The 57671-nt window shown below is 58.4% G+C and carries 44 protein-coding genes and 5 pseudogenes (1 of these 49 only partly in view); 30 read left to right on the top strand and 19 right to left on the bottom strand.

Annotation, left to right across the window (positions count from 1 at the left end):
• A pseudogene (locus tag LPJGGPFB_RS24060) lies at positions 1–1696 on the bottom strand (CheR family methyltransferase) (it extends 610 nt beyond the left edge of the window).
• A 912-nt stretch (positions 1697–2608) separates the two neighbouring features.
• On the opposite strand from LPJGGPFB_RS24060, the pseudogene LPJGGPFB_RS33750 reads away from it, so the two are divergent.
• Positions 2609–2776: pseudogene (locus LPJGGPFB_RS33750) on the top strand (hypothetical protein); the annotation flags it as partial.
• Positions 2777–2967: 191 nt separating this feature from the next.
• Here LPJGGPFB_RS33750 and LPJGGPFB_RS24055 read toward each other — a convergent pair.
• A pseudogene (locus tag LPJGGPFB_RS24055) lies at positions 2968–3251 on the bottom strand (IS30 family transposase); the annotation flags it as partial.
• A gap of 1136 nt (positions 3252–4387) precedes the next feature.
• Positions 4388–4645, bottom strand: coding sequence for a helix-turn-helix domain-containing protein (locus LPJGGPFB_RS24050; RefSeq protein ID WP_173422486.1), 258 nt, complete (start codon positions 4643–4645; stop codon positions 4388–4390).
• A 152-nt stretch (positions 4646–4797) separates the two neighbouring features.
• Here LPJGGPFB_RS24050 and LPJGGPFB_RS24045 point away from each other — a divergent pair, with 152 nt between their 5' ends.
• Positions 4798–5688 (top strand): LysR family transcriptional regulator, encoded by an 891-nt coding sequence (locus tag LPJGGPFB_RS24045; RefSeq protein WP_173422485.1) that lies wholly within the window; start codon positions 4798–4800, stop codon positions 5686–5688.
• A 187-nt stretch (positions 5689–5875) separates the two neighbouring features.
• Here the strand turns inward: LPJGGPFB_RS24045 and LPJGGPFB_RS24040 are convergent, their stop codons facing one another.
• On the bottom strand, positions 5876–6133 hold the full coding sequence (locus LPJGGPFB_RS24040; RefSeq protein ID WP_173422484.1) for a hypothetical protein: 258 nt from the start codon (positions 6131–6133) through the stop codon (positions 5876–5878).
• A 373-nt stretch (positions 6134–6506) separates the two neighbouring features.
• Positions 6507–7793, bottom strand: a complete 1287-nt coding sequence (locus tag LPJGGPFB_RS24035; RefSeq protein WP_234903070.1) for an alpha/beta fold hydrolase — start codon at positions 7791–7793, stop codon at positions 6507–6509.
• A 302-nt stretch (positions 7794–8095) separates the two neighbouring features.
• Here LPJGGPFB_RS24035 and LPJGGPFB_RS24030 point away from each other — a divergent pair, with 302 nt between their 5' ends.
• From LPJGGPFB_RS24030 to tnpC, 6 genes are all read left to right on the top strand, one after another.
• Positions 8096–8287 (top strand): hypothetical protein, encoded by a 192-nt coding sequence (locus LPJGGPFB_RS24030; RefSeq protein ID WP_173422483.1) that lies wholly within the window; start codon positions 8096–8098, stop codon positions 8285–8287.
• Between the two features lie 335 nt (positions 8288–8622).
• A complete protein-coding gene (locus LPJGGPFB_RS24025) occupies positions 8623–9000 on the top strand; it encodes a tetratricopeptide repeat protein (protein WP_173422482.1) in 378 nt (125 codons plus the stop codon).
• Positions 8997–10028 (top strand): hypothetical protein, encoded by a 1032-nt coding sequence (locus LPJGGPFB_RS24020; RefSeq protein WP_173422481.1) that lies wholly within the window; start codon positions 8997–8999, stop codon positions 10026–10028. The genes LPJGGPFB_RS24025 and LPJGGPFB_RS24020 overlap by 4 nt, the downstream gene beginning before the upstream one ends.
• Positions 10029–10228: 200 nt before the next feature.
• Positions 10229–10615: an IS66-like element accessory protein TnpA gene (tnpA, locus tag LPJGGPFB_RS24015; RefSeq protein ID WP_173422480.1), complete on the top strand. Its 387-nt coding sequence runs from the start codon at positions 10229–10231 to the stop codon at positions 10613–10615.
• Positions 10612–10965 carry an IS66 family insertion sequence element accessory protein TnpB gene (gene tnpB, locus LPJGGPFB_RS24010; RefSeq protein ID WP_173422479.1) on the top strand — a complete coding sequence of 118 codons (354 nt, stop codon included), beginning with the start codon at positions 10612–10614 and terminating at the stop codon, positions 10963–10965. The genes tnpA and tnpB overlap by 4 nt, the downstream gene beginning before the upstream one ends.
• Positions 10966–11033: 68 nt before the next feature.
• Entirely contained in the window at positions 11034–12566 is a 1533-nt protein-coding gene (tnpC, locus tag LPJGGPFB_RS24005; protein WP_173422478.1) for an IS66 family transposase, read from the top strand.
• 64 nt (positions 12567–12630) lie between these two features.
• Here the strand turns inward: tnpC and LPJGGPFB_RS24000 are convergent, their stop codons facing one another.
• The gene (locus tag LPJGGPFB_RS24000; protein WP_210264591.1) at positions 12631–13293 is read right to left on the bottom strand and encodes a hypothetical protein; all 663 of its coding nucleotides are present in this window, start codon (positions 13291–13293) and stop codon (positions 12631–12633) included.
• Between the two features lie 681 nt (positions 13294–13974).
• Between LPJGGPFB_RS24000 and LPJGGPFB_RS23995 the strand changes: the two genes are divergently transcribed.
• The 3 genes from LPJGGPFB_RS23995 (at position 13975) to LPJGGPFB_RS23985 (ending at position 23206) form a co-directional block, all read left to right on the top strand.
• Positions 13975–20226, top strand: coding sequence for a HAMP domain-containing protein (locus LPJGGPFB_RS23995; RefSeq protein ID WP_173422477.1), 6252 nt, complete (start codon positions 13975–13977; stop codon positions 20224–20226).
• A gap of 10 nt (positions 20227–20236) precedes the next feature.
• Positions 20237–21910 (top strand): response regulator, encoded by a 1674-nt coding sequence (locus LPJGGPFB_RS23990; protein WP_173422476.1) that lies wholly within the window; start codon positions 20237–20239, stop codon positions 21908–21910.
• A 969-nt stretch (positions 21911–22879) separates the two neighbouring features.
• Positions 22880–23206, top strand: coding sequence for a GYD domain-containing protein (locus LPJGGPFB_RS23985; RefSeq protein ID WP_173422475.1), 327 nt, complete (start codon positions 22880–22882; stop codon positions 23204–23206).
• A gap of 173 nt (positions 23207–23379) precedes the next feature.
• Here LPJGGPFB_RS23985 and LPJGGPFB_RS23980 read toward each other — a convergent pair whose 3' ends face one another.
• Both LPJGGPFB_RS23980 and LPJGGPFB_RS23975 read right to left on the bottom strand, forming a co-directional pair.
• Positions 23380–23658, bottom strand: coding sequence for an HU family DNA-binding protein (locus LPJGGPFB_RS23980; RefSeq protein ID WP_113514868.1), 279 nt, complete (start codon positions 23656–23658; stop codon positions 23380–23382).
• 236 nt (positions 23659–23894) lie between these two features.
• Positions 23895–24170 (bottom strand): hypothetical protein, encoded by a 276-nt coding sequence (locus tag LPJGGPFB_RS23975; RefSeq protein WP_173422474.1) that lies wholly within the window; start codon positions 24168–24170, stop codon positions 23895–23897.
• 717 nt (positions 24171–24887) lie between these two features.
• Between LPJGGPFB_RS23975 and LPJGGPFB_RS23970 the strand changes: the two genes are divergently transcribed.
• The gene (locus LPJGGPFB_RS23970) at positions 24888–25169 is read left to right on the top strand and encodes a type II toxin-antitoxin system TacA family antitoxin (RefSeq protein WP_173422473.1); all 282 of its coding nucleotides are present in this window, start codon (positions 24888–24890) and stop codon (positions 25167–25169) included.
• Between the two features lie 970 nt (positions 25170–26139).
• On the opposite strand, the gene LPJGGPFB_RS33640 is transcribed toward LPJGGPFB_RS23970, so the two are convergent.
• From LPJGGPFB_RS33640 to LPJGGPFB_RS33205, 4 genes and pseudogenes are all read right to left on the bottom strand, one after another.
• Positions 26140–26703, bottom strand: a complete 564-nt coding sequence (locus tag LPJGGPFB_RS33640; protein WP_345791067.1) for a hypothetical protein — start codon at positions 26701–26703, stop codon at positions 26140–26142.
• An 817-nt stretch (positions 26704–27520) separates the two neighbouring features.
• Positions 27521–28192, bottom strand: a pseudogene (locus LPJGGPFB_RS33745) (ATP-binding cassette domain-containing protein); the annotation flags it as partial.
• 412 nt (positions 28193–28604) lie between these two features.
• Entirely contained in the window at positions 28605–29090 is a 486-nt protein-coding gene (locus tag LPJGGPFB_RS23950) for a ProQ/FINO family protein (RefSeq protein WP_173422472.1), read from the bottom strand.
• 119 nt (positions 29091–29209) lie between these two features.
• Complete coding sequence (locus LPJGGPFB_RS33205) at positions 29210–29728, bottom strand: hypothetical protein (RefSeq protein WP_234903022.1); 519 nt, start codon at positions 29726–29728, stop codon at positions 29210–29212.
• Between the two features lie 95 nt (positions 29729–29823).
• On the opposite strand from LPJGGPFB_RS33205, the gene LPJGGPFB_RS23940 reads away from it, so the two are divergent.
• The 6 genes from LPJGGPFB_RS23940 (at position 29824) to LPJGGPFB_RS23915 (ending at position 38196) form a co-directional block, all read left to right on the top strand.
• Positions 29824–30111 (top strand): hypothetical protein, encoded by a 288-nt coding sequence (locus LPJGGPFB_RS23940; RefSeq protein WP_173422471.1) that lies wholly within the window; start codon positions 29824–29826, stop codon positions 30109–30111.
• A 176-nt stretch (positions 30112–30287) separates the two neighbouring features.
• Complete coding sequence (locus LPJGGPFB_RS23935) at positions 30288–34256, top strand: PAS domain-containing protein (protein ID WP_173422470.1); 3969 nt, start codon at positions 30288–30290, stop codon at positions 34254–34256.
• A 761-nt stretch (positions 34257–35017) separates the two neighbouring features.
• Positions 35018–35893: an SDR family oxidoreductase gene (locus LPJGGPFB_RS23930; protein ID WP_173422469.1), complete on the top strand. Its 876-nt coding sequence runs from the start codon at positions 35018–35020 to the stop codon at positions 35891–35893.
• Positions 35894–35939: 46 nt separating this feature from the next.
• Positions 35940–37109 (top strand): zinc-dependent alcohol dehydrogenase, encoded by a 1170-nt coding sequence (locus tag LPJGGPFB_RS23925; RefSeq protein WP_173422468.1) that lies wholly within the window; start codon positions 35940–35942, stop codon positions 37107–37109.
• A 17-nt stretch (positions 37110–37126) separates the two neighbouring features.
• The gene (locus LPJGGPFB_RS23920; RefSeq protein WP_173422467.1) at positions 37127–37618 is read left to right on the top strand and encodes a hypothetical protein; all 492 of its coding nucleotides are present in this window, start codon (positions 37127–37129) and stop codon (positions 37616–37618) included.
• Positions 37615–38196, top strand: coding sequence for a cysteine hydrolase family protein (locus LPJGGPFB_RS23915; RefSeq protein WP_173422466.1), 582 nt, complete (start codon positions 37615–37617; stop codon positions 38194–38196). The genes LPJGGPFB_RS23920 and LPJGGPFB_RS23915 overlap by 4 nt, the downstream gene beginning before the upstream one ends.
• A gap of 151 nt (positions 38197–38347) precedes the next feature.
• Here the strand turns inward: LPJGGPFB_RS23915 and LPJGGPFB_RS23910 are convergent, their stop codons facing one another.
• Positions 38348–38527, bottom strand: a complete 180-nt coding sequence (locus LPJGGPFB_RS23910; protein WP_173422465.1) for a hypothetical protein — start codon at positions 38525–38527, stop codon at positions 38348–38350.
• 802 nt (positions 38528–39329) lie between these two features.
• On the opposite strand from LPJGGPFB_RS23910, the gene LPJGGPFB_RS23905 reads away from it, so the two are divergent.
• The 4 genes from LPJGGPFB_RS23905 (at position 39330) to ligD (ending at position 44557) form a co-directional block, all read left to right on the top strand.
• Positions 39330–39971: a nutrient deprivation-induced protein gene (locus LPJGGPFB_RS23905; RefSeq protein WP_234903020.1), complete on the top strand. Its 642-nt coding sequence runs from the start codon at positions 39330–39332 to the stop codon at positions 39969–39971.
• The gene (locus LPJGGPFB_RS23900) at positions 39964–40380 is read left to right on the top strand and encodes a phage holin family protein (RefSeq protein ID WP_173422464.1); all 417 of its coding nucleotides are present in this window, start codon (positions 39964–39966) and stop codon (positions 40378–40380) included. Before LPJGGPFB_RS23905 ends, LPJGGPFB_RS23900 begins: the two co-directional genes overlap by 8 nt.
• A complete protein-coding gene (locus tag LPJGGPFB_RS23895; protein WP_173422463.1) occupies positions 40380–41357 on the top strand; it encodes a DUF3618 domain-containing protein in 978 nt (325 codons plus the stop codon). Before LPJGGPFB_RS23900 ends, LPJGGPFB_RS23895 begins: the two co-directional genes overlap by 1 nt.
• Positions 41358–41917: 560 nt before the next feature.
• Complete coding sequence (gene ligD / locus LPJGGPFB_RS23890; protein WP_173422462.1) at positions 41918–44557, top strand: DNA ligase D; 2640 nt, start codon at positions 41918–41920, stop codon at positions 44555–44557.
• A 69-nt stretch (positions 44558–44626) separates the two neighbouring features.
• Here the strand turns inward: ligD and LPJGGPFB_RS23885 are convergent, their stop codons facing one another.
• A complete protein-coding gene (locus LPJGGPFB_RS23885) occupies positions 44627–44824 on the bottom strand; it encodes a hypothetical protein (protein WP_173422461.1) in 198 nt (65 codons plus the stop codon).
• Between the two features lie 447 nt (positions 44825–45271).
• Positions 45272–45574 (bottom strand): PRC-barrel domain-containing protein, encoded by a 303-nt coding sequence (locus tag LPJGGPFB_RS23880; protein WP_173422460.1) that lies wholly within the window; start codon positions 45572–45574, stop codon positions 45272–45274.
• Positions 45575–46480: 906 nt separating this feature from the next.
• Here LPJGGPFB_RS23880 and LPJGGPFB_RS23875 point away from each other — a divergent pair.
• The 7 genes and pseudogenes from LPJGGPFB_RS23875 to LPJGGPFB_RS23845 all read left to right on the top strand — a co-directional run bounded on the left by LPJGGPFB_RS23875 (position 46481) and on the right by LPJGGPFB_RS23845 (position 53992).
• A complete protein-coding gene (locus LPJGGPFB_RS23875; protein WP_173422459.1) occupies positions 46481–46897 on the top strand; it encodes a SyrB-like regulator in 417 nt (138 codons plus the stop codon).
• A gap of 844 nt (positions 46898–47741) precedes the next feature.
• Positions 47742–48056, top strand: a complete 315-nt coding sequence (locus LPJGGPFB_RS23870; RefSeq protein WP_173422458.1) for a hypothetical protein — start codon at positions 47742–47744, stop codon at positions 48054–48056.
• Positions 48057–49590: 1534 nt separating this feature from the next.
• Entirely contained in the window at positions 49591–49944 is a 354-nt protein-coding gene (locus tag LPJGGPFB_RS23865; RefSeq protein WP_173422457.1) for a low affinity iron permease family protein, read from the top strand.
• 439 nt (positions 49945–50383) lie between these two features.
• Positions 50384–51580, top strand: coding sequence for a M14 family metallopeptidase (locus LPJGGPFB_RS23860; RefSeq protein ID WP_173422456.1), 1197 nt, complete (start codon positions 50384–50386; stop codon positions 51578–51580).
• 191 nt (positions 51581–51771) lie between these two features.
• A pseudogene (locus LPJGGPFB_RS23855) lies at positions 51772–52524 on the top strand (transposase); the annotation flags it as partial.
• 390 nt (positions 52525–52914) lie between these two features.
• Positions 52915–53196 (top strand): hypothetical protein, encoded by a 282-nt coding sequence (locus LPJGGPFB_RS23850; RefSeq protein WP_173422455.1) that lies wholly within the window; start codon positions 52915–52917, stop codon positions 53194–53196.
• Positions 53197–53722: 526 nt separating this feature from the next.
• A complete protein-coding gene (locus LPJGGPFB_RS23845) occupies positions 53723–53992 on the top strand; it encodes a DUF2188 domain-containing protein (protein ID WP_173422454.1) in 270 nt (89 codons plus the stop codon).
• Here LPJGGPFB_RS23845 and LPJGGPFB_RS33200 read toward each other — a convergent pair.
• Positions 53887–54132: a DUF4334 domain-containing protein gene (locus LPJGGPFB_RS33200; protein ID WP_234903019.1), complete on the bottom strand. Its 246-nt coding sequence runs from the start codon at positions 54130–54132 to the stop codon at positions 53887–53889. The genes LPJGGPFB_RS23845 and LPJGGPFB_RS33200 overlap by 106 nt on opposite strands.
• 69 nt (positions 54133–54201) lie before the next feature.
• The gene (locus LPJGGPFB_RS33625) at positions 54202–54300 is read right to left on the bottom strand and encodes a hypothetical protein (protein WP_345791066.1); all 99 of its coding nucleotides are present in this window, start codon (positions 54298–54300) and stop codon (positions 54202–54204) included.
• 987 nt (positions 54301–55287) lie between these two features.
• On the opposite strand from LPJGGPFB_RS33625, the gene LPJGGPFB_RS23835 reads away from it, so the two are divergent.
• Positions 55288–55626: a hypothetical protein gene (locus LPJGGPFB_RS23835; protein ID WP_173422453.1), complete on the top strand. Its 339-nt coding sequence runs from the start codon at positions 55288–55290 to the stop codon at positions 55624–55626.
• A gap of 290 nt (positions 55627–55916) precedes the next feature.
• Here the strand turns inward: LPJGGPFB_RS23835 and LPJGGPFB_RS23830 are convergent, their stop codons facing one another.
• Together LPJGGPFB_RS23830 and LPJGGPFB_RS23825 are read right to left on the bottom strand one after the other, a co-directional pair.
• A complete protein-coding gene (locus LPJGGPFB_RS23830) occupies positions 55917–57011 on the bottom strand; it encodes a YihY/virulence factor BrkB family protein (RefSeq protein ID WP_173422452.1) in 1095 nt (364 codons plus the stop codon).
• Between the two features lie 47 nt (positions 57012–57058).
• A complete protein-coding gene (locus LPJGGPFB_RS23825; RefSeq protein WP_173422451.1) occupies positions 57059–57304 on the bottom strand; it encodes a DUF982 domain-containing protein in 246 nt (81 codons plus the stop codon).
• Between the last annotated feature and the right edge of the window lie 367 nt (positions 57305–57671).

Raw genomic sequence — 57671 nt, 5'->3', positions numbered from 1 at the left:
CCCTTGCGGGCGAGCGTCAGCAAATGGCGACTGGGCACACCTTGCGGCGGCTCCAGAAACCGGCCCGTGCCTGTGGAGTAGTAGACAATTTCGGCTTCTGCATTGACGACTACATGCGTCGGGGCGTGGCGCTCGAGGATCCGGGCTTCGACCGATTGCCTGAGTGAACGACCGCTTTCGCGGGGTGCGACGCTCAATTTCTCATCGAAGGAAGCGGATCGTTCCCGCCCGAAGAGGGAAGGAAGGCGCGGCATCTTTACCGGGAGATCGCGGGCCTGAAAGACCCGGTGCTTCTTGTCGAGGGTCGAGAACAACTCACCGTATTGTCCGATGCTCTCGGAGCTTCCGAGAAACAGATAGCCCCCTGATCGCAACGAATAGTGGAATATCGGTATCACCTGTCGCTGAACATCAGGCCCAAGATAGATCAGGAGGTTGCGGCATGAAACCATATCCATGCGCGAGAACGGCGGGTCGCGGATGAGGCTATGTGGGGAAAAGATACAGAGCTCGCGCACCTCGTGCTGATGACGTAACTTGCACCATCCGGCTTGAAGAAACGCCGGCGGCGTTCAGCCGACAGGCCGTCGAGGAGGGGCGCGGGATAGCGCGCTGCACGCGCGACCGCAAGCGCGGGCTCATCGATATCTGTTGCGAAGATCTGCACCTTCGGGGCGGCGCTCATCTTGTCCAGACGTTCTCTGATCTGGATGGCTATCGAATAGACTTCCTCTCCGGTAGCACAGCCCGGAACCCAAATGCGGACGGAATCATTGGCAGCCTTGCCCTCGAACAATTTGGGGATGATGTCTTCTTCGAGCAGGCGGAACGCATCCTGGTCACGGAAGAAATTGGTGACGTTGATCAACAGATCCTTGAAGAGATTGGATACTTCGTCGGGCTCGGCTCGGATCAATTCCAGATAGCCAGCAAGCGAATGCAATTGCCGAACTTGCATCCGGCGGCGGACGCGGCGGAAGAAGGTCTTGGTCTTGTAGCCTGAAAAATCATGGCCTGAATGGGCGGTCAATACGGCACAAATCTCGCGCCGGGCCGTTTCCTGGTCAATTTCGTCTTGCGTTCCAGAGTGCTGGGTCACCCCGTCAAGCACGTCGAAGCTGCGGACAAATTCCATCAAGCGCTCTGCCATCTGATCGACCGGCACAGCAATGTCGACGACGCCGCTGGCTATGGCGCTGCGCGGCATGTCGGGGTTGCGCGGCCCGTCGCCGTCGGAGGTCTGGGCGAGCGTCAATCCGCCGCCTTCCTTTACCGCCTTTGATCCGAGCGTACCGTCTCCATCGCCGCCCGAGAGCACGACCGCGACCGAATACTCGCCGTAATCCTGCGCCAGGGATGCGAGAAAGACGTCAATGGGCTTTCGCTCGCGGTGTGCGAGGTCGACCTGCTTCGACTGGAGGCGGCCACCGTCGATGGTCAGGATCGAGTCGGACGGCATGACGTAGACATGGTCTTTCTCGATCGCCATGTCGTGCTCGGCAACAACGACAGGCATCGAGGTGTAGTGCTCGAGCACTTCGTGCAGGCGGCTTTCGCGCTCCGGATTGAGATGGGTGACGATCACGAAGGCCATGCCCGGATCGGCAGGAAACGGCTTGAGGAAGTCCTCCAACGCCGGCACACCACCTGCTGAGGCGCCTACCCCGGCGATTGGGAACTGAGAATTCTTCGACATCACGCTCATTCACTTAGGTACGATTGAGGATGAATGTAGCGCTCTGCGACCATTTATACAGCCGCAAAAAGGCGGCGAGGCCAAATGCGTTTGATTCCGGACGAACTTCGCAATTCTCCATTGTTCTCGCATGCAGCCCTGTGCCGGTAAGGATAGCCCCCAAAGGATTGCGTCCCGGAAAGTTGACGATTGTACGCAGAGGTTTGCCGAAGTCCTTCCCAACGAGACCGGCAACAAGATCAACGCCGCAATCCTACATCAAAGACGGGGCCGTGCAGCCTGTATCGGCTGACACGTTCGCCGTTGCGGCCGGCGAACGGGGTTCACCCAACTGGCCTTGGCCCGCGCCCGCTTTCCTGTCCCGTTATGCTTACGGCTGGTTCATGATGAGTGAAGACCTTCCTGACCCGGACAGCCGCGTTATGGTTCAAGCGCAAGCGTGTTGCCGCGGAGGCGCGGTTTTTCGCGTTCGATCTGCTCTACTTCGATGGTCACGATTTGCGCGGCATAGAGCAGCAAGAGCGACGAATATGCTTGAGGAGGCGATCGGCGGCGCAAATGCGAGGATCTGGCTTTCGGAGGCGATCGAAGGGCAGGGTGCGGCTATCGTGGCGCAAGCCTGCAAGCTTGGCTTGAAGGTGTCATCGCCAACAACCAGTGTGCTCCTTATCGCTCGGGACGGAAGGGTGACTGGCTGAAATTGAAGTGTGCTCAAGCGACAGCTTTGTCGTTGTCGGGTTTGAACCGTCTACGAACGTGCCCAGTGCGATCTCACGGCTTTTGCTGGCGGCGCGGCGGGGCGACCGGCCTGGTCTATGTGGGTGGGGTTGGGCCGGGCTTCACCGACAGGATGAAATCGCCGCCGGTGGCACTCATGTGCAAGAATGCGGTGTTCTGTGACCGGCCTACGTCACCGAGATCACCTATACCAAGCTGACCAGAGACGGAAAGCTGCGCCACGCGTCGTTCAAGGGCCTGCGCGAACCGGCTGATAATGTCGATGTATTCGAGCTGAAAAAAGAGGCCCCTGCGGAAGGGGCCGAGTATGCCAGAGGATTGGGAGCCATCGATGATAACTGATAACTCGCTGGGACAGTCATTGTTCCGCGTACGTCACCGTTTCTGCTTGTGAACCGTCGTAGCGTTGCCACTCCTACTCCTGCATCCTTTGAATCGCATTCGCCGCAAGCGCGAGGACCGACGCGCAAGCGCGTGCCGATCAAGGTGACGATCCCGGCCGCAGCGCTTGCTGTGAGAGAATAGCTCGCAACCATCAGCGTTGTTACGTTGGCGTTGCTCAGGTCACGCTGCCCGAGCTGCGAACGATCACCAATGAAACCAGGACGTTGCCATATCCTCCGGGCCGCAGGAACAGTGCCGTCGCGCGGTTTCCTCGAGCCGCGGGGGCGGCGTTTGCGGCGGCCTGCCCTCAGATGCCGATAAAGTTCCAGCGCCTGCTTTTCCTGCCATAGATGAAACGACAGATCGTCTCGGTGCAGACCCGCACGGGGCTCACGCCATCGTCGAGCATGTGGCCCGCGATCTTTTCTGGGGAAAGCGGCATCCTGACGACATCCTGAAAATGTGTCGACGATACTTGCGTAAGCTCATGCGCCATCCGCCCTTGTGCGAACTGGTGATTGAGCAACTGAAGTCGCTGTCGTCATGCCCCAGTATGCACCCTTTCGCCCCCGCTGCAGGGCAACGCCCCGTAAGCCGCGCAAGACAAAGGATACTTCATTCAGCGGCCCTGGCAAATCCGACGTCTGCCCGCAGCGACTACCGCTGGACCATGCTTGCATAGCAACAAGCCGATCGAACTGTCTTTCCGCGGATGATCAATGCTTGACGGACGATTGCCCTGATCGCAGCTCCGCAACCTTTCGATCTAGGTCTATTTTGTACGGCCCGAATTTCATGAAGAGCGCGCGCGCGGCCATTGGCTGCAGCCCGTGTGCGCGAATGAACTCGTCAAGATCGTATCGTGTGTTCCAGTCGCGCGCCGCCTTGCTGTGATGCTCTCTTGTGGTTTGGTGGTACATGGCGGTTATCCCGATGTCGTTGTGCTGCAGCGTGTCGACGGCTGCTCGGCCCCCCAATCGGTTTGGGAATAAAAGGTTCCCGCGCGCCTGATAGCGTCCATAACAAAGATGATCGTTTAAGCAAAAAGTGAGGCCCTTTGCGGGGGCCGGGTGGAGCCACGGTTGTCGAGGGGACGAGAGCTTAGTGTCAGAGGCTCCCATTTGCTCCCAGTTCCTTTTCAACACCGAGAACTCCGGATCATCGACGATGCAATCTAAGCAATCGTCCCCACGGCGCTAATTGCTGCCCGTTCGGCTGGCGGCGGGCGTCAATCTAAGGCCGGCATGGGGACAGGTTGGATCCTCCCGCCAGCGGGAGCGGAATGCGGCAGGAGGAGCCGCAGCACGCGCATCCTCGGCCGTTCTTTCAATGCCGCCGCCGAGCCGGCCGGGGTGGGCGGCGTGCAAGGCCGACACGGCGGCGCTAGCCGAAGCGCGTTTGACGGAGGGTTCAAGTACCTAACTGTAACGACGCCATGAAATCACGCCCCTAGGATCATTTCCCACGCATAAACCGGCGGTGGCCTGTCGAGTGTTCATCGGCACGGATCGGATGAGCGCCCGCGATCGCATAAAATATCGACAGGAATGATCGCCTGCTCCTGGCATCCTATCCCTTGCGCCCGCGAGGTAGATTTGAAGGTTCTTCCTCACCCTCTGTCGGCAAATGGAATAGTTCGAAAACCTCACATCCGAGGACCGTGGCGATCTTTCCGAGAGAGTCGACGCCGAGATTTACCTGCTTGCGCTCAAGTTGGGATATCGACACTCGCTCAAGCTGAGCCTCGAGCGCAAGACGTTCTTGTGAGAGGCCACGCTTGACCCTCAATTTCCGAACATTCCAGGCCAATAGCTCGCGCGGTGTCATGGCGCCACATGACCATTGCGCTTGGAATTAAATAACTGGCTATTCTATACGAAAAGATGTTAAAAGTTGCATTAGGCGATTTTTCACTCGCCCCCAACGCGCATCAGCGGTGTGGTCTGGCGAGATTGCCTTGACACCGTGAGAGGTCCTCTATGGAATTTCGCCAACTCTCCTACTTCGTGGCGGTTGCCGAGGAGCTGCATTTCGGTCGGGCGGCAGCAAGGGTGCATATCGCCCAGCCGGCCTTGAGCTGTCAGATCCAGTCGCTGGAGAAGGAACTTGGCGTTCGTCTGCTGGAGCGCTCGACGCGGCGAGTGGAACTGACAAGGGCAGGGGAGGTCTACTACGATCGCTGCGTCAGGATCCTTGGCGATGTCGATTTGTCGGCCGAAATGGTGCGGTCGGTCGCCGGCAAGGCGAGGCGCAAGATCAGGATTGGGACCGTCTATCCGGCAACGATCGGCCTGCTGCCGGCATTCCTTTCTCGCATCGGCCGGAAATATCCCGATATAGAGCTGCACATCTCCAGCGGCTCCACCAACGACATCATCCGCGGCCTGGAAAACGGCCAGATCAATCTCGGCTTCATCCGACCGGTCGAAAACATCGGATCGCTCCGGTTCTTCTCGATCGCGCATGAGCGCTACCTGCTGGCGGTGGAGAAGAGCAATGCACTGCTTTCGCGAAGTGAGATCGGCATCGAAGACTTGCAGGGCGAGAAGATCATCTCGTTTTCACGGCAGAACCTCTCCTGCACCGAGCGATATTTTGCTGAAAAGTTTGAGGAGCACGATCTGTCGAAGAGCGTTGCCTATATCTGCGACGACACCTTCTCCCTGGTGTCACTGGTGTCGGCCGGTCTTGGCATCGGCTTTGCACCGGAGTGGACGCTGGATCTGCCCAACCGCAATTTCGAGCTTCGCAAGGTGAGGGGAGTGGACTTCAGGATCGGGCTTGGGGTCGCATGGTCGAAGGACGATCCAACGGCCGCTCGCGACGATATCATCGATATTGCGCGGTCACTGGTAAGGGCGGGGAGGTGAGGGGCGAGGTCCCGAACACCTCGTTGTATGCGATCCCGCAAGCAGACGCCGCGGTCTGCCGGGCCCTGGCAGACACTGCCGAGGCCAAATTCTGGAGATCGGATACGGCGATGGGGAGTGATGGCAACCGGCACGAGCCCATTGGGACCGCCTGCTAGATTTTCAATGCATCCAGGGGAGTGCTGACCTAGCGGACCATACGGGGGCTCACGGAGGCGATCATCTTAATGACGTCGTCTTCCAGCTTCTGACAGAGATCCTCATACTCGGCCAAGATCGAAGGGTCTGGCGTCGGTTGCTCACGTAACTCGTCGCGCTTTATTGCGGCCAGGCCGTAGGCTTCCAGCAAATCGGTAATCGCCAAGAAATTTGCGTCAGAGAGCTGCTTCCGGTGCCTCGGCAGCCTCATCATCAGGCGGGCCCGTCCGACCTTTTCGATATCCATCGCCCGCTCCTCACTCCCTCGGACCAGATTGTCCTCCACCAAAACGAAAGTAGCAACAAGTCCTTGAACCGGCGGACCAATATTGCGGAACTCGCGCTCGTCACGCCCAAAGCTTGGGAAGCGGAGCAACTTGCCGGCCTAAACTTCCCGGATCCCGGCCGTTGACCGTCGCCATGCTGACCCTCCGAGACGAGGCTTTTGTGTTTGAGATCGCTTAATGTATCGAGCAGATGGGTGTTTGGTCGCGTTGCGCTTTGGAGACACCCTGGATAGGAATAGCCTCAATGGTCTGCGGGTTGAGGCCAGTTCCGCGACTTACCGGATCTGCTAGCGCGGCCAGGCAAATGGTTGGGATACCGACAGTTGAACCTCCCTACTTCGTCGGAAGAGAGTCACTGATTTGGTCACGCTGCTCCAGAATACGCCAGATCCGCTCGAGCAGATCCGCGCGCATCGTCGGGTAATTAAGTGGAGAATGCCAGTCGAAAAATGGTCGCCAACCCGACAGGCGATGCAGGTCAATTTCGTGGTACGAGGGATGGGCAATCTCGAAATTGTACACCTCCGTTCGCTCCAGCTGCACTTGCGAATCGTCAAGGGGCCGTAGAGCCTGGATAGGCTTGTCAGGATCCGCGTGTTCGCTAAACCGGCCGGCAAGCTCGGTTGGGTTCTCCGGCACTGGTACGCGATGAATACTCAGCATTTGCGCTCGAGCCAAACCCAACCCAATCGCGACGGTTTGTGACAGGCTGCGGACTGATTTTCCTTCAACAGGAAAGAGGTACGGCCCCTGGCACAGTCCGGGAAGGAAAATCTCATCGGTGGCATACATGCGGCTGAGGGTTATATCGTCTGAGGAGTGAGTTACTATCAGCTCTCGTGCCATCAGCGCCGCCCCGACATAGCAGCCAGAACCTGTTCCTTTGTCAATGTGTGGAGGCGGTGGCTCTCTCCCCGCCAATCGATCGTGTACCTCCGCCGCCGGATAGCGCACGCTAATCTCATAAGACCAGGTGCGAAGACTGGCGATCGGGATAGCCCCTTGAATAAGAATGACAGCGCGGAAGGTGTTAGCTTGCTCCACCGTTTGCGGCAGCCGTGACATTGCACCCATAACGACTTCGGCTCCGAGGCTGTGGCCAATAAGGATGACCTTCCTGTGTCGCAACTGCCGCAGCAACTCGGCGAGATATTTCGCCGCGTGTGTGGCAGAGGCCTGGGCTCGCGAAAAGTGTCGTGCCTCGGTTTGCCCCGGCCATCCGAAGACCAGCACATCGGGACGCGGGCTGTTTGCCGAATGCCTTCGTTTGGACAGATCCATGGCCACCGCCTTCGCGGCGCACGTTGCGTCGCCCATGCTGGTTCGGAAGCCATGAACATAGATAATCAAATCGCTTGGCCCGGCTCGTAGCGGCGCAAGCATCTTTGAGTTTGTGGTCAGCCACTCCTGTGGCGTCGCGGTTATAAAGGCCGTGCCAGATCCGACATGACGTAGATCCAACGAGACAATCCCCCCGATGGAAGCCGACGCACCCTCCGGCAGACGGCAGGGTGACGAGAGAACCTGGACGATGGCGAATTTTACCACGTCAAGGTTGAACGGCAGAAGGACGCCGAAGATAAATACGCCAATCGCAATAATCCCTCGCATATCTCCCATCACGGTGTTAGCCGACAGCCATCCAGCTACTAGGACTTTCGGACACATTGCCATCCCGATCGGCTCGTACCAGGATTCAGCTGATTGAGTTCATCGTGGCGGCACAACGGAGGTCTGACAACCTCGCCTGGGTACGTCCTTGGAGGTAGCTATTTGATCTCTTCAAGGCGAGGGTTTATCCGTCGGCCCCGGCTCTCGACGGACGTGCGACAAGCTGCGAACGATTGACTACGCTTGGCCGCATGCCATTATCTGAAGAGTCTACTGGATAAGCTTCGCGACAGAAAGCATAGGAGGCAATCGTGGTCACTGTTCTTGTTCAACCGCTGACAGAAGCGGAGAAAAGACACCGGGAGCTTTTGCTACAATCGGATGAATTCAAGGATCTGTACCCGCATCGTCGTCAAAAAACGGAGGGCGACGAAACCGAAGGAAAAACTGAAACGCCGACATTTGACGATCGCTCAGAAGAAAAGAGCTTGCCCTCGAGGTGACACGATTGAGGCTTCTGTTTAAGCTGGTTTTGGTGATTGCGATGAGCGCAACCGCCGGGGCAGCGGTGTCCCACTTGTTCAGTAGGGAGGTGGACCCTCCATCGCAAGATTCAATCGCAGCATCCGCGGAAGAGCCGATCTTTGGCGCGGAGGACCGACCCTGTTTCCCTACCGGCGAAACGAAGTTCTTATACCTTGACGCCCCCTTGTTCTCAGTGCGGTCTCCCCTGCAGGATATCGTGGTTCGGCAGCCGACGTCTTTTGCGCTAAAGTCGGTGGCCGCGGCCGTAGATGGGCTCGTCGCAACCGTTTATGTAGACGGAGAATACGCGAGTGTGCCTATTCCGCGCGCAACACTTTGGGCTGTTCGCTTCTGTCGAGACGTGTGTGAAAGCGATCCTTTCAATTCGCTACACAGCTTAACGAGCTGGTTTGATTCCGTGGCGCCCTGCGCCCGGCAAGAGCGGATAGACAAAGCAAAACTAATCTTCGGGGCGGCGTTTGCCGCGATGCAGAAAGGCAAAGCGTCGACAGCAGGCCTGTTGTTCGAACATGGTCTTGCTCTCGATCCAACATCGCCGCTCGCGTGGTTTTACCTCGCTGAGACGCGGGAGGTCGATGTGGTCACCGAGCGAAGCTGGTATAAGCTAGCGATTGAGATCGGATTGCCACCCGAATTGCAGTCGATCGCCGAGGAGCAATTGGGGACATGACGGATCCAGTCACCCTCTGCAGCCGTGTCACACGTGCTCTTCTATTCATTTTGGGAACGCATTCTGTGGCAAATGCAGCGAGTGGGGAAATGTGCTTCCACGAGTACACTGCGCCCTCCTACCTCATTTCTTCCGGCGCGGAGTGCAGTTGCGGGCCCTACACCAAAAAAGAGTATCACCACACGCAGAAAGCCTTCAACAAACTCATCGATCTGACGTCTGAGTTCGACGAAGTTTCGTTCTACATGTGCAGCAATCTCGGCCCCGTCTCAGGAAGGACGGAACCCTCGCAAACCGTGGAACCGCAGAGCACCCCTTCGCATACGCCCGCGCTGGAGGACGTTAGTCCGCCGGTGGCGAGCGAAGGCACGACGGACGCAGTCACTGAAATTCTTGGCAGAGCCAATGGATTTGGTGGTTCGAAGAGTGAAAGTGCTTATGGGGAATTCCTGGGACAGCTCGCAAGCCCCTCAGCCGAAAGAAGCGCGTTTCCCGACCTGGACATGACACGCAATCCATTCCTGAAAGTTCCGCCTGAAGGGGAGGAAGGCAAGGCATGTACGCAGGACACCGCCCATGTTGTCGAGGGAATCGACACAGCGATTGCGAAGCTCCACAACTCCAGCCCGACGTGGGGGGAAGGCCCTCAAGTCGAGGTGGGAAGTTGTGCCTCACGTCTTAGAAAGCTTGCGGGCAATCTGTTGTGCTGCAAGACATACACGAACTACGCCCCCATATGGGAAGAGATCAGCTGTCTTGAGCTTAAAAAGTTCTACCTGAGAAAGACCTGCGCTTGCAGGCGATCCGGAGGTTTCTCGACTGACGAAGCCCTTCAGGACACTATCATTGAAAAGTATGGCGCGCTGCAGATCCTTCGCCGCAAAGCGCTAAAGGAAGGTATTCGCAACCCGGCGATCCGCGCGTATGTCGCAGAGGCGAATGAGTTCTTCGATTGCTTCAACGAACACACGCTGGGCACATTGAACTCCATTGAATCGCGTCTCGGGTATGAACTCGGCTTGCAATAGGCGTAGTGTGATCTGCCAGATCAGCTCACCCGTTTCCGCAATGATCTCGCCCGGTGTTTCGGTGGGTCTATGGGCCATAATTGCTGCAAATTCTCCTAGGCGAGCTGCCCCTGAGAAGTAACCGATGTTCCGCTCCCACATTGTCCTCGCCGCCCTTATTTGTGATCGACTATCCATGGACGAGCAACAGGAGTTTCTCCATGGACACTACATTGGAGCTTCTCACGACCAGCAAGTCTGGACGTGAGGTGCACCGGCATTGGCCGGACGACGTTAAGGCGCAGATCGTGTCGGAGAGCCTTCGGCCAGGCGCAATGGTCAATGAGGTCGCAGAGCGTCACGGCTTGAAGCCGAACCACTTGTCGACCTGGAGAACGATGGCGCGGCAGGGTAAGCTGGTTCTGCCTGCACCCGAAGATGCGGTGGAGTTAGCAGCGGTGATTGTCGCCCCACCTGTTTCAGAGCCACCGGTCAAGAAAGCCAGCCGTCCCGAGATCATCGTCGGGGCCGTCACCATCCGCCTGGAAGAAGGCGCGTCTGCGGACCGGATCGCCGCCGTCGCCCGTGCTTGCGCGAGCCCGGCATGATCTTTCCATCGAACCGGGTTCGAATCATGGTGGCGACCAGACCAGTCGACTTTCGCAAAGGCCACGATGGATTGGCAGCGCTGATAAAGAACGAGCTGCACAAGGACCCGTTCACAGGGACAGTCTTCGTATTCCGGTCACGCAAGGCGGATCGCTTGAAGCTGATTTACTGGGACGGGAGCGGTCTGGTGATGGCCTACAAGCGGCTGGAGGAGCACACGTTCACCTGGCCAGACATCCGGGACGGCCTGATGAGCTTGGGACATGCCCAGTCCGAGGCGCTGTTTGCAGGGCTCGACTGGCGTCGTGTCAGCTCAGTAGAGGCGAAGGCTCCAGGTGCCATCGAATAGGTGCGACACGATGACTCGGCTGGCAAAATCCGACGGCGACACGAAGCAGAACTTGATAAACTTCCACCATGTTGGACGCCGTCGATCTGCCTGACGATATTGCTGCCCTAAAGGCGATGCTGGTCGCGGCGCAGGCGCGCGAAGTCCGCAAGGATGATCGTATCGAACGGCTGGAGAAGCTTGTCGCTGCTTTCAAGCAGGCAGCCTTTGGCCGCAAATCCGAGAAAGCCGATCCCGAGCAATTCGATCTCGCGCTGGAGGACCTGGAAACGGCCATCGCCGCCGTCCATGCGGAGGACGAGGCCGACAGCGCTCCGGGTAAGCCGCAGCACAGACCACGCGCCGTCAATCGCGGCTCTCTTCCCGCCCACCTTCCTCGTGTCGAGGAGACCATCGAGCCGGAAAGCCTGATCTGCAACTGTGGCGGTGGCCTACATTGCATCGGCGAGGACGTATCCGAGCGGCTGGATGTCATCCCGGCGCAGTTCCGTGTCATTGTCACGCGTCGTCCCAAATATGCCTGCCGCGCCCGCACCGACGGCGTATCACAGGCACCAGCACCTGCCCGACTGATCAAAGCTGGATTGCCGACCGAGGCCACCATCGCGCATGTGCTGGTATCCAAATATGCAGATCATCTGCCTCTCTATCGCCAAGCCCAGATCATAAGCCGACAGGGCATCGATCTCGACCGATCCACTCTCGCCGACTGGGTCGGTCTGGCAGCGTTTGAACTGCGCCCGGTCTTCGACGCTCTGAACGCAGACCTGAAGCGGTCCACAAAGCTGTTCATGGACGAGACCCGTGCGCCAGTCCTCGATCCTGGCTCCCGCAAGACCAAGACCGGATACTTCTGGGCGCTGGCCCGTGATGACCGACCGTGGGGCGGTGGAGCCCCGCCTGGGGTCGCCTTCACCGATGCCCCCGGTCGCGGCGGGTTACATGCCGAACGGATAGTGCAGGGCTTCACGGGCATCCTTCAGGTGGACGGATATGCCGGATACAACCGGCTGATCGCATCGGATCGCGTTGGATCGGACATTCAGCTTGCCTATTGTTGGGCCCATGCCCGTCGCAAGCTGGTCGAGATCACGCGCAACGGCTCAGCACCGATTGCCGAGGAAGGCCTAAGGCGGATCGGCGAACTTTATCGGATCGAAGCGGGGCTACGCGGATTTCCGGCCGACGCTCGCTTGGCTGGGCGGCAGGAACGATCAGAGCCATTGATTGCGGACATGGGAACTTGGCTCACGCAGCATCGTGCCCGCGTCGCTGGCAAGTCGCCGCTCGGCGAAGCGCTCGCCTACATCGCAAAATACTGGGAGGGCCTCTGCCGCTTCCTGGATGACGGACGCGTCGAGATCGACAACAACGCTGTCGAGCGGACCATCCGGCCGATTGCCCTCAATCGCAAGAATGCTTTCTTCGCTGGACATGACGCGGGAGCCGAGAATTGGGCGACCATCGCTTCGTTGATCGAGACCTGCAAGCTCAACTCCGTTGATCCGTTCGCTTACCTGACAGCCACGCTCACCGCCATCATCAACGGGCACAAGCAGAACAGGATCGGCGAGCTACTACCGTGGAATATCAACCAGTGACCAGCGGCCCGATTAGGCAGATTTTATTCCACGTAGAATAACTCGAAGGACCGCAAGCCTTCTCTCAATCGTTTGTGGAAACCCAGTCCAGGGGCAATCTGTGCCAAGGCTGTTCGGGAAATCGTCTGGCCATTTCTTCCTTGATTCTCCGCTCCCTCCAGATCGGCCCTCCAATATGCCATTCTGCAGGCTCAACCCCGAAGTCTGCTGTCAACCGTTTCGGAATGTGATGCTCTGCGTCCCAGCCAGCGATGATTTCCAAGTTTTGGATCGCCGGGTCATGCACCATAGTTTCGTGGCTAGGTGTATCACCTCGCCAGACGGAAACTTTGAGCGTGCCAACTGGCCACTGAACGGCCATCCGGGGATTGATCGACGTGGCAAGGGGCGCTCGCCCAAGTTTTTTCCATAGGCCCCCGCGAAGGGCCCGCCCTATCGACGGATGGACTACGGCCACTGCCGTCATAACAGGCTCGGCAACCACATCATCAACAGCCGCAACCTCGCGGTCGCGCCGATGGAAAAACTCGATCACCTTATCCGCAGCCACTCGGCCATAATAAATCCATCCCTCTTCCCCAGCAATTGCATAGAGAGTTCCAGGCTTCAAATCGGTTTTGGCAGAGGGATCAATTTCGAACATCGTGCATACTTGGACTGCTTCCCAAACGGCGTCAATGAAGCGGCCGAGTTCAGCAATAGAATACATCACAACGTGCGGTGACAACAGCGCTTACCCTGAGAATTTTCTCCAGAATGGATGAGAGTCCGCCCTATTGAAGACGGATCTCAGCACCTAGCCCCGCATCTGACGCCGTTGTCATGGCTGGAACCCCGGTCGCGGCGTGAGGCGCAGCACCGGCTCCGCCACAGCGGGCGCGGATCTCGGCAACTTCGCGGCGAGCGGACGCACCTTGAGCGCCAGCCAATACTCGCGAACCGCTGTGCTGATGATATCCGCGATCCCGTCTAGGAGCCGCTTGCGCGGGCAGTGGGCCGTCCGCTCGGTGAAATGGCGGGAGAGGAGGTCACCTGTCGCGCCGTCATCGAAACGGCCGAAGGCGACGCGGACCGCGTGGTCACATCAGGGCAAGGCCGATCGCAAACCGGACAGAGCCAACGGACACACGAAAGAGCGAGCACGTCAGCTGCCATTTCCCGCCTCCTATTGTGGAGGATTTGCCCTTCGCGAAGTGGCTACTGCGCTCCAACTTGATGATGCCCAAGCGGGTCTTTACCGCATCGGCGTATATGCACACCTTGTGGCACGGCCGGCCGAGTGCGTTGCAGATAACGACGCGTTGTCCACCATGGCAATCCGCAACGCCAGCCCTAGATATCCACGCATTCAACGGAGAACGCTCAAGTGGGTAGGCAAAGCGGCAGTACTCGGCGTGACCACACTGAAATGCACGGTTCTCTCGACGTGGAAACGTCGGCGCAAAGCAATGCTCCTGATCTGCTTTCAGCATTGCTCGCCATGAAGCACGGAGATTTCTCAGTGAGGATGCGATCCGATCTGGATGGCGTCAACGGAAAGATCGCCGATACCTTCAACGATATTGTCGCTGCCAATCAGAAGATGGCTCAGCAACTCAAGCACGTGGGCCAGGTCGTCGGCCGCGACGGCCGCACAAGCACGCGTGTCAGGTTCGGCCTTTCCGATGGGTCCTGGTCGGAAATGGAAGGCTCGCTCAACACGTTGATCGACGACCTTGTCTGGCCCACAGCGGCGGTCACGCGCACGATTACCGCCATTGCAAAAGGCGATCTCCTTCAGACCGTGCCCGTCGATGTCGATGGTCGGCCTTTGAAAGGTGAGTTTCTGCGTTCGGCTGACATCGTCAACACAATGATCAAGCAGCTCAGCGTATTTACCTCGGAAGTTACCCGCGTTGCCCGCGAAGTTGGGACCGATGGCAAGCTCGGCGGCCAGGCCCAGGTTCCCGAGGTCACCGGCGTGTGGAAGGACCTCACCGAAAGCGTCAATTCCATGGCTTCGAATTTGACGGCCCAGGTTCGCAACCTCGCGGAAGTTACGATCGCAGTTGCTAACGGCGACCTTTCGAAAAAAATCACTGTCGATGTCCGCGGCGAAATCCTCCAGCTGAAGGAGGCCATCAACACAATGGTCGACCAGCTTCGTTCTTTCGCATCGGAGGTCACCCGCGTTGCGCGTGAAGTCGGGACGGAGGGAAAACTCGGGGGACAGGCGCTTGTCCCTGGCGTTGCCGGAACCTGGAAGGACCTGACCGATTCTGTCAACGCCATGTGCGGCAACCTGACAGCCCAGGTTCGAAACATTGCGCAGGTGACGACAGCCGTAGCCAGAGGCGACCTTTCTCGCAAGATCACAGTTGACGTATCGGGAGAAATCCTGGAGCTCAAGGAAACCATCAACACGATGGTCGATCAGCTGAACGGGTTTGCCGGGGAGGTGACGCGCGTAGCTCGCGAAGTCGGAACCGAAGGCCGTCTCGGAGGCCAGGCCCAGGTGCCAGGCGTGGCCGGAACCTGGAAGGACCTCACCGATAACGTCAACTCCATGGCTTCCAATCTGACAGCACAGGTGCGCAACATCGCCGAAGTGTCCACCGCCATCGCCAACGGCGACCTGTCCAAGAAGATCACGGTCACGGTTTCGGGAGAAATCCTGGAGCTCAAGGAAACCATCAACACGATGGTCGACCAGCTGAATGCGTTTGCATCCGAAGTAACGCGTGTGGCGCGTGAGGTCGGAACAGAGGGGCGGCTCGGAGGCCAGGCGGATGTGCGTGGTGTGGCTGGCACGTGGAAGGATCTGACCGAAAACGTCAACTCGATGGGGGGCAATCTGACCGCGCAGGTGCGCAACATTGCGGAAGTGTCGACGGCCATCGCTAACGGCGACCTTTCCAAGAAGATCACCGTCGACGTAAAGGGCGAGATCCTTGAGCTCAAGGAAACCATCAACACGATGGTGGACCGCCTGAACGCCTTTGCTTCTGAAGTGACGCGGGTGGCCAGAGAAGTCGGCACGGAAGGCCGCCTTGGCGGACAGGCGAACGTGCGAGGTGTCGCAGGGACGTGGAAGGACCTGACGGACTCGGTCAATTCCATGGCATCGAACCTGACCGCTCAGGTTCGAAACATCGCGGAGGTCGCAACGGCCGTCGCGCAGGGCGACTTGTCGAAGAAGATCACGGTTTCAGTGTCCGGCGAAATCCTGGAGCTCAAGGAAACCATCAACACCATGGTCGACCAGTTAAACGGGTTTGCCGGGGAGGTGACGCGCGTTGCACGGGAGGTCGGCACGGAGGGGCGGCTCGGCGGCCAGGCAAACGTCCGCGGCGTGGCAGGCACATGGAAGGACCTGACCGATAGCGTGAATTCGATGGCCGGAAACCTGACGGCGCAGGTTCGCAACATCGCCGAGGTTTCGACTGCCATCGCAAACGGCGACCTTTCGCGCAAGATCACGGTCGACGTGAAGGGCGAAATCCTTCAACTGAAGGAAACGCTCAACACGATGGTGGACCAGTTGAACAGGTTCGCATCCGAAGTCACCCGTGTGGCCCGTGAGGTCGGAACCGAAGGTAAACTCGGCGGGCAAGCGCAGGTTCCCGGCGTTGCCGGGACCTGGAAGGATCTCACCGAGAACGTCAACTTCATGGCGTCCAACCTGACGGGCCAGGTCAGGAACATTGCCGAAGTCACCACGGCCGTGGCGCGCGGCGATCTATCGCGCAAGATCACGGTCGACGTGAAGGGCGAAATCCTTGAACTCAAGAATACCATCAACACGATGGTCGATCAGCTCAATGCCTTTGCCGGCGAGGTGACGCGCGTTGCTCGAGAGGTCGGCACGGAAGGAAAGCTTGGTGGTCAGGCACAGGTCTCGGGCGTTGCCGGCACCTGGAAGGACCTGACAGATAGCGTTAATTCCATGGCAGGCAATCTGACCGCGCAGGTCCGTAACATTGCCGAGGTTGCGACAGCAATTGCCAATGGCGACCTTTCGCGCAAGATCACCGTCGATGTCCGCGGCGAAATTCTGCTCCTCAAGGACACGCTCAACACGATGGTGGATCAGCTGCGATCCTTCGCTGGCGAGGTGACGCGCGTGGCCAGAGAGGTCGGCACAGACGGGCGCCTTGGCGGGCAGGCAGTGGTTCCGGGTGTTGCCGGAACCTGGAAAGACCTGACCGACAACGTCAATCTTCTTGCCGCCAATCTCACCACCCAGGTTCGCAACATAGCGGAAGTCACGACGGCAGTCGCGCGCGGCGACCTGTCGCGAAAAATCACGGTCGACGTCAAAGGGGAAATCCTCGAACTCAAGAACACCATCAACACCATGGTAGACCAGCTTAACGCCTTCGCCGGCGAAGTGACGCGCGTTGCCCGTGAAGTGGGGACGGAAGGCAAGCTCGGCGGCCAGGCGCAGGTGCCGGGTGTGGCTGGAACCTGGAAGGACCTGACAGACACCGTGAACGTCATGGCTGCCAATCTCACCGAACAGGTTCGAGGCATCGTCAAGGTCGTAACGGCCGTTGCAAACGGGGATCTGAAAAAGAACCTCACGGTTGCATCCAAGGGAGAGGTCGCCGCGCTTGCCGAAACCATCAACAATATGACCGATACGCTGGCGACTTTTGCGGAGCAGGTTACCAGCGTCGCCCGCGAGGTGGGCGTGGAAGGCCGGCTCGGCGGGCAGGCCAACGTTCCAGGCGCCGCCGGCACCTGGAAGGACCTAACCGGCAACGTCAACTTGCTGGCCGCCAATCTGACCACGCAGGTGAGAGCGATTGCCGAGGTGGCGACGGCGGTCACAAAAGGCGATTTGACGCGATCCATTCAGGTTGAGGCTCGCGGGGAGGTCGCCGAGCTTAAGGACAATATCAACACGATGATCGACAACCTGCGCCTGACGACCGAGCGCAACACCGAGCAGGACTGGTTGAAGACGAACCTCGCCCGGTTCACCAATATGCTGCAGGGTCAGCGTGACCTGACTTTAGTCGGGAAAATGCTGCTTTCCGAACTCGCACCGCTTGTCGGCGCGCATCAAGGCGTAATCTATCAGGTCGACAGCGACGAGCGTGAGCCGAAGCTTTCGCTGTTGGCGTCCTATGCTGGCGGTTTTGAGGCGACAAATCCAGACCGCCTTGACCTTGGCCAAGGCCTGATTGGGCAATGTGCGGTTGACGCCCGCCGTATACTGATCACCAATCTGCCGGAGAACGTTGTTCCCATCAGTTCGGGCGTTTTCTCTGTCCTTCCCCAAAGCGCTATCGTTCTGCCGGTTCACTTCGAAGGCCAGGTCAAAGCGGTGATAGAGCTTGCTTCTGCCGGCGACTTTACAGAACTGCAATTGTCCTTCCTGGATCAGTTGACCACGTCTATCGGTATCGTGCTCAACTCGATCGAAGCGACGATGCAGACCGACGGTCTGTTGAAGCAATCGCAGCAGCTGGCGACCGAGCTTCAGATGCAACAGAAAGAGCTGCAGCAGACCAACGAGCAGCTTGAACAAAAGGCACAACAGCTTGAAGAGCGAAACGTCGAGGTCGAGGGAAAGAACCAGGAAATCGAACAGGCACGTCGGGCCTTGGAAGAAAAGGCTACCGAACTTGCGCTAACATCGAAATACAAGTCTGAGTTCCTCGCCAACATGTCTCATGAGCTGCGTACGCCGCTCAACTCCATCCTCATCTTGGGCCAACAATTGGGCGACAATCCCGATGGAAACCTGTCAGGTAAACAGGTGGAGTTCGCGAAAACGATACACGGCGCGGGTACTGATCTACTCAACCTCATTAGCGACATCCTCGACCTCTCGAAGATCGAATCCGGAACGGTCTCGGTCGATGCGGAGGAAATTTCCATCGCCAATCTGTTGGATATGCTGTCGCGGCCGTTCCGGCACGAAGCCGAGACCCGTGGTCTGTCCTACCTTGTAGAGATTGGCGACGTCTTGCCGAGAAGCTTCATCACGGACTCGAAGCGCGTGCAGCAGATCCTCAAGAACCTGTTGTCAAACGCGTTCAAGTTTACCGCGAAAGGTGGCGTAACGCTAAAGGTTACCTCGCCCACCGAAGGCTGGACGCCAGATCATGCCTCTCTTCAGCATGCCCCCTCGGTAATCGCCTTCGAAGTCTCCGATACCGGCATCGGCATTCTACCGGAAAAGCAGCGCATCATCTTCGAGGCTTTTCAACAGGCCGATGCTTCGACCAGCCGCAAGTACGGCGGTACCGGGCTTGGCCTCGCGATTAGCCGAGAGCTTGCAAACCTGCTTGGTGGCGAAATCCAGTTGCGCAGCACGACGGGGGTCGGCAGCACCTTTACCCTCTTCCTTCCCTTGACGTATGTCGGTGCGTCGGCCGCGCTGAAATCTGCTCCTTCTCCAAGCAATGTCGTGCAGTTGGCTCAGGCAACTGCAGCAAGGCGCGCCGACAGGGCGCCTGAACAAATAGATGACGATCGCGGCGAGGTACGGCCCGGTGACGCAGTGCTCCTCATCGTCGAAGACGACGTGCACTACGCTCGGGTTCTCGCCGATTTGGCGCGAGACAACGATTTCAAGGTTCTGGTCGCCATTCGCGGCAGCGAGGCATTAAAACTCGCTCATGAGTTCAAGCCCACAGCCATAACGCTCGACATTTTTTTGCCGGACATGCTGGGATGGACAGTCCTTAGCCATTTGAAGCAAAACGCCGAAACACGACATATCCCTGTGCAAATCATCAGCCTCGACGAAGATCGCCAGCATGGTCTCACGCGGGGCGCTTACGGTTTTGTCACCAAACCCGCGACGACAGAGTGTGTTGGACAGGCGTTTTCCCGGCTAAGGGCCTATGCTGAACGCCGTCGTAAACGCCTTCTTCTCGTTGAGGACAATGAAGCGGAACGCATGGGGGTGACCGAACTTCTTGGCGATCACGACATCGACATAACCAGCGTGGCATCCGGTGCGGAGGCGCTCGCTGCTCTCAAGAGCGAGCCCGCCGATTGTGTTGTTCTCGATTTGACACTTCCCGATATGTCCGGCTTTGAGGTTCTGGAAAAGATTCGAGACGACGACAGCGCCATTGAAGTTCCCGTCGTCGTCTTTACGGGCCGGGAATTGTCGCCCGAGGAAGACGCACAGCTCCATACGATGGCGCGAAGTGTTGTCGTTAAGGGTGTAGAATCGCCGGAACGGCTTCTGGACGAGACAGCCCTCTTCCTCCACCGGGTTGTTGCGGACATGCCGACCGCCAAGCAGAAGATGCTTGAGGAGTTGCACAGCTCCGATGAGGACTTGTTCGGGGAAATCGTTCTGCTCGTCGATGACGACGCGCGCAACATCTTCGCGCTCAGCAGCGTGCTCGAGCGGCGGGGCATGCGGGTGCTCACGGCAACGACCGGCAGCGAAGCTATTGAAGTCCTGCAAAATGAACCTGCCGTCGCAATCGTCCTCATGGACATTATGATGCCCGGAATGGACGGTTATGAAACGATGCAGGTCATCCGATCTGACGCCAAGTTCCGGCGCCTTCCGATCCTGGCGCTGACGGCCAAGGCGATGAAGGGGGACCGTGAGAAGTGCCTGGAAGCGGGTGCGTCAGACTACCTCGCGAAACCGGTCAATACCGAACAGTTGCTCGCAGCCCTACGCATGTGGCTGCATCGTTGAGGATCTGGCCATGCTTCCTGTCAACATCCTTATGGTCGACGACCAGCCGGCGAAATTGCTGAGTTACGAGGTAATCCTCGGGGGGCTAGGGGAGAAGCTACTCAAGGCGCATTCGGCTCGTGAAGCTCTCGAGCATCTTCTTCGAAGTGAGATTGCGGTCATTCTGGTCGATGTGTGCATGCCAGAACAGGATGGCTTCGAACTCGTCAGCATGATCCGCGAGCATCCCCGGTACAAAAACATCGCAATCATCTTTGTATCAGCCGTCATGATGGCCGAACCAGACCGATTGCGAGGCTACGCGGCCGGGGCTGTCGACTATGTATCAGTTCCGATCGTTCCTGATGTCTTGCGTGCCAAGGTCAAGGTGTTTGCGGACCTCTATCGCAATGCCAGAGAACTCGAGCGATTAAACACCGATCTGGAAATTCGCGTGCGAGAACGAACGATGGAGTTGGAGGCTTCTGCAGCTGAGCTCCGAAGGCTCAACGAGGAGCTGGAGGAGCGTATTGAGGAAAGGACGCGCGAGCGCGAAACAGCACTCGCGCAGTTGTTCGAGGCGCAAAAGCTTGACACGATCGGCCAGTTGACGGGCGGCGTGGCGCACGATTTCAACAATTTGCTGATGGCCATCCTCGGTAGTTTGAACATTCTGAAAAAGCGCTTACCGGAGGACGGCAAGAGCGAGCGTTTGGTTGAAAATGCCATACAGGCTGCGGAGAGGGGTGCTGCGCTCACGCAGAGGCTGCTTGCCTTTGCCCGACGTCAGGAGCTGAAGCCACAGGCCGTTGACTTCCTGGAACTCTATCAGAGCATTGAACAACTCCTGAGCAGGGCGCTTGGTCCTGGCGTCGATATCCGCAAGCAGATACAGGCATCCCTGCCGAAAGTGCTTGTCGATCGCAATCAGCTCGAGCTTGCCCTGCTTAACCTCTTTGTGAATGCGCGCGATGCCATGGTTGGAGGCGGCACATTGGTTCTGGCCGGGCAAGCGGCGGAGGGCGAACTGCCCGGAAGCCTGAAGCCCGGTCGCTACGTGCAGATATCGGTTTCGGACAACGGTGAGGGGATGGATGTGGCCACGGCGGCTAGGGCGGCCGAGCCATTCTTCACGACAAAAGGGCAGGGCAAGGGAACGGGGCTGGGATTGTCCATGGTCCATGGACTTGCCGCGCAATCCGGCGGCACCATGAGCTTATCCAGCGCCGTGGGAGAAGGTACAACAGTCGCGCTCTGGTTGCCTGTCGCGCCAGAGGCCGCGGTGGAAAGCTCGATGCCCCATTCCATCGAGCCCGACGTTCCCGATGTCGAGCATCCGCTGAAGGTGCTTGTAGTTGATGACGATTTCCTCGTGAGCATGGGTACATCAGCGATGTTGGAAGACCTTGGACATTCGACCGTCGAGGCACCTTCCGCCGCCAGCGCTTTAGAAATACTCGAATCAGGGCAAGTGTTCGACCTTGTTATTACCGACCAGGCCATGCCCGGTATGACAGGCGCCGAGCTCGCCCGGCTCATTTTCTCGTCGTATCCGGGGCTGCCCGTCATCCTCGCTTCGGGATATTCGGAACTGCCCGAGTGCGATGGGCTCGAGTTGCTTTTACGCATGGTCAAGCCCTTCACTCAGGAAGAACTTAAGGTCACAATAGCTCGCGCGTTAGCACATCAGGGCATGGCGGCGTGATGCGCTATTCGTCCGTTCAGTGCCTGTTTGATCTGCGCGGCGGAAGGCTGACATCTGCGCAGCCGCAAAGCCGTTCGTCCTGCGCCAGTGCGGCGGACGTTCTTTCATGGTGGGCACCGCAGTCCGTTTCAGTGCTTGCGGGATCAACCACTCAAGGCGCACAGCATGTCAAGCGAGCGACCGCCTGCCGGAGCCCGAGGCCATCAAAGCGAGCTCCATGGCAGCCCAGGTAACGTGGATGGGTCAGCGGTCGGGCACGGTCAGCTGCATAACAGTCCGTCATCACCGGCAGGCCAAGGGCTGCAGAACGCGTCGCAGGCCGAAGACAGGCATAGTGGGAGTGGGGAGAACAATTCCCCCCGAGCCGGCCGCGGAGGCCATCACGGCTGGAGCCGGGTGCGGGTAGGGACCGCCTGGCAGAGGCCACTGGGCTCCGGGCTGAAAGCGGGACCGCCCTCCGACTTGCTCATGTCGGTCGGAGAAGAAAAGGCGAGTGCGAAGTGCAGGGCAAGCTGGGAAAGCCATGGCGGCGCGAGTGCTGCGAAGGCGCGCGTCGCCCCACGGGTCCATTGCGGCAGGTCGCCGGGATTGTCGTTTTCGCAAAAATCTGGGTGCAGACACAGTGGTTTTACCCTCCGTGATGAATGGCCGTATGGGTCCGGCTTCCAGCGCGGTGGCGATTGCGGCTGCGAGATCGACAATGGGAGATTGCGTTGAAGCTTCCCTCGCCGGCCACGGCGAGGGGAACGCTCGCCACCAGCAGCGATAGCAGGAGATGGGCGCCTTGTTGCCACTGCAGCCAAACTACGCGAAGATTAGCGATCAATCATGTTGGGTTTGCTGAGCGTTCTCGCGTTGTTCGAGCATGAGCTGCGAGCGCTCGCTGGCCGGGGTGTTTGCGGCGCGCAGCAAGATTGGCCGCGCTGCTTGCGAGTTGTGTCCAACCGCACTGTGCAAAGGAGGCAGACCATGGCGATGTATCTAACGCGCTTCAACTACACGCCCGAGACATGGGCGCGCATGATCGAGAACCCCGAGGATCGCCGCGAGGCGGCACGAGCTTATATTGAATCCGTCGGCGGGAACCTCCATGGTTTCTGGTACGCTTTTGGCGAGCATGACGGTTGGAATCTGTGGGAGGCGCCAGATAACGTTTCGATGGCGGCAGTCGTGCTCGCTATTGGCGCTGGAGGTGCGCTCAACTCTATTGAGACCACCGTCCTCCTCACCGTCGAGGATACAATGGAGGCCCTGGGAAAGGCGAAGTCCATTCGCTACCGTCCACCGGCAGCATAGCCGCACGCGGTGACTAGGTTGGGTGAGTTTTCGCTGAAAGCATGACATCGCCGCGGACCGCTACGTTTTGGCGTTTTGTGCTACTGACCAGGGAATGGAGGTCCGATCCGAACGAAAACGGCCACCTCTTTCCAGGATGGCACGCTCCCTGGTCGATCCGGACCTTATTCGCTTCAGCCGTTCAGCGCGTCCTTGAGCGCTTTGGCCGGTGCGAAGGACAACTTTTTCGCAGCGGCAACCTTGATGGTCGCACCGGTAGCGGGATTGCGGGCTTCGCGCTCTGGCGTGTCCTTGACCTTGAATTTGCCAAAGCCCGGGATCGATGTTTCGGCGCCTGATGTGGCCGCGGCGGTTACGGCGGCGAAGACCGCCTCGACAACCGCTTTGCTCTGGACTTTCGTCAAGCCATGTTCGGTAGCGATCTTTTCTGCAATCTCATTGGTCGTCGTCATTGTTTTTTCCCCTCTTGATGACATGGGAATAGTCGTCCGACGAGATCCCTTTGTCATCTGGGGTCCCAGTGAACGTGGCCGAAATACTCACGATCTCCACAACACAATCGTGAAGGTGTGCCTCCGGGCACGCGCTTGGCGGCAGCTTTGCGGCGGCCAACCGCGCGAGCGTGTTCGTGACCATTGGCAAGGTCTGAGGGTGCCCCTGCGAAAAGGGGCGGAGAACGTTGCGAGCTTCAGTGACGCGTCTGCCTCTGAGAATGCTGCTCATGGCTCGCATCGCTTTGCCTCGTGCTCGCTCTCTTGCAAAACCAGCGTCCACATTCGGTCAACGCCATCTCATCCGTGTTGCCGACCTTGAACTCATCCATCAGGAATTTTGCGAGGCGGTCAGCGCGGACGTCATGGCGCGGAATCCTCGTTTCGAAGCAGATGCGATCGAATATCTTTTGGAGGATATCGATCTGCTCGGGTGCAAATTCAAAGCCTGTCTGGTCAAAGTGAATAGCCATTAAGACCTCCTCTTCGAAGCTACCGCCTTCACCGGATGAAGAAAGATAGCGGTTCCTTTTCTTGCCTCCAAGTTAGGAAAAGTTGAATCTTTTATGGCTGTAACTGAAGATTGTGGCTGCGATGCAATGCCCATGCTGCGCAATGCCCGCCCCTTCGATCCAAGTTATATCCTTTTCCGGGACGATTATGACCGACGGAGATCTCGGTATGTGCATTTGCAAACGGGCGACAAAGAAGCCGAGACCGTACTGAAGGCCGGAATCCAAGTCGCGGCGTCCGATCAAACCCACCCACTCAGCGGCGAGCGGTTGTGCCTGTCCTGCTCCGACCTCGAGAAGCAGGGATCAAGGAAACCAACAAGAGTCCCCGCCGATGAAACAAATCGACCCCATATATCAGACCATGCTGGCTTAGATCGGCCAGCGATCGCTCGAAGCTATATGGTCCGCCCCACTTCCCCCGGAAGACAGGTTTACGCCGGTCACAATGAAGGCTCGCCGCTACTCGTACTTCGATACCCCAGATGGGACTGGGGGGGTAGAACAAGTCGCAATGTTGGCCCTGCCGACGATTTGAACATTGCGAAGCCGTTGAAACCCATAAGCGTGACGTCCGCGCTCGCAAACGTATGGAGGCATCTTTGAGCCGCGAAAGCGGCATGATCGCTCCAGATTCGAGGTCGTTAGGCTATTTATTGGGACAGATAGGAGTCTTTCATGCCCACCTCTCACACACGCAAAAGTCCGGACATAAGCGTGCCGCTAAATATGCGTATCAAGCCCGCGACACGCAACTTGATCGACCGCGCCGCAGAGTTGCTCGGCAAGACGCGCGCGGATTTCATGCTTGAGGCTTCCGAGCGCCGCGTCGAAGAAGTGCCGGTCAGCCCAGAAATCCATGCCGAGTACCTTGCTCGGCTCGATGCGCCCGCGCAACCCAACGAGCGTCTGAAGCGTACCATGTCGACCAAAGCGCCGTGGGACGAGGCGTCACTCTAAGTGCGCCGACGCCACTGGCCGACCATCACGGCCTGGACGACTTCAATTCCGGCGTGCCCGAACTGGACGACTGGCTGCGCCGTCGGGCGCGTACCAATCAGATAGGGGGCGCCTCGCGAACATTCGTCGTGTGTGAAGAAAACCGCGTCATCGCCTGTTGCGCACTCGCTTCCGGAGCGATGAAGCAGCCGGAAGCACCTGGCCGTTTTCGGCGCAGTATGCCAGGTCAACTGGCTGATAATGTCGATGTATTCAAGCTGAAAAAATAGGCCCCTGTGGGAAGGGGCCATGCGAGAGTGTTTGGGAGACATTGATGATTACTGATAACTCGTTGGCACAGTCATTGTTCCGCGAACGTCATCGTTTCGGCTTGTGAACCTTAATCGAGTTGCCACTCCTATTCCGGTATATCGCCACTCGTTCAAGTTGAGCCTCGGGCGCAAGACGTTCTTGTGAGAGGCCACGCTTGACCCTCAGTTTCCCGAACGTCCCAAGCCAAAAGTTCACGCGGTGTCATGCGTTGCGAGGCGATGCCGCATTGAAAGTGTAAGGCAACCCAAATGGAACTTCGCCAGCTCGCCTCGTGGCGGTTGCCGACGAGCCGCACCTCGGTCGGGCGGCGGCCCGCGACTATATCATCAATATCGGGCGGGCGGCCACTGGTCAGGGTGGGCAGGTGAGGAGTCCACGTGGTCTGATGGTTTCCGGCGCGCCCGAAAGTCATGCGGAGGGGCTAGCCGGATCCCGGCCGTCACCATGCTGATAAGACGAGACTGCTGCAGCCTGTTCGCGCTCGCTATCCCGGCTGCCATGCCGCCCCGCATTCCGAGCTCGCCCAGTTGGCGGGCGACCTTGAGTGTCCAGCTTTCCAGAGAGCCATCGACTTCGGGCCGTTGAGGTGGCTCACCTCCGGACGTAATTCTCAATCGAATAAATCGGACTTCGCTTGCAAGAGCAGGAGCAGATAGATTTAGACGATCTCGTGGGCGGCGTCTGCCGCTTCCTGCTCTGACATTGCGGGAAGCGTCAATGTGGTCGCACCGTCTTCCTCAGTCTCTGCCTCCTTGTCGGTCAACCGCGCAAACAGTCTTTCGTACCGGTCGCCGAGATCGCGGTCGCTAAAGCCGTCAGGCCTCACGTTGGTGAGGGTGTTGAACGTGTGTTGCAACCTGGTGCCAATGTCATCTGCGCAATCCAGCCCGGTACCATTGGCAACCGCCGCCATCTCGATCGCAGCCTTGGTGCTATCGGTGAATGAGTTATAGAGCTTCGGACTGAGATTGTCGGCAGCGACCTGTTCTTCGGTCCAGCCAACAGACCCCAGACTGTATCCGGCGTGGAATAGCGGTAGTGTGGCTCGAAATTCATGCCCTCTGGCAGATGTGCTTTCGAAGCCCGTGGCTCTGGCCCAATCGACCAGTTCGCAGATGAGCGCCGGCTGGTCACCGTACGCCATGGAATAGATCAGGCCCTTGGCACGGGCCTTTTCGGCGAGGATTGGCCCAACCATCACATCGGCTTCGACGTTGACCATGACCGCATGCTTGTTGTGCTCGATTGCGCCGAGTGAGGCTCAGACCTGCGAACGTGAGCGGCGATCGTGAAAGTGTTCATCGCAGGTTTTCCTGCGTTTGCCCGATCTTCGACAATCTAAGGCGAGCTCGCTACGACCAGCGTGGCGACCGCGATAAGCAGGCCAATCACGGCGAGCGCGGTTCCAACTCGCACAGCGAGCTTAATCCGGTGCCATCGCGCTCCCGCCCAGTCGTAGCTTTTACGGCGGCCTTGCATATCAGCGAACGAGCCGCGGAGTCGCACGCCCGATAAGCTTGACAGCATTATCCTCTAAGGCCTGACATAGTTCTTCATATTGCGCGATAAGGTGCGGCGGACCTCCCTGGACGCGCAGATCATCACGTTTTGTCAGTGCGAGCCCATAATTCTCCAGTAGTTCGCAGATCGCAGCAGTTCTAAGCTCTGCCAGTTGGAGCCGATGTTTGGGCAGCCGGACCATCATGCGAGCGCGACCGATTTTCTCATAATCCATGTTCACCCCATTCCCCAGGCTGGCTCGATCCCCTGTATCTTCGGAAACGCCCGCAGCGGCCCCAATCAACACCAATGGAAAAGGTTCCAACAACACACCGCGAGTTGGCGTGCCTGGCGCCGACTCTTGTGGGCAAGCGTGAATATGAGGGCCTACCCGTACGTCGCCGAGCAAGGTATCGGCTATGTCCACACCTATGACGCGCGGTGCCGGTATCGTATGCGCCAGGACGGTGAAAATTTGCAGAGCAAAACGCCGGGACTGTCCAAGCCAACTCTGCCTCCTGCTAATCGTTGATGTCGGCCTAACGATTTTTGCCTGCCGTGACATACCCACGGGTGCCGTCCATCAGCACCCGCGTGTAGGAATGAGTGACGTCGAGCAATTGCTGCTTCGTCGCAACTTCGACGAACCCGCCTTCCTGCATGACAGCGACGCGGTCGCAAAGATGGGCGACGACGGCGAGATCGTGACTGACGAGGATGTAGGTCAGGCCTTCGCGCTCTCTGAGATCCGTCAAAAGGTTGAGTATCTCGGCCTGGATTGACACGTCGAGTGCTGAAGTCGCCTCGTCGAGCAAAAGGATGCGCGGCTCCAGGATGAGCGTGCGCGCTATCGCGACACTCTGGCGTTGTCCCCCCGAAAGCTGGTGCGGGTAGCCGTAGCGGAAATTCAGGGGTTTGGCGTTGTGCAGATCCTTGGCGGCGATCGTTTCTACGATGCGACCGGCATACATGATCAGGACGCGGTCACAGAAGCTACGGACGAGATTGAGATCGTGCGAAATGAAGATCAGGCCGATGTTCCGTTCGATGACGAGTTCGTCGAGGATCGATAGCACCTGCTGGCGCACGGTGACGTCGAGCGCTGAAGTCGGCTCGTCGGCTATGATCAGCGATGGAGAGGCAATTAGCATCATCGAGATCATGATGCGCCGCCCCATGCCGCCCGAAACCTCGTGCGGATAAAGATCATATCTACCTGCATGATCTGCAGTCGGCGCTGCCCCATCGCCATCGGTGCCATCCCAGATGAGGCAGGCGATGAAACTCGGCATCCCCGAAAAATTGCGGCACGCAGCTGGGCTGCGGGCCGATACATCGCGAAGGACACCGACAATAACTCGCGACCAAACGGAGCGGCTTGCCGGGCCCAGGCTTCCCGGATCCCGGCCCTTGGCCGTCGCGATGCTGATCCTCCGAGACGAGGCTTTTAACCGGTCAAACCGCGCGCGAACTGGCTCTGGCGGCGAGGCTGCCGGCGCCTGGTACGCTCTTGTCCTTCTGACGCCCCCAAGCAGACTGGCTTGGTGGCTTGTCGGGCGGGAGCGGTGGCCATGGCATATGCAATGTCAAACAGCGCGCATTCCTCCAACTAAACAATGCCGCTCACCTGCCTTGACGAGGCGGTTTGTTCCAATCGAGCAGGGAAGCCCGGATCGCATCGGCCTTTGAAGGCGAGATTGATCGGGCAACATCACACGCCTCCGAAGGCGCTTTGCGGGCATCATCGCGCATTTTGAGGCTTTCGATCTTCTCCTCGGCCGCCAACCTGTCGGCGTCCGATACCGGTTCGACGGGAACGCCGTTGATGTCGTGGCGGGCGGAGCCTGTCTTTGCGACCGCCAGATGATACCGTTTTGTGTGGAGATAGGCTCCTGTCGCGCGGCGTAGTGTCGAGACGCTGATCTCGGGCTTCAAAAGCGGCCTGATTTCATTCCAGAGCCCGAGCGCAAATGGACGGATTGCATCACCAGCTTTCGCAGGCAGGATCGCGATCGGCCGGGTGAGGATCGCATTGATCGCCTGGGCTTTCGATACATCGGTCTCGCGTGCTGCAACCGGGCCAGATTTCTCTCTCGACGATTTGCTCATGGAAGGTTTCCCACCTATGCCTTTTTGGACCTGTAGCAACGGATCAGGGCGATGTCACGGTTGAGAACGTTTCATCTGAAGGTAGGGCCACGGTTCCCGATTGGTGTACGCCACGTCACTCATGCCGGATCGAAGGCGCCGTTGAACCGCGGATCGGCACAATATCGAAGCTCCTGGTCAAATGCTTGCCGCTGTCGTTGACTTAGCAGGATCAGCCTGTCTTCCGGCAGACGCATGATTTCATCGGCATTGATGAGGTCGTGCGCCGAGATGTTATCGATGATGTGTTTTTGCCCTCGCTCCAGGACCGGGTGATGTATTGCGCGTGGGTCTTGCCGCGCGTGCAGCCCGCTCGGCGGTTTCGATGTCACCGACGCCAAAGACCTGAAGGACGGCGGCATGCGACAGGAGAGTTTCCGATCGGCGACCATAGGTGGCGCGCAGCTCGTGGGTGTCCTGGAGGACCGGCCAGAGCTGGACGCCTGGCTGGTTATAAGGCCCATGGCGCGCGCGATCGGGGCGAGATGGCCGAGAGCGGCGGACGTGCCGAGAAGGTAGAGCACGGGCCAGGTAGGGGTGACCGGGTCGCGCGCCATGTCAGTGAGGATTTGGATGATCAGCACCGTTCCCGCAAGCAATGCCGAGCGTGTCCAGAACCTTGTCTATCTGTCATCATCGAGCCGATTGAAATCAATAATTCGGTTGATGGCAAAGCCGTCCGCTGGCGCGGGGCATGACCGTAACCATTGAGGTCAAGTCCGGCCATCGTCGCATTCTCGAATACCTGTTCTCGCCGCTGGCCGCCGTCGCGCCCGGAGCAACGAAGGAAGATGACGGATACTGCCGGCGCTCGGGGGAAAAAGGCTGGAAACCCCGCAACTCTCCGTCCCGAGCGGCGGTGGCTGCGACCGTGGGCGGTCAGGGGGTTCGTGTCTGGAACTCAGCCATGCGTGCCTCGCCCAATGGAAATAACAACGTTTTGGCCTCGGCCAGCCGTTGGATTATCCGGGGTATGTCCTAAATGTCGTGAGGATCAAAGGGTGGAGCATTTGTATGCCGAAATGGCCGGATGGCTCAGGTACTGCCGGAAATCTATTGGACGACTTTGACTGGGAGTCGACCTCTCTCGGGACCGTCGAGACTTGGTCGCCGCGAATACTAGGGCAGGTCCAAATGGTCCTTCGGTCACGGCAACCGATGTATATCGCTCTAGGTCCGGATCTACGTATCATCTACAACGATGCCTACCACCCAATCATTGGAAATCGGCACCCGGAAGCCTTCGGCGCTCCGATGCGCGAAGTTTTCTCGGACATCTGGACGGAACTCGACCAGCTTTTCGCCGATGTCCTGTCCGGAACCCCACAGGTCGTCGAGAGCACGAGAATTTCGACACGATGGCGAGAAGAAAGTCCCTCGGGGTGGTTCAGTTTCAGCCTCGTGCCGGTAACCGATGATGCTGGCGGGGTCTGCGGCTTCACCGCCTCGATATTTGAAACCACCGCAGTCCATGAAGCGCAACAACGATTGCTTGAGAGTGAGGAGCGACAGGCCTTTCTTTTAAAACTCAGCGATGCGTTGAGGCCGTTGAATGATCCAGCCGACGTCCAGCGGACGGCATGCGAGGTGCTCGGGGAGCACCTTAAAGCGGACAGAGTGGTCTACGCTATCGTTCGTGCCGATGACGTCCAGGTCGACATTTCCGAGAACTATACCGCGACTGGGGTCGCGCCACTCACTGGCCGCCTCAGGATGTCCGATTTCGGGGAGAGATTGCTCGCCCGACTGCGCTTAGGGCTGCCGCTCGTGGTGGCAGATATTCATACCTCGGACATTCTGAACGAACACGAGCGGTCGTCCTATGGAGCGATCGGAGTTGCCGCGATCGTGGGAAGCCCGCTCGTCAAGCAGGGCCGCGTGGTCGCTCATCTGAATGTCCACCAGAATATGCCGCGCGACTGGACGAAGGCAGAGGTCGAGCTGATCACTGCGACCGCCGAACGCACATGGGATGCTGTCGAACGCGCCCGCGCCGACACCGCGCTGCGCCAAAGCGAGGCGAAGTATCGTTCGCTGTTTGACAACATGGCCGAGGGGTTGACTGTGTGTGCGGTCATTCGCGATGACGCTGGGCGCGTGGAGGACCTGGTTTACCTGGACGGTAACGATGCCGTCGAACGGCAGACAGGTGTCGGTCGCGAGGGCTTCGTCGGCCGCCGATTGTCCAAAGTTTCGGAAAAGCGCGACTTCGAGCGCTGGATGCCGCTCCACACCAGTGTGGCGGACACAGGAACGCCCGTGATCGGCGAGCATTACATAGAATCCACCGGACGATGGTTCGAATTCAGCATCTATCGGAGCGGCGAGGACGAGCTCTCCATTTTCGTTCGCGACACGTCGGACAGAAAACGGGCCGAGGCTGTGCTCCGTGAGAGCCAGGAGCGGCAAGCGTTCCTGCTGACACTCAGCGATAGCTTGAGAACCACCGAGGATCCCGTCGACGCGATGTCAATCGCGGCGGAGCTGTTTGCCAAGCATATCGGCGTGGCTGTTGCGCACTATCTTCTATTCAACCCTGATCAGGAAAGTTTTGATGTCGTCGCAGGATACAGCGACGGGCAAATGCCAGACCGGTTTGCCCGTCAGCCTGGCAGGATATCCGACCACGGCCCGGAACGGAGAGAGCTGTTTCGACGGGGAGAGCCCGTCTTCTTCGATGATCACGACAACCGGCCGCCCGCTGATGCGAATGCGTCTCGTGCCCTCGGAACGAGGTCAGGCTCGTTCGTGCCTCTTCTTCGCGAAGGGCGTCTGTTAGCGGGGTTTTCCACCGCGCACCCCGAACCGCGGCGTTGGACAGACGCGGAGAAGGAACTGCAGCGCGACGTCGCCGAGCGCACGTGGGCCGCCGTCGAGCGTGCTCGTGCCGAAATCGCTCTTCGCAAGAGCGAGCAGTATTTCCGGGCGCTTGTCACTGCAGGAACATATTCCGTCTATCGGATGAGTCCGGACTGGAAGTTCATGTTCCAGCTTGACGGCGGCACGCTTACCGACACGTCCGAGCCTATAGAGAATTGGGTCGACAAATACATCCCCGTTGAAGATCGTGACGTCGTGGTCGCCGCCATCGATGTTGCTATCCGCACCAGGTCCGTTTTTGAACTCGAGCATCGTGTCTGGGTGGCGAACGGCAGCATAGGGTGGGTCGTGTCGCGCGCGGTCCCTTTATTGGATGCCAACGGCGAGATTATCGAGTGGTTCGGAGCGCGCACGGTTGTCACAGAACGCCGGGAAGCTCTGGAGAAACTTCGCCAAAGCGAGCATGACTACCGGGCCTCGCTGGAACAGCAGGTACGGAAGCGGACCGAGCAACTCCAGGCCAGTCGCGACCACCTTAAGGCAATCCTGGACTGTTCACAGGACATGATCCAGGTTTTTAATGCCGTCCGAGATCCATCGGGTGAGATTGTCGATTTCCATTGGGTGTTGAACAACCACACGTCCGAGAGGCTCTATGGCCCAATACTGGGACAAAGCCTGCTGCAGCGTAATCCCGGCGTTGTCGTTGAAGGCATCTTCGAGGCGTTCAAGCGGGTGACCGAGACCGGGGTCCCGGAGCAGGCCGAACACCATTATGTCCATGAGCAATTCGACGGGTGGTTTTATCAGTCCGTCGTAAAGCTCGGTGACGGTATTGCGACCACCACCAAGGAAATCAGCCATTGGAAGGAGGCGCAGGCGAAAGTCGCCCGTCTCGAACGCCAGGTCGTCGATGCCAAACTCCGGGAGAGTGAAGCCAGGTCGCAGGGTCTCATCGAAGGACTCGCGCAAGCCTTTTGGGAAGCGGACGCCGATGGGAGGGTCGTTGCCGACAGTCCGTCATGGCGAAGCTATACCGGGCAGTCGTTTGACGAATGGAAAGACCATGGTTGGCTCGACGCCATCCACCCCGGTGACCGCCAATATGCCGAACGACAATGGCGGGACGCCGTATCGGTGCGGCGGATGGTCAATGCGGAGTTCCGGTTGCGACACGCAGCCACGAATAGCTGGCGCTGGACCAACATCCGCGCGGTTCCGCTTCTGGGAGACGACGGCGCGGTGGAGAAATGGGTCGGGATGAACCTCGACATCCATGACCGCAAGATTGCCGAAGACGCGGTCCGCGAGAGCGAGGAGCGTCTTAAGAGTGCGACGGAGGTCGGGCGCCTCGGATTGTGGGACTGGAACGTCGAGACGGGCGAGGTCCACTGGTCCGACGAACATTATAGAATGGAGGGCTATGTTCCCGGGGAGGTCACGCCGAGCTATCAGGCTTGGTTTGACCGCGTTCATCCGGCGGACCGCGCGGAGACCGAAGGGTGCCTTCGTCGGGCGATGGATAGACGCCAGGAGTACGTGCACGAGTTCCGGGTGGTCCATCCCGACGGTTCTGTTCACTGGTTGTACGGCCGCGGTCGCTTCTACTATGCCAACGGCGGTCCTGCGGTCCGAATGATCGGGGCAATGATGGACGTCACCGAGCGGCGGGAATGGGAAGATCGCCAGGCCGTCCTGGTTGCAGAGCTCCAGCATCGGACGCGCAACCTGATGAGCGTTGTCCGCTCAGTGGCGGACATGACGGCTCGGTCGAGTTCGAACCTTGCGGATTTCCAGGAAAGGTTCAGAGATCGAGTGGATGCGCTCGCGCGAGTGCAGGGTCTGCTCTCCAGGCTGAACGAACATGACCGCGTCGATTTCGATGATTTGATCCGCTCCGAACTGAGCGCGATGCACGCACAATCAGGTCGCGCGACACTATCCGGGCCAAGAGGCGTTCGGCTGCGCTCGTCGACCGTCCAGACACTCGCGATGGCGCTTCATGAACTTGCGACCAACGCCGTCAAATATGGCGCGTTGGGGCAGGACAACGCACACCTCAGCGTGACGTGGTCCTTTGAGGCAGCTGTCATTGGCGACAATCCGATGCTGCATATCGACTGGCACGAGAGTGGGGTTGCGATGTCACCATCGGATAGCCCCCGCGGTGGCGGGCAGGGTAGGCAGCTTATCGAGCGAGCTCTACCTTATCAGTTGAACGCGCTGGTTAATTATGAACTGGGGCAGGATGGCATTCGTTGCACGATCGCGCTCCCAGTGTCGGAGACATCCAACCTGGAGACGTGACGTGTTCGGATCCTTGAATCGCAACGTACCTCGTCGGCAAAGACGAATGTATGGATGTCACCGTCTCGCAAATGTCCTTGTTTTCGGCGTGCAGTTGGCCTGAGGCTTCCGTTTAAAGCGCTCTCGTCACGACGTGTGTCGCTACGGCGACCAGGAGACCCGCCAGTGCGACGGCGGTTCCAAATCTCGCCACCTTCATCCGGCGCCAACGAGCGCCATTCCAGTCGTAGCCCATGGATTCTCCGTCGCTAGAAAGAACCGCAATCCGGAGATCTGGATTGCGGGTCTGTGTTGCCGGGGGCACAGGGTACGGAGGCAACTGATACGAACGTGCAGCCGACACATTAAGTCGACATTGCCAATGGGCCGCGCCTTTTCGGCCCTCAAATCTACCTGAAACAATGAGATCGACCTGAACAAGATCCGATGCATTGACGCGGCTTGCCTTGCGGCTACGGCCACGCCAACCCCGCCGGCGCTCCCAAATCCCGAGCTTCTCCAGGCGCACGTTTCTTCCTCGTCATTCGATCTCGCTCCAGCTAGCACAGGAAGCTGTCGCTCCTGCGGAGTTACTTCGCCCCCCAAAAGCTTCGATGCGCGCCAGACGGGAACAGTTGCCGAAGCGACGAGTTCTTCTTCCGGGCGGTCTAAACCATTCGCGCCCACCGCAGCGAACCTTGCTTGCCGACGACCGCCAAGACATGACCGGCGGCAGCAAAGGCATTTCGGTAATTCCCGAAGAATAAACAAAGGAATACTCCATGCAAGACCCGACAAACAAGTTCCCAAAGCCTCCATTCGAGGAACAGGTCCAGCCGTTCCCGGGCCTCGCCGCCGAGATGAAGCCCAGACCCGACCACGGGGAGATTTCCTATAAGGGCTCCGGACGTTTGGCAGGTCGCAAGGCTCTGATCACAGGCGGCGATTCAGGGATGGGCCGCGCCGCTGCCATTGCCTACGCTCGAGAAGGCGCGGACGTCGCGATCAACTATCTGCCGGACGAAGAGCCGGACGCAAGGCAAGTCATCGCTCTCATCGAGGAGGAGGGGCGCAAAGGCATCGCGCTTCCTGGTGACCTGCGCGACGAAGCGTTTTGCGAAAAGCTTGTCGAAGATGCCGTCAAGGCACTCGGTGGGCTCGATATCCTCGTCAACAATGCCGGCCGACAGCAACAGGTTGGCTCGATTTCGGAGCTCACGAGCGAAGCTTTCGACGCAACGATGAAAACCAACATCTATGCGATGTTCTGGCTTACCAAGGCGGCGGTCAAACACCTCCAACCGGGTTCGGTGATCATCCAGACGACTTCAGTTCAGGCCTACGATCCTTCCGAAAACCTGGTCGACTATGCGATCACGAAGGCCGCAGGATTGAGCTTCACCAAGTCCATGGCCAAGCAGTTGGGACCAAAAGGCATCCGCGTTAACGGCGTTGCGCCGGGGCCCGTCTGGACGCCGTTGCAGGTGTGCGGTGGCCAGACGATGGAAAAACTGGTTGAGTTCGGGGGTGACACGCCTCTAGGTCGACCGGGGCATCCCGCAGAACTGGCCTCGATTTATGTCCAGCTTGCGGACAACGACGCGAGCTTCGCGACCGGACAGATTTACGGGGCAGCAGGGGGTGGCGGTCATCCGTGACGCGCAACGACACCATGCCCGCCCCGCCCCTTGAAAGGATCGACACATGAAAGCCCTGGCCTGGCACGGAAAGCATGACATCCGTTGCGACAGCGTACCCGATCCTCGCATCGAGGACGCCCGGGACGCGATCATCAAAGTCACCGCCTGCGCGATTTGCGGGTCGGACCTGCACCTGTACAACGGCATAATGCCGGATATGCACAGCGGCGATATCATGGGTCACGAAACCATGGGCGAAGTCGTCGAGGTCGGCAAGGACAACAAGAAGCTGAGGGTGGGCGACAGGGTCGTCGTGCCGTTCACCATCGCTTGCGGCGAATGCTTCTTCTGCACGCGCGGCTTCTTTTCGGGTTGCGAGCGCTCCAATCCGAAGCCGGAAAAGGTCACAAAGATGTGGGGAAATTCTCCCGCTGGCCTTTTGGGTTATACGCACCTGCTTGGAGGTTTCAGCGGCGGGCAGGCGGAATACCTTCGCGTACCCTACGCCGATGTCGGGCCGATCAAGGTCCCGGACGGCTTGAGCGATGAGCAGGTGCTGTTTTTGTCGGACATCTTCCCGACCGGGTATATGGCGGCTGATTTCTGCAACATCCAGCCAGGCGACACCATCGCCATCTGGGGCTGCGGGCCGGTCGGCCAGATGGCGATCAAGTCGGCCTTCATACTCGGGGCCGAGCGCGTCATCGCCATCGACACGGTACCCGAACGGCTCGCTCTGGCCGAAGCATCAGGCGCCATTACACTCGATTACATGGATAAGGACATCTATGACCGGATCATGGAACTGACCAACGGCCGCGGTGCGGACGCCTGCATCGACGCGGTCGGGACCGAGTCCGATCCCGCAGCCAGCTGGGATGCCCGCATTGACCGGATCAAGGTGGCAACGTTCATGGGCACGGATCGTCCGCATGTTGTGCGCCAGGCGATCCATTGTTGCCGCAACTTCGGCACGGTCTCCATCGTCGGGGTTTACGGCGGCTTCCTCGACAAGATCCCGATGGGGTCGGCAATCAACCGTGGCCTTACATTCAAGATGGCCCAGACACCCGTCCAGCATTACCTGCCGATCCTGATGGAGCGCATCCAGAAGGGCGAAATCGACCCATCCTTCGTTATTACCCATACTGGATCCCTCAAAGACGGTCCGGGTCTCTACAAGACGTTCCTCGAAAAGAAGGATGGCTGCGTCAAGGTCGTCCTGAAACCCTAAGAACGGGAGGCAGATCAATGGGCAACAGACCGAGTGACCCGGCCGTCACCCCCGAAGCGTCGTCTGAGATAGGCCTGGAGCTCGCAAGGGTTGCAGCCGCGGAAGGGTATGATCTGATCATTGTGACCGATGAGCCCGCCAATGAACCGGTAGCCCACCAACTTAGGTCCAGCGGCATTGCGGTCCACGCGATGCAATGCGCGGCAGAGTATGCCAAGGTCATTGCCGATAAGGGCCAACCCTTGGATAACCTGCCTGCAAACGCCGGCAGAGGGCGTGGAAGGGCCTTTCTCGATCAGGACCTCTGGAAGGTGCCGACAGCCGGTTTGGATACCGGTGCCCCGCGGCGTCCGGGCGAAGTGGTCTATGGCGTCAGCTGCGATCAGATCAACCACTTCCTGGAAGGCAGTCCATATGATCCCGTGGCTGCACAGCGCATATTCGCAGCTTACGCGGCGAGGGAACATGAGTGCGCGCTCCCTGCTTCCGGCGCCGGTTCGACGCTATGAATGGGGCGACCAACTGGCGGCATATCTGCGTGGACATGCAACGCATGTTCGCGGAAGACACGCCGTGGCACGTCCCATGGATGGATGGGGTAAAGGATCAGGTCGTCGAGGTCTCCAGCCGGCACGCCGCGAAAACGATCTTCACGCGCTTCATTCCTCCTTTGCGAGCCGAAGACGTGGATGGTGCCTGGAAGCCTTACTATGAGAAATGGTGGATGATGACGCGGGAGCATTTGCCCGAAAACCTGGTCGATATCCTTCCCGAGCTCCGCCAGCTTGTTCCGCCCGCTCGCATCTTCGACAAGCCTCGCTATTCTCCCTGGCTGGACGGAGGTTTGAATGCAACCCTTCGAGAAGATGGGGTAACGTCGCTGGTTATCTCGGGAGGGGAAACGGACGTCTGCGTGTTGGCGACCATGCTGGGTGCGATCGACCTTGGCTACCACACCGTGGTGCTCGATGACGCGATATGCGGCAGCGCGGATGAAACTCATGAGGCGGCATTGAAGATCTTTGGTGGCCGCTTTTCCGTGCAGCTTGAGCTGGTGTCGACAGAAGCTTTTCTAACAAGGACCTGAAGATTATTTAGCGCCGGTCACGCCAGAGCGAAGCAGGAAAACAGGTCGTCCAATCGCGGGCGTTGGCCGTGAGCAAACACACACGATGGCGCGGTAGCGGCCACTCCAAGCGTGCCCTGGCGTGACCAAACTCATCTTGCGCCTCCCTTGCCTAGGAAGAGCTTTCCGCCTCTAACTTGGGAAGGTACACGGTTCCCTGGCCACCCTTGTCGCTCAGAATTTCGGCTCCAACGACCAGGTAAATGGCTATCGCCGCTACCGATAGAAGCATGACTGCGATCGGCAGCCCGGTTGCCGGGTCGCTCTCTGGTTGCTCATGGATTTTGTACATAACGATATCTCCCATGGTGACCGATAATCGGGGAAGGACACCAGAGCCGCTCGCAGGGACGATCGCACGGCTCTGGGCCGGTACCGCCCATGTTTCTTCTCGGGTCTTCATTTGGCATGGGCTCAGGAAGAAATTAGCGTAGCGCGACGGCGTAACAATCGACTTCAGACCTTTGCCAAGACGAGTCAGACTGAAGTCCCATTAGGGAACTTCACCACACATGGCGAGTTCGTTAGCCCCGCTATCGCGCGCAAGCCTGTCGGCGCGCGTGGCAAAAAGCGTCATTTTTGCAAGCGCCTGCCCACCGTTGATCCGGTCAAGCCTGCACGATGTGACGGGAGGGTTTTCAGCCGGCTGGATGTGGCACATGGTCTGTATCGCGGCTGCAGCCGTCCTGGTCATCCGCCTCGGGCCGAAAGGCTGTGCAGATCGATGCGGAGCGCGCGCGGCTCCGCCGTGGTGTATTGGTCGTAAGAACAACATCTCCGGAGGCGGCGACCAAATCGGGAGCCGCTACCGTTCGCGATAACCGGCTCTGGCAGCGGTGCCGCCGCCGCCCGGTCCCGCTCATTTTGGTCGGCGCATTGAAATCGACGACACTTCCCCGGAGTTTTATGCCGGCGGCCTATTCACGACCCGCAGCAAACCAAATCCGTTCGCCGGATTTAGTCAGCACTGCGGCGGATTACGAGTAAGTAGTGTGGCCCGGACCGGAAGGTATCTGCCTCGATCCCCCGGGGCGTTCGAGCCAAAAAGCGAAGTGGCACGGCCACCACAGTGCTGGCGGAACAAAGGCAATCCCTTGCAGTTGGAAATCAAAGTGCAGCGGTTGCTGCTCGAAATTCCATGGGAGGAATCCATGCCAGACCCGACCAACCAGATCCAAACCCGCGTCGTGCCGGTTGGCGAAGACACGACTGTGGAAAGCACTGCACACGCACAAAATCCAACCAGCCTCGGTGACCTGAAGGCACGCGTGAGTGAAGACCTGATTTCTGCTTCGGATGCCGTGAAGGACGGTGCGAACGTTGCGCTCGACAAGGTGCAGGAGACCATTTCCGAGCACACGACGTTTGCGGCCCGTCAAGCGGGAGCAATTGCAAGCGCCTTGAAGAAGGTGGGTGAGGAAATGGAAAGCACCGATCAGCCCGAAATTGGTCGCTATGCAAGTCAGATCGGCAAGGGCGTGGAAGCGGCGGCACGAAAAATGGAAGGGCGAAACCTCAGCGAAATTGCCGGGATGGCGGAGGACTTTGGGCGCAAGCAGCCGGTCGCGTTTCTGGGGTTGGCTGCGCTGGCGGGAGTGGCAGCGAGCAGGTTTCTTGCAGCTTCCGCAAGGCGCGCACCCAATCGCGATGTCAGGGGAACGGATGACAATGACAATGATAAAACGACGCCTGCTGGCCTGAGCCAGACCGCTGCAGGAGGAAAACACAATGGCTAAGGCAACCGATCAGATTCCACTGTCCGAACTTGTGGGTGGGCTTGTTTCAGATGTCTCCGGCCTCCTGAGAAAAGAGATAGATCTCGCAAAGACCGAGGCTTCTGAAAAAGTCGCTGGCGCTCTAAGCGGAGTTGAGGTTCTCGTTATTGGGCTGATTTTTGCCATCGGTGCCGTAGCGGTCCTGCTAGGCGCCTTGGTCGGAGGGCTGGCGGCCGTGCTGGTCAGCAACGGAATGGCAGACGTGACTGCCAATGCCATGTCGGGCCTGGTCGTAGGTCTCGTGGTTGGACTGATTGCATGGGCTCTCGTTTCCAAAGGTCTCGCTACATTGCGGGGCGCCAATCTTAAGCTTGACCGCACAACCGCATCGCTTCGTCGCGATGTTGACGTCGTTAAGGAGAAAATGTGATGGATAAATCGTCAGAAAGAACCTCCGCCGACCTTCAGCAAGAAATCGCGGCGGATCGTCAGCGGATCGAAGAACGTCTTGGGGCGATCCAGGAACGTATGTCTCCGGGACAGCTCGTTGACGAGGTGATTGCATACGCGAAGGGTAGTGGCGGTGCCGAGTATCTTGGAAATCTTGGCAGTGCCATGAAGACAAATCCAGTGCCCGTCGCCTTAATGGGTGTGAGCCTTGCTTGGCTGATCGCCCAGCAAGGCTCAGCTACGACGTCGAATGCCCCCGTGGTTGATGAGGACCCTCTTTATGCTGCCTATGGCTCCGTGCGCCGGGTCGGCCCGCCTGAAAAGGTTGGTGAGGAACACTACAGTCATTTTGCCGACGATGCGGGGCGACGGTTTCGAGCTCTGACCGACGCCAGCGGCCGGCGTGCCGGCAACTTTCTTGATGCCGGAGGCAAGGCATATCGAGGGTTCGTGGATGCGACCGGTCAACAGATCTCCCAAATCACAGATGAGGCCGGTGCGGTTCTGGACGCTTCAACCGGGTGGGCGGCTACGACTTGGAGCAGGGTTAAGGACACCGCGGATGACGTTGCCCAAAGGGCGTCGAATGCGGCAAACACTGTAGTCGGTTCGTCTTCAACGGCGGCGTCGAACCTCAAGGAGCACTCAGATCGCCTGAACGACGCTATTCTCGCGCACTTTCGCGACCAGCCGCTTGTGGGAGGGGCGCTTGCATTCGCTGTTGGTGCCGCAATTGGTGCCGCTCTTCCGCATACGGATGTGGAGGACGAACTCCTGGGCGATACGGCTGATACGGTAAAATCCAACGTCGCACAGCAATCCTCCGACCTGTTGGATGAAGGCAGGGAGGTGGCATCGGATATCTACAGCAGTGCCGTTAGCGTCGCCTCAGACGTGCACGATGCCACAAGGGATCGCCTGATCGAGGAAATTGAACAGCGTAACCCGAACGGGTAGGCGGATGGACGTTTGGGGTTACGCGTTTGGCTGGGCCTGCTGCGGGGATGAGAGGCGCCCTCCGGGAGGATCAGCGGGGACTTCCAAATGCCACGTCCACCTCAGGCCGGTGGGTGGCGTTGATGGATCCATGGGACTGTCTGGTCTTGCCTTCGAAGGAAGCAGGCCTCCACGTTGCATTTGCCTAGCGCGCGGTTGAACGCTTCGGCTTTCTCGTCCCGCCGTCGAGCTGACGATGACCAGGCGCGTGCAACAATAACAGGTGGATGTCTGCGCCGAGTTGAAGCAAGTATGGCACTCGCTTTGTCGCCATCTGAAGCATTTTGGTGGACCCTCGGCCTGTCACCGAAACAACAAGCCGTGAAGAACGTTCTAATCCTGTGGAGTAACCTTCAGGAGACATGCAATGGCGGACGACAGCACCCGTAACGGTCCGAGCGACGCTCGAAACCCGAGAAGCGGCCGATCCCGCCGTCGAACCTCTGGTTCAACTGTCAAACCGTTGAAAAGCACGCGGGCGCCGACGTGTTGTTCGTGCGTGGTAGGAGTTGACGAATTCCATGACCAACAATCTCAAAAAATATCGTGCCAAGCGCGACTTTAAGAAGACCGACGAGCCCAGCGGTGAGGCCCATGTCAAGCCGTCGAACCGTCGACGTTTTGTGATACAGAAGCACGACGCTACCCGGCTCCACTATGATCTCCGGCTAGAACTCGACGGCGTGTTCAAATCCTGGGCGGTGACCAAGGGACCTTCGCTTGATCCACACGATAAGCGGCTGGCTGTCGAAGTCGAAGACCACCCGCTCGACTATGGCGACTTCGAAGGTACGATCCCGAAGGGCCAATATGGTGGCGGCACCGTTATGTTGTGGGATCGGGGTTACTGGGAGCCGGAAGGCAGGAAGTCACCGGAAGAGGCCCTGAGAAAGGGGGACTTCAAGTTCACGCTGGAAGGTAAGCGCCTGTGCGGCAGCTTCGTCCTCGTCCGCATGCGCAACGATCGCGATGGGGGGAAACGGACCAATTGGCTGTTGATCAAGCACCATGACGCTCACTCCGTTGACGCGCATGGAGATGCTATCCTTGAGCAGAACGCCACCTCGGTGGCCTCTGGCCGCACCATGGAGAAAATCGCCGAGGGCAGGGGCCGAAAGCCGCAGCCATTTATCATGGCGAATGTCGCTGCCGAGGCCGATGCGACCTGGGACAGCAAATATGGAGCGGCAGCCGACCGGCATGAGCAAGGGTCGCGTGGGGATCTCGCGACCTTGACCACCTCCGTCCTCCCCGATTTCATCGATCCCCAGCTTTGCGAGAAAGTTTCCCGACCACCTGCCGGCGATGATTGGCTGCACGAGATCAAGTTCGACGGCTATCGCATCCAGATGCGTATTGCCGAGGCAACGGCGACGCTGAAGACGCGCAAGGGTCTCGATTGGACAGAGAAGTATCCGGAGATCGCCGATGTAGCGTCCGGACTGCCGGATGGTATCATCGATGGTGAGATTTGCGCGCTCGACGAGAACGGCGCGCCGGATTTTGCCGCACTTCAGGCGGCCCTGTCGGAAGGGAAGACAGGCAACCTCGTCTATTTCGCGTTCGACCTGATGTTCGACGGCAGTCAAGATTTGCGGTCGATGCGATTGCTAGAGCGTAAAGAGCGGTTGCAGAATCTGCTCGCCAACGCTGGCGATAATCCCCGCATCCGCTACGTCGAGCATTTCGAATCTGGTGGTGATGCGGTTCTGCGCTCCGCTTGTAAGTTGCATCTCGAAGGCGTTATCTCAAAGCAGGCGGGTTCAATCTATCAATCGGGCCGCACCCACGCCTGGGCGAAATCCAAATGCCGTGCGGGCCACGAAGTCGTGATCGGCGGTTACGCCAAGACCAATGGCAAGTTCCGGTCCTTACTGGTGGGCGTGAACCGCGCCGATCGTTTGGTGTATGTCGGTCGTGTCGGAACCGGCTATGCCGCCCGGAAAGTTGAGATTCTGCTTCCGAAACTGCAGGCACTGGAGTCGGCGAAGTCACCGTTCACCGGTATCGGCGCTCCGAAAAAGCAGGGCGACGTTGCGTGGTTGAAGCCCGAGCTCGTCGCCGAAATCGAATTCGAAGGGTGGACCGGGGACGGTCTCGTTCGCCAAGCTTCATTCAAAGGCCTGCGCGAAGATAAGCCGGCCAGCGAGGTCGAGACGGAAGAGCCGGCGCCGCCCACCAACGCGAAATCGGTGGAACCTGTCTTGGTGACCAAACACAAACCTTCGCGTCGCCAAGGCGCGAAAGTCGACGTGATGGGCGTCCTCATCTCCAGTCCCGAGAAGTCGCTATGGCCCGATGCCGGGGACGGTCGACCGGTCACAAAAGAAGACCTTGCCCGCTATCATGAAGCCGTCGGCGTCTGGCTCATTGAGCACATCAAAGGTCGGCCGTGTTCGATCATTCGAGCACCCGATGGTATCGGTGGAGAGCAGTTTTTCCAGCGCCATGCGATGCCCGGCACCTCAAACCTTGTCGAACTGGTGAAGGTCTACGGCGATAAGAAGCCTTACCTGCAAATCGACCGGATTGAAGGGCTCGCGGCGATCGCCCAGATCGGTGGCATCGAATTTCATCCGTGGAATTGCGAACTCGGCAAGCCGGAAGTGCCAGGCCGGCTGGTGTTCGATCTTGATCCAGGACCCGACGTGCCTTTTTCGAAGGTGGTTGCCGCCGCGCGTGAGATGCGTGACAGGCTCAATGAGCTGGGTCTTGTGAGCTTCTGCAAGACTACGGGTGGCAAGGGATTGCATGTCGTCACTCCGCTCGCCGGCAACGAGCGTAAGCCTCTCGCATGGGCCGAGGCCAAGGGTTTTGCGCACGACGTCTGTCAGCAGATGGCGCGCGACAATCCCGACCGCTACCTCATCAAGATGAACAAGAGCCTTCGCGGTGGCAAGATCTTCCTCGACTACCTCCGCAACGATCGCATGGCAACTGCTGTGGCGCCGCTGTCGCCGCGTGCGCGTCCAGGCGCGACAGTGTCGATGCCGCTTACCTGGACACAGGTGAAGTCCGACCTCGATCCCAAGCGGTTTACGGTGCGCACGGTGCCGGCGCTCCTTGCGAAGACAGACGCCTGGAAGGACTATGGTGAGGCGGAACGACCCCTTCAACAGGCGATCAGGCGACTAGCAAAAAGAAAGAGCCGCCCAGCGTGATCGCAAGGGCAGCTAAATGGTCAAAAGCTGGATATCGAAGGGCCGTCGCTCGGCCCCAGGTTCGCACGTCTAGAGGTAGCTGGCCATCTGCCGCAGATCATCTTTTTCCCGGATACCGTTTTGGTAGAGGCTCATCAATCGCGTCGCCAGCAATTCAGCCTCCTTGCTGGATCGCTCCAGGCCGCGTGATCGAAGGAGCTCAACAAAAACGTCGTCGAGCAATCTCATTTGATCGGGAAGGATTGTATCGTTGCGGTGAAGTATCATCGCTGCCTCCTTAAACGAGGGCGAAAGCGCGATGATCTTCCAGCCACCGGTGCCCGTGATACAGACCGGCGATAGAACGAATATACACCCCAATGGACGCGGGGAATAGGGCTTCATGGGCTAAAGGGCACCCTGGGCGGGGCCATTGAGAAGCGGCGATTGCTGCAATTGGCGCGTGTCTATCGCCCCCGTTCTGGGTCGTCGCAATTGCAACGACTGGCCTTACGGCGCGACGAGGGGAAACAGGATCAATTGCCTGGTGGACCGGAGTTCTTTTGGGGCTCTAAGGGAGGGAGCCCTTTTCATCGAAGTTTGATGGCATGTTGCTGATAAGCCAGGATGTGTCAGTTTCATGTTATTGCTAGCCCGGCCGGAAACTCTTTTCTGCCACAGCATGGAAAAGATGGAAAAGATCGGCGCTTCGCGCCGAGCTTTTCATTCGCCTGTTCAGTCTCGGTCGCGGTGCTCAGGCATTTCCTTCAGCTGATCTTTCGTCCAATGCGTGATCGCGTGCACTTCACCCGCTTCGTCCCGCATAAACTCAAGTTCATCCAGCGGAACGGATACCGGTTTTGCGCCGATACCGAGGAAACCGCCAACATCGATAACGACGCTGGTACCTGCGCCGCTGGCGTGAACATGATCGACTTGGCCCACTTTGTCGTCATCTGCACCGTATACTGTCGCGCCTTCCAACACACCGGGTGTGAGCTGATCGGCGGACAATCGAACATGGTTGGAATGATCCATTTGTCGATCCTTTTCTCAAGTTGGAGACTAATTAACCCGTCAAGGCCCCAACTGTTCCGCATCGACAGGCCTTTCATTCCACATGTGCCATTGAACATCTGATTTTTTCGGGCTTGTCAGAGCGGCCGCCCTAGGTTCGGAATAAACCGACAGATCGGGCCAACTGTTTGAGCCCATGAGCCTTTGCCGTCGAGAGGCGACATCATCGAAGTTGCGCAATTCTTGCGCGTCCGAGCAGTGCCCTGATCTCCCACCGATACTGGCTAACAGCTACGTTAACCCTACGTTTCTCAGCTGACGTCAATCACTGAAGTGTCGGGTGGCTGTCATCTGAACTCTGAGAACGGAACAATTGCTGCTTCCAACAGCACGGCTTGCGAACGCGAAAACAATGACGCTGAATTGGGGATATTTGCCGAGCGCATTCACCAAGGCGGGGTGAAGACTGTGTGGGCCTATTTCAACAACGTCCGTGACGGTCCACGCGATTAACAACGCAAGGCGATTGTGGGCATTCCTCCTGGGGAAGAGAACCGATGGTCTATAAGAGCCGCCGTGAAGTGGCCCTTTGACGGGGTTCTTACAAACTAGATGGCCGGCGTCCTTGGCGGCGAGCCGGTTTGCCTCACTCCACTTGAGACGTCCCCCGTAGAGGCAGCCCGTTCCGGTCTAAACTTTAGGCAGGCGAGGACAGCCGACATCATGTTTTTTCCAAGAGCAGGCACACTGGCGTCATGAAAACACGAAAGCCTCACTCTGCATCTCTTGTCCCCCTCTCCTCATGTGCTACAGCGCCACGCAATGTAGCACCGATATCGGCGATGTCTCGACGGCGTTGGCCAGTGCAATTGACTCTGCGCTTCGCCCATCGGAAAAGAATGTAGGCTTAGAGAGGGATGACAACTCATGGCAGATGAAATCAAACCGGACGACAGCGCCGTCGTCGCCGAAGTGACCACGCCGGTAGAAGCAGCCGCGCCTAAGAAACGCGGCCCGAGGGCGAAGAAAGGTGGCTTAGAGGTAGCCTCGCAGGAGGCAAGTGCGCCAAAGCTCAAGAGAGGCAGGAAGCCTAAGGAAAATCCGACCGATCAGAAGGCTGCGGCGCAGTCTATGGCTCCTGCCAAGACCAGGGCAAAGGGCGCCTCCAAGGCCGCCGAAACACGCTCTTCGGCCAAGTCGTCGACAGAGGCGCCTGTTTCAATACCGGACGAAATCGCGGATCTCCTCCAGCTCGAAGAAGAAAATGCGCGGCTGCGAAAGGCGCTTGGTGAGAAACTGCGCGCGGAAAATGCCGATCTGCGCAAGCGGCTCGGAATTGCCTGAGCATTTGGTGATGGGCCGGTCGTGTTCCGTGATCGGCCTTCGTCATCACATCTCTAGGATGGCCGGCCATGCACAGGGTCACAAGGCATCATGAAATCGCCATGGAAGTACCTGCTTGATCTGACGTCTCGAGCTAGAGCGACGGAACCGCTGGAAGGTGCAACTGAGGTTGTGACCGAGCAGAGGCATCCCTCGTCTGGAATCTCTTTCGCAGCGCCAATTGTTCCGGCTGATGATGCCGAGGAGTCGAAGCCGCTCGCGTCGAAAGAGCCCGGGAGGGCGCGTGACCCTGAAAAACCGTCCGTTGTCGAGGGACGCGTCCGAGGCAATCGACCCACAACCGATCTGGCTGCTGGTGTAAGTCTTGAACGCGAATTGCCCTCCGACAGTCGGCCAACCCGTCGGAAAACACGACCCAGAAAAAGACGCCCCGGAAGTGTTGCGCCCGCAGCCGGTGTCGAGTATGGCCTGGACAGCTCCGAAGTTGCGCAGCCCTCAACGTTTTCCGATGAGGTTGCCGCGCTGGACGAGGACATCAGACGACTGAGACGGGAACTGGCAGCAAAACTGTCTTTGCAGAACACTCAACTCAAGAAGATGCTCGAGCGGTTTTGACAGACCGGGTTATGGTCGGCCGCTCATGACTATTTGGATTTCGATGAGACCACAGCAGCGAAAGTTCATCGTCGAAGTAAAGTCGGCTCGCCGGCGTTCAGCAGTTCGACCAGCGTCTATCTGGGGCGATACCGATCTGAAGGCTCTTGCGCGCGAGGCGGAGAGTGAGGCGGCACATCTGTTTGACGTCCTTAGTCGAGCGGACCACGTCCGCGCGCAAGAGGAATGCATGGCGAACAATGCTCCCAGCATTGTCGCGCACATCCCGGATCAATCCAGTGATCCCTTGGCTTGCGCTGAAGAAGCTTCAGCCTTGCCCGTTGACGCGATCTCTGCGCCGATGACGGCGCCGCAAGTTTTGAATGTGCCGCGGCAAATGCGCGGGCGTCGCGCTAGGAGCACGAAGGCGGATGTTCCGCTAAAAATTCCCGTGGACGATCTTGCCATGCTTGAGCAAGAAAATCGCGAACTGAAACGGCTTCTGGCACAACGGTTGCAAAAGGAGAATGCGCAGCTTCGACGAATGCTCGCGCGCTTCATTTGAAATATACAAAGACGCGGATATAGGTGGTCTCGACGAACCGCAACGTCGCGATAGGTGCATGTTGATGAGCGACGGCCGCATTGTCGTCCGTTGAATTCGCTGCGATCCCGTGGGGTCTTCCCGATGTGGGAATAACTCGGCAGGCGTTATCACCAGGTGCGCGTCAGCCGCGAGCTATTGCCCGCCATGCGCCAGCTTGACGAGGCCGACCGTCTGAGCCGTGACCTTGGCTGGGACATGCCCCTGAGGCGGTGTACACTTTTGCCAGCAATGGCGGTAACGGAACTTCCATGCTCGGAGGTTGGTTGGCGAAAAGCACATTGCGAATGATTCTGGGCGTATTTCGCTCCAAATTCCAACCTTCGCCGAGGGCGGGCAGTGGCTGAAGTTTCCCGCGGACAGCGATATCGGATGCGCACTATTGTTAGCCCAAGCTTGTCGTGACGTGTCGAGTGTCGAGATAAGATATTTCATCATTCTGGATTTTGCTTCTCTGCTGCACTTCTTCCGTCAGAGCTTCGGGATCGCTCCTCAAAGCGGTCTTTTCCCTTGGCCAATGGGCTTCCTTTTTGGCGTTCGACACGTCGCTCTTCCATTTTAGCGCTCTCGTGTAGTCCCTGCGCTGACTCGCGGCCCTCCTGTGAACCGTTCGATGCGTCAGGCGAGTCAGGTTCGAAAGACGGCGGAGTCGCCGCATGATGTGCGGGCCCCCCGCTACTCGCCGGGTCTACGAGTGCATTGCCTGACCGGATACTATCTAGAGCTTCCCGTATTTCGCCTTCACCCCACCCCGCCTCAACCGCCGCAGCAATCAACTCCGTGTCAAATTTTGAGAACGCGCCCGACGGGCGGTGAACCGCGAGTGTGGACGAAACGCACTCGTAACAATCGGTGAGTCGCTCTGCAGTGCCCGTTTGGGTCCTGGGAGATGCAATGTATGTCATGACTTGCCTCGCTTCTAGGCGTAGCAGGAGCGATTGTGCAGCAAAGCACCACTGCCTGCTTTCTTGTCTCACTGGCGTGCAAACTGCCTCTCATGGGAAATGTTCCTCATCTGCAGACGCCTGTGGCATCGAGTGCTCGGGTCCTCCTCGATCTGGGTGCCTGCGCTACGCCGAGGGCCTGCTCATTGGCGGTCATTTCGATGGCGATGTCAGCGACCACGACCGCCACAGGTAGGATAAGGCGTGGCCCGTGCTTGCGACAGGCGCCGTCAGTCAGCAGCTTGCCATCAAGCCTGGTGCGAAAAGCGAGTCGGCCGTGCGGTCTTGACATGCTGATCGCCGGCGAAATCGAGCGGGCAGTCTAGGTTCCCCTGCAAATGATCGAGCGCAGTCCCCCGACACCAGTATCCCGCCCGCGGGCAAAGCACTCGGGGTAGCTTGCATTGAGCGCTGCGGCGCGAGGCGTAACTGCATGAATGCGTCCTGCGGTCTTCTTCACCAGCATCGGGATGCATTGAGCCGTGCTGCTTCCGGAACAAACGGTGCCAGCGGATGTTGGAGAGGGAATGTATGCTTTTTGAAGAATCGCCATGGAAACCGTCTTTACGAAGTTCGCAAACACGATTGCTCACTGGGTTGGAAAGCCTGTCGTCTTCGTTTCGGCCGTTTTCGTAATTGTAGTTTGGGCCATCAGTGGATCGATGTTCAGTTTCTCGGAGACATGGCAGCTGGTTGTCAATACAGGCACCACGATCATCACTTTCTTAATGGTATTTATCCTGCAGAATACCCAGAACCGCGACAATGAAGCCATCCAAGCCAAGCTGGATGAATTAATCCTCACAAGCACGAACGCCGAAAACCGTTTCATCGGCCTTGAAAAAAAGGCGCAAGGGGAAATCGGCGAAGCGGTAACCGAGTTGGAGCGTGCAGCGCGGTGCTGAGCGACTCTCCAACCTGAAGGGTGTGCGTTCCGACACCTTCTTTATGTAGCGGTGTGCTGTAAGCCAGTTTCGCAAGATTATCTCGATCGCGACGGCACGGTTGGAAACGCGCGGATCGGTCATGTACATAACCAATCCCGCTTCGATTTCCTCTGTAAGACGCTGGAAGTCTGCTGCTTGAGACATGCTACTGAATTGACCGAGACAAAAGAGTCCGGCTTGGGGTAGTGTCTCAGTTTAAATTTTTGGCCTAACGCTTTTCGTAGGAACCGCGCGGCCTGGGCTAACCTCGGACAGTCTCGACATTAGGCCCTTCACGCACCTTGGGCCGATAGCCGCCGACGCGGAGATGGAGCGAAGGGAGAAGCTAACATGTCGACGAGTTTCTCGAGATTATACAGCAGTCGTAAACACCTGTACCCAAATCGAGGATCGAACCATGTCGGATAAAACCAAGGACGGTTTGGGTCGTCGGGATTTTATGATCGCATCGCTTGCCACGGCTGGCGCGTCGGCCGCCATCATGGCGAATGTGGCCGCTGCGAGGGCACAGGATACGGCGGCTCCCCCTGCGCAGAGTGCACCCCAAGGAACGGTCTACGCCGGCGATGTAATCGATGGGAAAAGGGTCGTCAGCACGCTCGATGTTGCCGACCTTGAGGGGGGGAAGCTCCATCGCCTCTACTTTCGCGGTGTCGAAGGCCCCTCGGGCCAGCCATGGCTGGTGTCGGTCGCCGTCGTTCGGGGAGCGAAACCGGGCAGGCGCGTCACGCTGGTGAGCGGCGTCCACGGCGACGAGATGAGCTCCATCCACGCCGTCCAGACCATCATCAACGGGCTCGACCCGGCAGCGATTAGCGGCACCGTCATGGCGGTCTTCGATGTGTCCCGTCCTGCGATCGAAAGCATGGGCCGGCGCTGGCCGAACTCCGGTCGCGGTGCGGACCTGGTAGACCTCAACCGTGTCTGGCCGGGCGACGAGAACGGGCCGGGCGCGCCGGCACGCCATGCCGGTCTTCTGTTCAATCGGCTGATCCGTCCGAACTCGGACTATGTCCTTGATTTTCATACCGGCTTTACCGGCATCGATGCCCCGGCGTTTCACTTGGCGAAGATGGACGTGCCAGAGATCAGGGCCATGGCGGAACTTTTCCCGATCGACCAGATCTTCGACAATGCCGGGTATCCCGGTCTTCTTACGGACGCCCTCTTTCAGGTGGGTATTCCGGCCTTCACGCCCGAGATCGGTAATGCCCGGCGCCTTGATCTGACAATGATCCCTCTCTTCGTGGAGGGCACGATGAACGTGCTCAAGCTGCACGGCATCATCGAGGGGCCGATGGGACGCACCGGACGCGATACGGGGATTTTCGTGGGCAACAGTCTCTTCCCCGTTCTTGCAACCGCAGGCGGCATTGTCGAACATTTCGTGAAGCTGACGGACGCGGTCAGCCGCGGCCAGAAAATCGCAATCCAGCGCAACATGTTCGGTGAGATCGTTGCGGAATATACCAGCCAGGTCGATGGCAAGATTGGCGGTCTGCGGAGCGACGCCACGTCGGAGCCCGGCAATGTGATCGCCTTCGTTCTGTTCAACCAGGCGACGCCGAGCGGGGCTGAAGCCTATCCGGAATAGGGCACCGCTTTCCGCGGTTTGTCTACGAGAAGCAACGGCCGGCCTCTGTTCGGCAGAGATGCCATCGCTTTCGGAGCATGACAGCATTCCTGTCGAGATTCAGCGAATGACCCGAACTCGAAATCCAAATTGAGACACCACCCGGCTTGGGGTTCCGTTCTGATTGCGCATATGCGAGTCTACGGCATGCGGCGCCGGTGGCCGATATCCGGGTCGCGCACGTCGTGCGACTGACCCAAGAACCGCCGCCCCACGAGGCGACACACTGACCGCCCGGGCGATGGCCAAGGCCGTGGGGCTCGCCGTCGCTACGGTGCAGAAGATCTGGAAGGCCCACGGCCTGGCACCGCATCGCTGGCGAGCCTTCAAGCTGTCCAACGACCCCGCCTTTATCGACAAACTCCAGGCCATCGTGGGGCTCTATGTCAGCCCTCCGGGGCATGCGGTGGTGCTCAGCGTCGACGAAAATAGCCAGATCCAGGCGCTCGACAGGACGCAGTCCGGCCTGCCCATAAAGAAGGGCCGTGTTGCGACGTGTTCGGCAGGAACATGCAGCGCCATCTGCACCAGGAGTTCATCCGCTTCCTCAACGCGCTGGCGCGCGAAATCCCGGCCGGAAAGGTCGTCCACGCGATCCTCGACAACCACGCGGCTCACAAGACACCCGAGGTCCGACGCTGGCTGCAGCGCCATCCACGCTGGACCTTCAACTTCACCCCGACGTCGAGCTCATGGCTGAATGCCGTTGAGGGCGTCTTCGCCAAGCTCTCCCGCAGGCGCCTCAAACATGGTGTCTTCTGCTCCGTTACCGACTTGCAGGCGGCCATCAATCGGTTCGTCGTCGAGCACAACAAAAACCCCAAGCCTTTCGTATGGAGGGCAGACCCGCCCAGATCATCGCCGCACGCGCTAGAGGGTTCCAAGTGTTGGAGTCAATCCACTAGGCTCCTCTATGGTTTACAAAGATAACGAACTTTGAAGCGGCCGTTCCCAATAAAGCGATGAGGAGATGCGGCACGCTGAATTAAGTTCAATCGAGGCGTAAACGGTGCTGCATTGCAGTCCACGGAGACAGGACCAGGGCGAGAGCGGCGGGAAATCCAAGACGGGTACACTGGGCGAGCGGGTGGACATCAGTATCCAGGGTTTCGGTCTTCAGGCTGAGCGTGGCGTTCTCCTGTGCGCACGGCCGAACGAGCGCGGGCAATGAACCGCTTATTGAAATGGGGTGACGCTGTTGCAGGTTACAGTCGCGATCTACATGGCCTTTTGGCTATGTCTCGGGGCGGAGGCTGCTCTGACCGTGACGTTAGATGAAAAATGAAGCGTGACACGTGGGCGCCGGCGCACCGTTCACACACAATTCATTGCATGCAGACTTGCTCCTTAATGCTTTTCGCTCGACGATCAAGGTTGCGATTGGGGGGCGGCGTTTGAACAAATATGCGGCGGAGCGATTATCCGTGCAGTTTTTTGAGCGCGGTGTCGAACAATGGGAATGGGCAATATTGCTCGATGGTCTGGTTACCATTCGAAGTGCAACATTCGTGCGTCCTCGCGATATCGCCCGCAAGGAGGCAATCAGTGCGCTCTGCGATCTCATCGACGAAGCTTAAAGTCCCCTGTCTGTGCCGCATCAGGCGCGCGTTTAGCGCGAAGAAGGTTACTTCCGCCGCCGGCCTGTCTGCTTACGAAATCCCACTTTGCTCGCTGTTTACCATGGAGCTCGGAACAACGAGTGGGGCGGCGATCAAGGGGACCATGTAAGACTGATGGCTGGTGCTGACTTCGCGACGAAACCCCTCAGTAGATCTGGCCAATCAGCCAGATCAGCACGCCGGCGGAGGCGATTAACACTGCAACCGCGACCATCTTGATTGACTTTTCCATCTTTTCCGTTCCCCTGAGGCTTCATACTCTGAACCTCGACAAATCAGTTTCGTTCCTGGAGGAGAGTTGCGATTTGTCACTGCCGGTCAAGAATCTCGATTATTAAGCGACCTTCCATGTTTCTCGTCGATCGAATCTGCCACTCGGATAGCAAACTGATTTCACTGCTCTATTTGCATCAGTACGGTAGCGGCAGAAAAGCAACACGCGCGCACGCGTGGCAAACCGTCAACGGTGGAATTGGAGGGAGTTGTGAACGCAACGAAATATGAGATCGTCCCTCACGACGGTGGATGGGCCTATAGATCGGGAGATGGCTATTCCGAGACTTTTCCCTCGCACGACGACGCCCTTCAAGCTGCTCTGATCGCCGCGCGTGAACACCAGAGTGTGGGTGATGACGTTGAGATAGAGTATCAGGACGGACAGGGGCGTTGGCGACAAGAGCATTCTGATGGCAAGGACCGACCCGAAACCGAAGTTGTGGACCACTGTGCGGGGTCCGAAGGCGGCAAGGACTGATCGGAAGAACTTAACTCTGCTCGCGGCGCGAGTGGAAAGAAGTAAGGCCGCGGATCGCCCTGTAAACTCATCATCGCGAGTACTCGGTCATAATCTTTTCGGCGAAACAGGTCCGTGATCGGTTGTCTGTCATAAATCATCGCCGCGGATCGCTTGCCAAGGGCGCGCGCCCCACGTTCGGCCGATCAATCCCAGGCGAACCGCCAACCTTAGGGGAATAACGTGTCGGTTCCCGCTTCGAACAAAAGGGCGTCGGCGCGCATGTTCGCATGGAAGTGCTTGCCGAACCGCCCGATGTTTTCCAGCACTCCGTCCAGTGGATGCCCGTAGGAATCCCCGACCCGCGCCACAGGCCGACGAGCGTGTGAGCCTCGATGGGGTCGAGCGCGCAAAGAACGCGAGAGCGGCGCCGGGGGATACCTGCTGAACGTCTCGATCAATGTTCATGCGGATCCCGGCTCCATGCTCGAAAATCTTTTGCCTCCATCTGGGATATGCCCGAATGTTGCACGGATCCCGTTCATCTCCGAATCTGGGGCCGTTGCCCATTTTGGACCGATCAGTGGTGAGGGTTCCCCCAACTCGGCTCACCCAGTCCCGCTCGATCCCCCTTGGACTTCCATAAGCAACGTCTTTAATGACGCAGAAGAATATGAGACAGACCGGCCTCCTCAGCCTACAGGTAGAGATAGACAGGCGATTCGAGGCGCCGAGTGGACACGCATATCTGCGCCGAAGACCCCTTAAAGAACGAGGCGCGGAGTGGCGCGCGAAATGAGCCTGATAGCGTAATCCTCTAACGATTCACACAGTTCTTCGTATTCGACGACCATATCATCTGAACCATTCTGTGATCGAAGCTCGTCGCGCCTCACGAGTGCGAGTCCATAATTCTCTAGGAGATCGCACAACTCAGCTGATCTGAATTCGGCCAACTGAAGCCGATACCTCGGCAGGCGGACCATCACTAGAGCGCGGCCGATCTTTTCGTAATTCATTGTCCAGTCCCTGGCCTGGCGGAGGAAAGCCTACGCCCCTAACCGGCATTAAAGCGAAATGTTCCGAGGAGGGTCGGCACGATGCTCGGGTGAAACTTCATTCCATTGAATGCTCTCCAAACGATACGGCGGCTACGATGCATCACCGGGTCAGGACAAAGGAGGTCCGGCAGGCTCGGCAGTATATAGTGAACGCTCGGGTGCAGAGGTTGGGGAGATCGCCGGCGGCATTGGGAACCTAGAGCGAATACACGGGTTACCCTGCTGCAAATCAACGAAAAGCAAAAGGACGCACCGATGACCAGAATCAGGACACGAGGTTTCGAAAGTCCGGCGCAGTTGCGGGAGCATCTTGCTGAACTTGATGATGATCGCTCAGCTAACGATACAGCGATGGCAAAGCGGAGACCGTCTGTTGAAAGCCAGATCGCCGCACTAAGGCGAGAAATTGCGGATCTGCGTGCACGGTTGAATGACGTTCCGCGCGAGGCAAATTTGCAGCATGTCTTGCCATCACGCCGTAAACGAAACACTTGGCTGAGCATTGCTGCCGCGCTTACGACGAGTTATTTTCTCCAAAAAATTCTTCAGCGTGCAGTCGCCTCGGCCACGGCGCGACTGCTGTCCGCACAGTGATGGCGAGCCGGTAGGCGAATGCGGGCCCAAGCAATCAGCGCACCCTGGTGAAAGTCGCCTCCAGGGGTTGAGCGCGCAATCCCTAAAGAACGAATCATGCGGGAACCGACTCAGAGCGCTTTTCGATCAAGCAGACCATTGAAGCTTTCCACGGTAGAGAACCTAACAGGGTGAGTTGGGATCACAAGCAGCCGATTAAGGAGGGCAAGCGGATTTGAGACACGATATGATGTTGCGCGCCCATTTCGCGGAGGACAAATCGCATCGAAGGTGTATGGCGGTTGCAGAAGCTACCGAGGAATTTCTCCAATGGTATCGGCCATCTGAGCGCCCCGCTCTCCCATGGGTCGAGGTGCGCCAGTCGTGGTGTCTCGGGCGGTTTGGTGCTCCAGTTCCGCATTTACCTCCGCCCCCACCACCAGAATAATGACCGAAAGCCAGATCCACATGAGAAAGCCGACGAGACTGCCAAGGGCCCCATATGTAGCGTCGTAGTTCGCATAATTTTCAAGATACCATGAAAAGCCCAGCGTCATCATTGCCCATCCGACCGTCGCAATTGCAGCACCCCAGGTTAGCCACCTTAGTTTGGCAGGATGCCTGCTGGGGCCAAACCGGTAAATCGAAATGATCGCGATAAATGATACCAAGAGAAGGGTGGGCCAGCGCGCAACGAGCACGAGGCTTTCCTTCCAGGGATCAAGCCAGACTGACTGCAAAAATGTGGGGATCCATGCGACAACGCCTATCATGAAAACCGCGGCAAACACTGCGCATACGCTAAAGCCAAGCGCCACACAGTTCAGTTTGAAAAAACCCCGCTTTTCTTTTTCTTCATAGGCGACATTCATCGCCTCGAAAATCGCAAGGACGCCGTTCCGGGTGCTCCAGAAAGCGATCGCCAGCCCTACAACAAGCGCGAACCCAAGGGTGGCATCGCGACGAACGATCAGGGCTTGAAGCTGATCGGCGAAGATTTCGAACGCTCCGGGGGGAAGTATGACTGCCAAGTCTTCCAAATGTTCCGAAATCATCCCAGCGTCTGCCACAAGCCCATAGAGGGACACCAGAGCGGCTAGTGCAGGGAACAACGCAAGAACTAGATAAAAGGTCACCGCTGCCGCCACGAACGCTATCCGGTCCTCTTTGATTTCGTTGACGACCCGCCAAAATACATCACGCAAGCCCCGCGCGGGCAGTTTCTCAGGAACCGACGCGGTTCGTCCCCGTTTCTCGTCACCTTGTGCCCGCGTGGGGGTGAAAGCGGAAATCTCGCTTGATGTGCTCCTCAAGTGTTTGGAGCACAGTAGATCTCCCACGATCATCGATATTGCGACAATCGCCAATGCAGACGCTGGATCTATTGACCCTCGCTTTTCTGACATTAGAAGCTCCTTCGGCCGAGCGTTGACCCGGTGCGGAATTCTTGCTCCTATTGGAATTTTCTGATCTTAGCCTCTGTTATCGCCTCGATGAATGCGGCGCGCGCTTGCTCCCAAGGGTAGGTGCCCAGCATCGCGTCCGTGCATTTGTTGAGTGCCTCCGTAAATGCTTGGCCGTGATCCACCGGCCAGCTCTCGCCGAGCAGGCTAGCTGCACGTGCCGGCGTCCAGACGATCTGGACTCCGTCGAGATCGGGAAGCTGGATAATGACACATTCTTTCCAAGTTTCGATCATCGTCCGGTCCCCGTGTTTTCAAGGATAACGGCGCAACCCTGCCTTCGTTCCGAACTGCTATAGACCTTGCGTTTGTCATATTGGCAGCATGGCCTCCCTCTGCAGAACCTTTAAGTAGGAGAAGCGTTTCTCTTCAATGGTGCGCGAGGTGATGTCATGGCTCGAATTTTTAGGACCAATAGCCGGCGAACACATCTTTTTCATATAGGGGTGGTTGCGTTCGCGATGTTGACTATCGCGATCATGATCGCGCTTCTGTAAACGTTGAGCTTTAAGAGGGACCAGACAACGTAGGTGCTGGCAGTTTGCATCGTAAGCGCGATTTTCCATGCGCATTGACGGCTTGCTTCACGGCTAAATCGCCCCC

Source organism: Ensifer adhaerens, assembly GCF_013283195.1.
Classification (GTDB): domain Bacteria; phylum Pseudomonadota; class Alphaproteobacteria; order Rhizobiales; family Rhizobiaceae; genus Ensifer; species Ensifer adhaerens_G.
Note: the sequence above shows the minus strand (reverse complement) of the source record. Positions and strands in the feature narration are given on the sequence as shown.

Bases quoted from the DNA above. Each gene is read 5' to 3' on its own strand.
- LPJGGPFB_RS23980 (WP_113514868.1), bottom strand. From the start codon at position 23,658: ATGACGACGACCAATGAGATTGCAGAAAAGATCGCTACCGAACATGGC.
- LPJGGPFB_RS23830 (WP_173422452.1), bottom strand. From the start codon at position 57,011: ATGTCAGAAAAGCGAGGGTCAATAGATCCAGCGTCTGCATTGGCGATT.
- LPJGGPFB_RS24020 (WP_173422481.1), top strand. From the start codon at position 8,997: ATGACGGATCCAGTCACCCTCTGCAGCCGTGTCACACGTGCTCTTCTA.
- tnpC (WP_173422478.1), top strand. From the start codon at position 11,034: ATGTTGGACGCCGTCGATCTGCCTGACGATATTGCTGCCCTAAAGGCG.
- tnpA (WP_173422480.1), top strand. From the start codon at position 10,229: ATGGACACTACATTGGAGCTTCTCACGACCAGCAAGTCTGGACGTGAG.
- LPJGGPFB_RS23870 (WP_173422458.1), top strand. From the start codon at position 47,742: ATGGCGAACAATGCTCCCAGCATTGTCGCGCACATCCCGGATCAATCC.
- LPJGGPFB_RS33200 (WP_234903019.1), bottom strand. From the start codon at position 54,132: ATGATTTATGACAGACAACCGATCACGGACCTGTTTCGCCGAAAAGAT.
- LPJGGPFB_RS23875 (WP_173422459.1), top strand. From the start codon at position 46,481: ATGGCAGATGAAATCAAACCGGACGACAGCGCCGTCGTCGCCGAAGTG.
- LPJGGPFB_RS23920 (WP_173422467.1), top strand. From the start codon at position 37,127: ATGGGCAACAGACCGAGTGACCCGGCCGTCACCCCCGAAGCGTCGTCT.
- LPJGGPFB_RS23895 (WP_173422463.1), top strand. From the start codon at position 40,380: ATGGATAAATCGTCAGAAAGAACCTCCGCCGACCTTCAGCAAGAAATC.
- LPJGGPFB_RS23935 (WP_173422470.1), top strand. From the start codon at position 30,288: ATGTATATCGCTCTAGGTCCGGATCTACGTATCATCTACAACGATGCC.
- LPJGGPFB_RS24040 (WP_173422484.1), bottom strand. From the start codon at position 6,133: ATGGATATCGAAAAGGTCGGACGGGCCCGCCTGATGATGAGGCTGCCG.
- tnpB (WP_173422479.1), top strand. From the start codon at position 10,612: ATGATCTTTCCATCGAACCGGGTTCGAATCATGGTGGCGACCAGACCA.
- LPJGGPFB_RS23880 (WP_173422460.1), bottom strand. From the start codon at position 45,574: ATGGATCATTCCAACCATGTTCGATTGTCCGCCGATCAGCTCACACCC.
- LPJGGPFB_RS23975 (WP_173422474.1), bottom strand. From the start codon at position 24,170: ATGGCTATTCACTTTGACCAGACAGGCTTTGAATTTGCACCCGAGCAG.
- LPJGGPFB_RS23910 (WP_173422465.1), bottom strand. From the start codon at position 38,527: ATGTACAAAATCCATGAGCAACCAGAGAGCGACCCGGCAACCGGGCTG.
- LPJGGPFB_RS24050 (WP_173422486.1), bottom strand. From the start codon at position 4,645: ATGACACCGCGCGAGCTATTGGCCTGGAATGTTCGGAAATTGAGGGTC.
- LPJGGPFB_RS23995 (WP_173422477.1), top strand. From the start codon at position 13,975: ATGCACGGTTCTCTCGACGTGGAAACGTCGGCGCAAAGCAATGCTCCT.
- LPJGGPFB_RS23915 (WP_173422466.1), top strand. From the start codon at position 37,615: ATGAATGGGGCGACCAACTGGCGGCATATCTGCGTGGACATGCAACGC.
- LPJGGPFB_RS23970 (WP_173422473.1), top strand. From the start codon at position 24,888: ATGCCCACCTCTCACACACGCAAAAGTCCGGACATAAGCGTGCCGCTA.
- LPJGGPFB_RS23835 (WP_173422453.1), top strand. From the start codon at position 55,288: ATGACCAGAATCAGGACACGAGGTTTCGAAAGTCCGGCGCAGTTGCGG.
- LPJGGPFB_RS23860 (WP_173422456.1), top strand. From the start codon at position 50,384: ATGTCGGATAAAACCAAGGACGGTTTGGGTCGTCGGGATTTTATGATC.
- LPJGGPFB_RS23900 (WP_173422464.1), top strand. From the start codon at position 39,964: ATGGCTAAGGCAACCGATCAGATTCCACTGTCCGAACTTGTGGGTGGG.
- LPJGGPFB_RS23930 (WP_173422469.1), top strand. From the start codon at position 35,018: ATGCAAGACCCGACAAACAAGTTCCCAAAGCCTCCATTCGAGGAACAG.
- LPJGGPFB_RS23885 (WP_173422461.1), bottom strand. From the start codon at position 44,824: ATGATACTTCACCGCAACGATACAATCCTTCCCGATCAAATGAGATTG.
- LPJGGPFB_RS24045 (WP_173422485.1), top strand. From the start codon at position 4,798: ATGGAATTTCGCCAACTCTCCTACTTCGTGGCGGTTGCCGAGGAGCTG.
- LPJGGPFB_RS33640 (WP_345791067.1), bottom strand. From the start codon at position 26,703: ATGGTCAACGTCGAAGCCGATGTGATGGTTGGGCCAATCCTCGCCGAA.
- LPJGGPFB_RS23940 (WP_173422471.1), top strand. From the start codon at position 29,824: ATGACCGTAACCATTGAGGTCAAGTCCGGCCATCGTCGCATTCTCGAA.
- LPJGGPFB_RS23865 (WP_173422457.1), top strand. From the start codon at position 49,591: ATGGAAACCGTCTTTACGAAGTTCGCAAACACGATTGCTCACTGGGTT.
- LPJGGPFB_RS23990 (WP_173422476.1), top strand. From the start codon at position 20,237: ATGCTTCCTGTCAACATCCTTATGGTCGACGACCAGCCGGCGAAATTG.
- LPJGGPFB_RS24035 (WP_234903070.1), bottom strand. From the start codon at position 7,793: ATGGGAGATATGCGAGGGATTATTGCGATTGGCGTATTTATCTTCGGC.
- ligD (WP_173422462.1), top strand. From the start codon at position 41,918: ATGACCAACAATCTCAAAAAATATCGTGCCAAGCGCGACTTTAAGAAG.
- LPJGGPFB_RS23985 (WP_173422475.1), top strand. From the start codon at position 22,880: ATGGCGATGTATCTAACGCGCTTCAACTACACGCCCGAGACATGGGCG.
- LPJGGPFB_RS23925 (WP_173422468.1), top strand. From the start codon at position 35,940: ATGAAAGCCCTGGCCTGGCACGGAAAGCATGACATCCGTTGCGACAGC.
- LPJGGPFB_RS23950 (WP_173422472.1), bottom strand. From the start codon at position 29,090: ATGAGCAAATCGTCGAGAGAGAAATCTGGCCCGGTTGCAGCACGCGAG.
- LPJGGPFB_RS23825 (WP_173422451.1), bottom strand. From the start codon at position 57,304: ATGATCGAAACTTGGAAAGAATGTGTCATTATCCAGCTTCCCGATCTC.